This is a genomic window from Spirochaetota bacterium, from assembly GCA_034190085.1.
In the GTDB taxonomy this organism is placed as follows: Bacteria; Spirochaetota; UBA4802; order UBA4802; family JAFGDQ01; genus JAXHTS01.
This window is the reverse complement of sequence record JAXHTS010000042.1, coordinates 1-47,977: the sequence shown is the minus strand read 5'-3', so window position 1 is coordinate 47,977 and position 47,977 is coordinate 1. Positions and strand designations below refer to the sequence as shown.

The 47,977-nt window shown below is 40.1% G+C and carries 44 protein-coding genes and 1 CRISPR repeat array; of the genes, 29 read left to right on the top strand and 15 right to left on the bottom strand.

The genetic code is table 11. From position 1 onward, the window contains the following. The first annotated feature begins 531 nt into the window (after positions 1-531). A complete protein-coding gene (locus tag SVZ03_07595; protein ID MDY6934070.1) occupies positions 532-1,035 on the top strand; it encodes a phosphatidylinositol kinase in 504 nt (167 codons plus the stop codon). Between the two features lie 144 nt (positions 1,036-1,179). On the opposite strand, the gene SVZ03_07590 is transcribed toward SVZ03_07595, so the two are convergent. Together SVZ03_07590 and SVZ03_07585 are read right to left on the bottom strand one after the other, a co-directional pair. Continuing rightward, a complete protein-coding gene (locus SVZ03_07590) occupies positions 1,180-2,013 on the bottom strand; it encodes an MBL fold metallo-hydrolase (protein MDY6934069.1) in 834 nt (277 codons plus the stop codon). A gap of 166 nt (positions 2,014-2,179) precedes the next feature. After that, the gene (locus tag SVZ03_07585) at positions 2,180-2,977 is read right to left on the bottom strand and encodes an NUDIX hydrolase (GenBank protein MDY6934068.1); all 798 of its coding nucleotides are present in this window, start codon (positions 2,975-2,977) and stop codon (positions 2,180-2,182) included. Positions 2,978-3,835: 858 nt separating this feature from the next. On the opposite strand from SVZ03_07585, the gene SVZ03_07580 reads away from it, so the two are divergent. Then, positions 3,836-4,561 carry a hypothetical protein gene (locus tag SVZ03_07580; GenBank protein MDY6934067.1) on the top strand — a complete coding sequence of 242 codons (726 nt, stop codon included), beginning with the start codon at positions 3,836-3,838 and terminating at the stop codon, positions 4,559-4,561. 148 nt (positions 4,562-4,709) lie between these two features. On the opposite strand, the gene SVZ03_07575 is transcribed toward SVZ03_07580, so the two are convergent. Beyond that, the gene (locus tag SVZ03_07575; GenBank protein MDY6934066.1) at positions 4,710-5,270 is read right to left on the bottom strand and encodes a class I SAM-dependent methyltransferase; all 561 of its coding nucleotides are present in this window, start codon (positions 5,268-5,270) and stop codon (positions 4,710-4,712) included. Positions 5,271-5,500: 230 nt separating this feature from the next. Continuing rightward, entirely contained in the window at positions 5,501-6,679 is a 1,179-nt protein-coding gene (locus SVZ03_07570) for a thiolase family protein (GenBank protein ID MDY6934065.1), read from the bottom strand. A gap of 961 nt (positions 6,680-7,640) precedes the next feature. Here SVZ03_07570 and SVZ03_07565 point away from each other — a divergent pair. Beyond that, a complete protein-coding gene (locus SVZ03_07565; protein MDY6934064.1) occupies positions 7,641-7,799 on the top strand; it encodes a hypothetical protein in 159 nt (52 codons plus the stop codon). A gap of 181 nt (positions 7,800-7,980) precedes the next feature. Here SVZ03_07565 and SVZ03_07560 read toward each other — a convergent pair whose 3' ends face one another. After that, positions 7,981-8,289 carry a hypothetical protein gene (locus SVZ03_07560; protein MDY6934063.1) on the bottom strand — a complete coding sequence of 103 codons (309 nt, stop codon included), beginning with the start codon at positions 8,287-8,289 and terminating at the stop codon, positions 7,981-7,983. A gap of 68 nt (positions 8,290-8,357) precedes the next feature. Between SVZ03_07560 and SVZ03_07555 the strand changes: the two genes are divergently transcribed. After that, positions 8,358-9,110, top strand: coding sequence for a hypothetical protein (locus SVZ03_07555; GenBank protein MDY6934062.1), 753 nt, complete (start codon positions 8,358-8,360; stop codon positions 9,108-9,110). A gap of 800 nt (positions 9,111-9,910) precedes the next feature. Here the strand turns inward: SVZ03_07555 and SVZ03_07550 are convergent. The 9 genes from SVZ03_07550 to SVZ03_07510 form a co-directional block, all read right to left on the bottom strand. Beyond that, on the bottom strand, positions 9,911-10,261 hold the full coding sequence (locus tag SVZ03_07550) for a hypothetical protein (protein ID MDY6934061.1): 351 nt from the start codon (positions 10,259-10,261) through the stop codon (positions 9,911-9,913). 168 nt (positions 10,262-10,429) lie between these two features. Further along, entirely contained in the window at positions 10,430-11,863 is a 1,434-nt protein-coding gene (locus SVZ03_07545) for a sodium/solute symporter (GenBank protein ID MDY6934060.1), read from the bottom strand. After that, the gene (locus tag SVZ03_07540) at positions 11,853-13,019 is read right to left on the bottom strand and encodes a DUF1343 domain-containing protein (GenBank protein MDY6934059.1); all 1,167 of its coding nucleotides are present in this window, start codon (positions 13,017-13,019) and stop codon (positions 11,853-11,855) included. The genes SVZ03_07545 and SVZ03_07540 overlap by 11 nt, the downstream gene beginning before the upstream one ends. 21 nt (positions 13,020-13,040) lie before the next feature. Continuing rightward, positions 13,041-13,970 (bottom strand): NDP-sugar synthase, encoded by a 930-nt coding sequence (locus SVZ03_07535; protein MDY6934058.1) that lies wholly within the window; start codon positions 13,968-13,970, stop codon positions 13,041-13,043. Continuing rightward, complete coding sequence (locus tag SVZ03_07530) at positions 13,967-14,965, bottom strand: phosphotransferase (GenBank protein MDY6934057.1); 999 nt, start codon at positions 14,963-14,965, stop codon at positions 13,967-13,969. Before SVZ03_07530 ends, SVZ03_07535 begins: the two co-directional genes overlap by 4 nt. A 106-nt stretch (positions 14,966-15,071) precedes the next feature. Beyond that, positions 15,072-15,575, bottom strand: a complete 504-nt coding sequence (locus tag SVZ03_07525) for a cupin domain-containing protein (protein MDY6934056.1) — start codon at positions 15,573-15,575, stop codon at positions 15,072-15,074. A 27-nt stretch (positions 15,576-15,602) separates the two neighbouring features. Next, positions 15,603-16,919: a LysM peptidoglycan-binding domain-containing protein gene (locus SVZ03_07520; protein ID MDY6934055.1), complete on the bottom strand. Its 1,317-nt coding sequence runs from the start codon at positions 16,917-16,919 to the stop codon at positions 15,603-15,605. Positions 16,920-16,963: 44 nt separating this feature from the next. Continuing rightward, entirely contained in the window at positions 16,964-17,299 is a 336-nt protein-coding gene (locus SVZ03_07515; GenBank protein ID MDY6934054.1) for an STAS domain-containing protein, read from the bottom strand. Positions 17,300-17,799: 500 nt separating this feature from the next. Continuing rightward, a complete protein-coding gene (locus SVZ03_07510) occupies positions 17,800-19,566 on the bottom strand; it encodes a M23 family metallopeptidase (GenBank protein ID MDY6934053.1) in 1,767 nt (588 codons plus the stop codon). Positions 19,567-19,738: 172 nt separating this feature from the next. Between SVZ03_07510 and SVZ03_07505 the strand changes: the two genes are divergently transcribed. The 10 genes from SVZ03_07505 to SVZ03_07460 all read left to right on the top strand — a co-directional run bounded on the left by SVZ03_07505 (position 19,739) and on the right by SVZ03_07460 (position 31,712). After that, complete coding sequence (locus SVZ03_07505) at positions 19,739-20,260, top strand: Spy/CpxP family protein refolding chaperone (GenBank protein MDY6934052.1); 522 nt, start codon at positions 19,739-19,741, stop codon at positions 20,258-20,260. Positions 20,261-20,382: 122 nt separating this feature from the next. Then, a complete protein-coding gene (locus tag SVZ03_07500; protein ID MDY6934051.1) occupies positions 20,383-20,904 on the top strand; it encodes a sigma-70 family RNA polymerase sigma factor in 522 nt (173 codons plus the stop codon). Then, positions 20,901-21,272, top strand: a complete 372-nt coding sequence (locus SVZ03_07495) for a hypothetical protein (protein ID MDY6934050.1) — start codon at positions 20,901-20,903, stop codon at positions 21,270-21,272. The genes SVZ03_07500 and SVZ03_07495 overlap by 4 nt, the downstream gene beginning before the upstream one ends. A gap of 155 nt (positions 21,273-21,427) precedes the next feature. Continuing rightward, complete coding sequence (locus SVZ03_07490) at positions 21,428-22,264, top strand: lamin tail domain-containing protein (GenBank protein MDY6934049.1); 837 nt, start codon at positions 21,428-21,430, stop codon at positions 22,262-22,264. Positions 22,265-22,701: 437 nt separating this feature from the next. Then, positions 22,702-24,273: a 2-isopropylmalate synthase gene (locus SVZ03_07485; GenBank protein ID MDY6934048.1), complete on the top strand. Its 1,572-nt coding sequence runs from the start codon at positions 22,702-22,704 to the stop codon at positions 24,271-24,273. 409 nt (positions 24,274-24,682) lie between these two features. Further along, positions 24,683-25,783 carry a recombinase RecA gene (gene recA / locus SVZ03_07480; protein ID MDY6934047.1) on the top strand — a complete coding sequence of 367 codons (1,101 nt, stop codon included), beginning with the start codon at positions 24,683-24,685 and terminating at the stop codon, positions 25,781-25,783. 388 nt (positions 25,784-26,171) lie between these two features. Continuing rightward, complete coding sequence (locus SVZ03_07475) at positions 26,172-27,278, top strand: hypothetical protein (protein ID MDY6934046.1); 1,107 nt, start codon at positions 26,172-26,174, stop codon at positions 27,276-27,278. Positions 27,279-27,358: 80 nt separating this feature from the next. Further along, positions 27,359-28,486: a tRNA guanosine(34) transglycosylase Tgt gene (gene tgt / locus SVZ03_07470; protein ID MDY6934045.1), complete on the top strand. Its 1,128-nt coding sequence runs from the start codon at positions 27,359-27,361 to the stop codon at positions 28,484-28,486. 47 nt (positions 28,487-28,533) lie between these two features. After that, a complete protein-coding gene (locus SVZ03_07465; GenBank protein MDY6934044.1) occupies positions 28,534-30,933 on the top strand; it encodes a TonB-dependent receptor in 2,400 nt (799 codons plus the stop codon). Positions 30,934-31,094: 161 nt separating this feature from the next. After that, positions 31,095-31,712, top strand: a complete 618-nt coding sequence (locus tag SVZ03_07460) for a GNAT family N-acetyltransferase (GenBank protein ID MDY6934043.1) — start codon at positions 31,095-31,097, stop codon at positions 31,710-31,712. 189 nt (positions 31,713-31,901) lie between these two features. Here the strand turns inward: SVZ03_07460 and SVZ03_07455 are convergent, their stop codons facing one another. Next, positions 31,902-32,570, bottom strand: coding sequence for a hypothetical protein (locus SVZ03_07455; protein MDY6934042.1), 669 nt, complete (start codon positions 32,568-32,570; stop codon positions 31,902-31,904). A 573-nt stretch (positions 32,571-33,143) separates the two neighbouring features. Here SVZ03_07455 and SVZ03_07450 point away from each other — a divergent pair. From SVZ03_07450 to cas4, 15 genes are all read left to right on the top strand, one after another. Beyond that, positions 33,144-33,824 (top strand): MBL fold metallo-hydrolase, encoded by a 681-nt coding sequence (locus SVZ03_07450; GenBank protein ID MDY6934041.1) that lies wholly within the window; start codon positions 33,144-33,146, stop codon positions 33,822-33,824. A gap of 512 nt (positions 33,825-34,336) precedes the next feature. After that, on the top strand, positions 34,337-35,449 hold the full coding sequence (locus SVZ03_07445) for a histidine decarboxylase (GenBank protein MDY6934040.1): 1,113 nt from the start codon (positions 34,337-34,339) through the stop codon (positions 35,447-35,449). Between the two features lie 16 nt (positions 35,450-35,465). Next, positions 35,466-35,858: an ACT domain-containing protein gene (locus SVZ03_07440; protein MDY6934039.1), complete on the top strand. Its 393-nt coding sequence runs from the start codon at positions 35,466-35,468 to the stop codon at positions 35,856-35,858. Between the two features lie 451 nt (positions 35,859-36,309). After that, positions 36,310-37,050, top strand: coding sequence for a CRISPR system precrRNA processing endoribonuclease RAMP protein Cas6 (cas6, locus tag SVZ03_07435; protein MDY6934038.1), 741 nt, complete (start codon positions 36,310-36,312; stop codon positions 37,048-37,050). Between the two features lie 27 nt (positions 37,051-37,077). Next, the gene (locus SVZ03_07430; protein ID MDY6934037.1) at positions 37,078-38,460 is read left to right on the top strand and encodes a hypothetical protein; all 1,383 of its coding nucleotides are present in this window, start codon (positions 37,078-37,080) and stop codon (positions 38,458-38,460) included. Between the two features lie 10 nt (positions 38,461-38,470). Beyond that, positions 38,471-39,523 carry a type I-B CRISPR-associated protein Cas7/Cst2/DevR gene (gene cas7i / locus SVZ03_07425; GenBank protein ID MDY6934036.1) on the top strand — a complete coding sequence of 351 codons (1,053 nt, stop codon included), beginning with the start codon at positions 38,471-38,473 and terminating at the stop codon, positions 39,521-39,523. Then, positions 39,511-40,314, top strand: a complete 804-nt coding sequence (gene cas5 / locus SVZ03_07420; GenBank protein ID MDY6934035.1) for a CRISPR-associated protein Cas5 — start codon at positions 39,511-39,513, stop codon at positions 40,312-40,314. The genes cas7i and cas5 overlap by 13 nt, the downstream gene beginning before the upstream one ends. After that, complete coding sequence (gene cas3 / locus SVZ03_07415; GenBank protein ID MDY6934034.1) at positions 40,296-42,524, top strand: CRISPR-associated helicase Cas3'; 2,229 nt, start codon at positions 40,296-40,298, stop codon at positions 42,522-42,524. Before cas5 ends, cas3 begins: the two co-directional genes overlap by 19 nt. 88 nt (positions 42,525-42,612) lie before the next feature. Then, positions 42,613-42,744 carry a hypothetical protein gene (locus SVZ03_07410; GenBank protein MDY6934033.1) on the top strand — a complete coding sequence of 44 codons (132 nt, stop codon included), beginning with the start codon at positions 42,613-42,615 and terminating at the stop codon, positions 42,742-42,744. Beyond that, the gene (locus SVZ03_07405; protein MDY6934032.1) at positions 42,731-43,060 is read left to right on the top strand and encodes a hypothetical protein; all 330 of its coding nucleotides are present in this window, start codon (positions 42,731-42,733) and stop codon (positions 43,058-43,060) included. Before SVZ03_07410 ends, SVZ03_07405 begins: the two co-directional genes overlap by 14 nt. 406 nt (positions 43,061-43,466) lie before the next feature. Further along, positions 43,467-43,808 (top strand): hypothetical protein, encoded by a 342-nt coding sequence (locus tag SVZ03_07400; GenBank protein ID MDY6934031.1) that lies wholly within the window; start codon positions 43,467-43,469, stop codon positions 43,806-43,808. A 452-nt stretch (positions 43,809-44,260) separates the two neighbouring features. Further along, positions 44,261-44,626, top strand: a complete 366-nt coding sequence (locus SVZ03_07395) for an endonuclease domain-containing protein (protein MDY6934030.1) — start codon at positions 44,261-44,263, stop codon at positions 44,624-44,626. A gap of 460 nt (positions 44,627-45,086) precedes the next feature. Next, positions 45,087-46,112, top strand: a complete 1,026-nt coding sequence (gene cas1, locus SVZ03_07390) for a CRISPR-associated endonuclease Cas1 (protein MDY6934029.1) — start codon at positions 45,087-45,089, stop codon at positions 46,110-46,112. Beyond that, the gene (gene cas2 / locus SVZ03_07385; GenBank protein ID MDY6934028.1) at positions 46,106-46,411 is read left to right on the top strand and encodes a CRISPR-associated endonuclease Cas2; all 306 of its coding nucleotides are present in this window, start codon (positions 46,106-46,108) and stop codon (positions 46,409-46,411) included. Before cas1 ends, cas2 begins: the two co-directional genes overlap by 7 nt. Next, positions 46,408-47,001, top strand: coding sequence for a CRISPR-associated protein Cas4 (gene cas4, locus SVZ03_07380; GenBank protein ID MDY6934027.1), 594 nt, complete (start codon positions 46,408-46,410; stop codon positions 46,999-47,001). The genes cas2 and cas4 overlap by 4 nt, the downstream gene beginning before the upstream one ends. 101 nt (positions 47,002-47,102) lie before the next feature. Continuing rightward, a CRISPR array of direct repeats spans positions 47,103-47,956; the repeat unit is 38 nt; unit sequence GTAACATTCGACTTCCCTATGAAGAGGGAACTGAAACT. Between the last annotated feature and the right edge of the window lie 21 nt (positions 47,957-47,977).

The following is a 47,977-nucleotide window of genomic DNA, read 5'->3' as shown; positions in this document are numbered from 1 at the left end:
GTAGAAGAATTGCTTTTATCTTATCTGCATTTTTGATGTCTCTTCTTCTTTTCGCTTCTCGATGGGCGTCTTTAAGCTCTTGGATTTGTTCTGTATTTAGAAAGTTCATATACTTTCTAAAGTATAAATCGTATTAGCTCATTAAGAATTATTTCGTAAACTTATTGCGTTTTAGTATAATATTTACTTTTTTTGCTTGATCTACTCTCCCCTTCCCTCTAACCTTCTTTAACAATGGCATCCGGTTTAATATAATAAACTGATATCGGATATCATCCATACACAATTTTAATTATAATTCAGAAATCTCCAAGAATAGAGTACTAAATACAGAAGCGGGAAACATAAACAGAATACTAATGAAATAAAACGACTATTTGGAGAATGGCACAATTGTAAATACTGGAGGTCGCATTATAATTGATATTACATAAATTATATTTAACATGCTCACGGATTGATACTAATAAAATTCAAAACATAATAGGGTGTCCGTGTATAGCTAACAAATTATTATGGAGGTTTTAAATAATGGCTAAGAGTACAGTTTCAATAGATAATATTGAGATGACAGGTGAATATGAGGGAGATTGGAAAGAAGAGAAAAAGCATGGTCATGGGGTCTTTCTTTTTGACAACGGTTTACAATACGAAGGAGAGTGGAAGGATGACCATATGCATGGCAAGGGCAGGTTTTATTGGCCTAGCGGCAATAAATATGATGGAGAATGGAAAAATGGTTCCATGAATGGTCATGGCATTTTATATTGGCCTGAAGGAAACAAGTATAAGGGTGAATGGAAAGATGGGCTGAGGAATGGCATGGGCACCTTCTTTTGGGCAAATGGCAATAGATATGAAGGAGAGTGGAAAGACAATTATATGGATGGCAAGGGCGTTTTCTATTGGGTTAATGGAGACAAATATGAAGGAGAATATAAAAATGATATGGCTCATGGGGAGGGAGTATATTACCATAATGACGGAAGAGTAGAAAAGGGGAAGTGGGAGAATGGTGAATATGTTGGAGAATAATGATAGTTATCAGGTCTAAATGAATACCAAAACGATCATCTGTTTTGATAGCCAATTATATATAATTATGTAGTTATTTCATACAATGATAAATACTTTGGGAATAGAGTGTTGGAGGGGGAATATCTATTATTGCATTATATCCTATTCTATTAAGCTCCATATATCTCCAGATTTAGAAGCTCGATGCTCTCGTTCAAGTTTGAGAAGATGAGCCCAAAGCGAAAATCGAGCAACCGGATGCAGAAAACTCGGCACATCATCATAGGCAAGCGGGGTCAATGACTCGATTGTGCCTTTTTCAAGATGTCGTAAAGAGTTGATCACCTTTCCTTCACGCTGTAAGCGATGCTTTATCAATCCATCTATAACTGAATCAGGATCATCCATCATTTCACCATGACCAGGAGCAAGCCTTTCAGCGGAATACCTCTTTAACAGCGCCAGTGAATCGAGGTAGGCCTGCATATCACCATCCGGTGGCGCAATGACTACTGTTGAGCCGTTCATAATGTGATCGCCAGTAAATATTACCCTCTCTTCCATTAGCAAAAAGCAGAGATGATTGGAGGCGTGACCCGGTGTGCAAATGGCCTTTAATGTAAAATTATCTCCATGTATACAGGAATCATGATCGAGCACACGATCAGGTTTATAATTCGGATCAATGATCCCCTCCTTTGGCGGTCTCCCACCCATGACCTCTGCTCCTGTCTCAGTTTTTAATAAATGAGCGCCAGGGGAATGATCTGGATGGGTATGTGTTACTAATATCCAACGGATACGATCACCAACCGCATTCAAAATAGACCTGATGTGCCCTTCATCATCTGGCCCGGGATCAATTACAGCAATATTCTCTTCTCCAATCAAATATGTGTTAGTCCCTGTGCCAGGCATAATCCCTGCGTTATTAGCAAGCACCCTGCGGATTCTCATGGTAAGCTGAACTGCTTGCCCAATTATGAGTTGGGACATTGTTGATCACCTTTAGTTTATTAACTTTTTCAGTAATTCCATCCCTATGCAAAATAATCTCATCTAAAATAACCCATCAGTGGATTATTTTGGCGCGTAATAAGGTCAATTTGAAAAATCACATCCGTGTAATTTATCAAAATTCTGTTGCGATAAAATATTGATATTACAGGTATTCTTTATCACCAGGAATTACGATCTTAATTCCACTGCCATTCTTTACAAACCTGGGCATAATAGTGGGAATATGCTCTCTCGATCGAGCGATCTCCATCATTTCAACAGTACTAGATATCCCGGATAAAGCCTCCAATTGCCTAATTGTGGGCAATACCATACAGAATTCTCCGCGCTTGTATCGTGCCAGTGCCTCAACTGGCCGAATCCAGAGGTGAGCTACGGTCTCCCTCTTGTCATGCAGGCCTCTCTGTTGGGGAGGCGCAATGCCAATAAAGAAACGAGTATCATATCGACGAGGAGCCCCTTCTGGTGTTATCCAATGACTAAAATAGACAAACCTGTCAACTGCTAAACGCAATCCCTCGTTGCAACATATCTTAACCATGTCAGTCATCCCATTGCATATGGCGTTGCGATAATCCTCAAAGCGCCTGTTGTTCAGCGGTGATTCGAGAGAAATATATTCACCTTGATCATCAACAGCGGCTAGAAGTCCTGCCTCCTCATAACACTCACGAATAGCAGCTACCCAATAGGCCAAGCCTCCCTCTGATATGCCCAGACATACGCTCGCCTCCTTGTCGCTCATCCCATAACATAAGGCGGCAATATCAGGATGCTTGTCAAGATCATCCACAGAACCCCCGGGAAATACGTAAAGCCCTCCGCCAAACTCCGATTTAGGATTGCGCAGCAACATAAATACTTCGATCCCCTCCTCCGCATCACGGGCCAGGATTACCGTAGCAGCCGGTCGAATGTTCCTATTAGCATCATTTCCCAAAATTACTAACCTCTCAATTATAGTATATCGTTACATCTAACACTCTTATAAAGTCAAGTCATAATCGTGTTCATTATGTTTTCTTTAAAAGATATTGATCGTAGTAAATTATAATCTACTAATTTTTGCGAGGGAAGTGATCAAAATCGCAATAGGCATGCTAAAACGATACGGAATAGAGGCATGTGACATTTCTTTAGATTATTCACGCTTGTAGATACACATATATGCCTAAAAAATCAGTAAGCCGAATAAATAATTATCATACCTTGACCATAGCCAATTTTATTATTATATTATTATTAAATAATATTTCTATTCCTGTAAAATTTAGTTAATTACACATGCTATTTGATCGACTATCACATATTTCATCTTAATTTGGGCAAAATTGATGTTGGTCATCCTGTATCAGAATGATGTCCTTCCACCAAATATCGTTAACACATGGAGAAATATCTATTTTTGAACCTACTAGCTCTATAAGGAAGATGCATCATCATGTTAAAAGCAGAGACGCTCTCAATCCATGATTGCATCAATTACTTTCAAGCTTTTTAATGATGATATTAATAATTTATAATATATATTATATTTGATAGAGGGAGGTGATAAAGGGAAAAAATCATGTTCAAAATTGTTATGACAACATTATATGGAATACAGGGTTAAAATATAAACTCTTAAATTTGCTTTCATATTAATATCATAACAGGACAATATTATTGAATATACAAAGGATCTATTGCTAAACTTCTATGTATATTCAGAACAAATTTTCGCCAATCTTTTAATTGGCCCTTGTAGTTTTATAACAAAAGCAAAACAATCAATTCATCTAATTATTAGGAGATTATAATGAAAAAAAGACTTTTTCTTTCCTTAGTTTTAGTTGTGAGTGTTGTCTTCGGATACACTATGTATGCTTCTGCGTCCGTAATCTATGATGCTAGTATTAGCGCTAACTGTATTGCAGATGGTGTTGGAGGTTATTCTATTGATTATGAGATATCAGCAAAAACTTGGCCTTCAGCACAAGAATTAACTTATGAATTAACTATAACAGGACCATCAGGCAACATTTCGGAAAATGGTTCATTTATGTCAGACTCAGGACCCTTTAGTGGTTCAGTAGCAGTTACAGAATGCGGAACTTACTCAATCACTGGTTCAATTATTTGGTATGTACCATGGACTCCAGATCCAGTTGCTACTTGGGATATAAATCCTCCAATTTCTATAGTATGTGAGTGTGGTGTTTTTGATGGATGTCCCAGGACGCCTGGATATTGGAAGAATCATTTAGAAGCCTGGTCAGTTCAAGAATTAACTATTGGTGGTGAAATCAAGACTCAAGCTGAACTTCTTGAAATGCTAACACAACCAATAAGAGGAGACATGGATGTTATACTTATTAAACACCTAATTGCTGCAAAATTAAATGTAGGATCATCCTCCGCGCCTATTTGCGAAACTATAAATGCAGCAGATGATTATTTAAGCTCAGGAGGTGGTGATAGATCAATTGCAGAACCACTCAAGGATGCTCTTGATAGTTTTAACAATAGTGGTGATTGCGATTAAGATTATATTCAATTTCTTAATTTGTTGATAGATAAGGTTGAAGGGCTGGGCAAGGATAACTGAAAATCTATGATAACGGCAAAAACCATTGGTCTATATCTGTTTTGTTACAAAATGACACGGCTTTGCCCAGTCCCTCTCAAAGGGCTTATTTGCCCTTTTTCAAAACTGCTGTCTTATTTGGAAATATCTTTGGCCTGTCCACTAGCGTTAAACCAGCATTTCTTGCCTTTCTAATGATCTCTTCAAAAGCGAATTTTGACACATGAAATGGGGGTTCAACCATAAAGATCCGCCCATTAGGTTTTAGAATAGCCTCTATTTCACTAAATAATCCCTTAACATTGGGAACTTCATGAACCATATAAAATAGAAGGACAAAATCAACCTGCTCTAAAACGCCTATTCTATTCTCCTCGCACTTATGTAAGGATATCCGTTCCTCAAGTTCAGTTCCTTGAATCTTGTCTCTTAATTTCTGAAGCATCCCTTCCTGCAAATCAGCAGCAATAACCCTGCCGAATTTGCCGACCATTTGAGCCATATCAACAGAGAAAAAGCCCGGGCCGCAGCCGATATCCAGAAGGATCATCCCCTCGTCGATATAGGGGCCTAATATCTTCTGTGGATTTTGCACCCATCTTCGAATCCGGTTATCGAGACTGCCAGCTATTTCAACAGGACAGACACGGTTGGATCTATATCTCATTACTTTTTTCTCCTTCTATGAATAATATGATGTGGATCAGGAACAAAGCAAGGGGTAAATCAAGTTAACCGCATCCGATTGCTGTGAAGCGCCAGGCACAGAGAAACCATCTGATAGCTATCTGCAGCGCATTGCGAATAGCGCGAAGGGATCTTCATAAATGTGAATTTGACCCGCCATTGTTGTGAATGGAAGCAGAAGTAAATATTGCTATGGGCAGCAAAACCTTCCTACTTGTGCACATTTTGCCAGAGGGTTGCATTGGCATTCCCGAACCCCCCGCAAAGGGTAGCTATGCCATATTTTGCATCCTTACGGTCAGTTTTCATGATATTATTCAGTGTCACAATAACCCTTGCGCCTGATTCCCCTAAGGGGTGACCTAGCGCAAGGGCGCCGCCCCATATGTTTACGTTTTCAAAAGGCGCATTCTCAGCAATACCCAGCTCTCTGAGCACAGCTAAGGTTTGGCTTGCAAAGGCCTCATTTACCTCCCATACATTTATATCCTTAACTGTGAGTCCAGTTCTTTTGAGAAGTTTTCTTACAGCATATATTGGGCCAATACCCATTACAGTTGGATCATTGCCCGCCATAGCGCCGCCTGAATACTTTAAGTGATAATCCAATCCCAATTCATCAGCCTTGTCCCTGTTCATGAAGAGCAATGCGCAAGCGCCTGTTGTAAGGGGGGAAGATGTAGCAGCAGTAACAATGCCGTCCACTTTGAATGCAGGATTCATCCCTGCCATTTTTTCCATGGATATATCTTCTCTTATCCATTGATCTCTATCAACAATAAATCTTGTGCCATCAACCTCTTCGCCATCCATTGGAACGATCTCATTCCTAAACTTATTTGTCTTTGTGGCTTCTGCCGCCTTTTTATGACTCCAGAGTGCCATGGTTTCCATTTCTTTTCTCTCTATGTTATATTGTGATGCCACCTTCTCCGCTGTAGGCCCCATTGGCACCTCTGAAGAATCATACCTCTTAAACAATCTCTCGGGAATTTCCATTGCATTTCCCATAGGCACATGCAGCATATCCTCAACGCCGGAAACGATATATATATCACCCTCATTACACATAATAGCTCTGGCTGCATGTTCAGCTGCGGACATCCCAGATGGGCAATTCGAGCTAATGCCATTTGTGGCAACTGTTTCAGGAAATCCGCCTGCCAGCCATGCAAATCTGCTGATGTTGTTAGTTGCGCCGGATTGATTTGATGTCCCACAAAAAACCGCCTCAATATCCTCAGGATTCACCTTTGGATTCCTTTCAAAGAGGGCTTCATAAACCTTAGTTAGAATTACATCTGGTTTAATATTTCTGAACCATCCCTTTTCTGCATGAGCACGGCAATTGGGGGATCTAACTCCATCAATAATAACGCATTCTTTCATACTTATTCCTCCCCTGTTTCCCATTAATTTTAAATATTTAAAATAATAAACATTAAAAATAACCACTCCTTTATATTCTTTCATAAACACTATTAGATAAAAAATGTACAAAGGGGATGAGTTGGGTGTGTCAAAACTGTAGCGCAGGGGGATGCCGTAATTTAAAGCAATTATTAAAAGGGTTTTGTAAACATGTAAAATCCCGCTTTCGCAGAGCTTGCCCCTGTGAATACAGGGGAATGACATTTTAACCAACCTCAACTCATTCTACCTGTTTTTCAGGAAATAAAATGAACAATAATTAACAATAGCTCAATTTTTACTTCCATAAGGAATAATAGAATTTAAATCGATTCCTTGCTTTATCAGCGCTTTATTCTTGATACTAAGCATTAGAGCCAAGCGCATTGCATGCAATCATGCTCACTAAGGTTGCTGGTGAAGATCGTCATCCTACTCTTGTTTGATAAAACCCTGATATGATTGTTATTTTTAGCCTTAATAATATAATCAATTATAGGATGTGTGCTGATTTATCTTGGCTGATTGCATTCCCTTACATTACAGGGTGTGCACAAACAGCCAAAAAGAAATGGCAAGAAAAATCAAGCAAAAAGTTGTTTCTTAATGGGATATTTATGGGGGCGCAAATTTATTATTAGGGCACTTTTCTCAAGCAGGAAAAAAAATTTTGGACAGGATAACAGGGATTGTTCTTTAATGTCCTGTAATACGAAATTTTACCCTGTATTTATCAACTTTTATAACTATATTGGCAATAATCTTTAAAAAATTAGATTAACTGGATTTATATCCCTTTAAATCCTGTCATCCTGTCTGATTTTTCTGCCCTAAAAATTAGAGTAGGCCCCTTTACATTTAGATCCGTAATCATATATTTTACTTGATTTATTCATTGTATATGAGTATATTTATACGATAAATTACAAAGTGAGGTTATATGGATATACAAAATATAAGCGGAGTGGACGTTATTCCAAAGGAATTCACAGTAAATCCAGAGATCTCTAACAAATCTGTCAATATTGAAGAGACAAGCGAAGAGAGAGCAGAGCCCCCTAGGGAAACCAAGGGGAATAATATTGACGCTTATGCCTAGGCTAAAATTGACGCATCCTGCTTATTCTATTAAAGCGATTTGTCAATTTATCTGATTTTAGGCATAGTTTTACCCAAGGCCTTAATGAATTCCTCTGAAGTTACTGGCATTATCCTCCAGGCGCAATAATAAAATGCTATTGATAACAGCGCAATATCTTCAATACATTTGCCTCTGCAAATTATACTTTATGCAATATTAAGGGCGTCTTCTTGTTATGAATGGGATATAGGATGCTGATAATCGCATCCCAATGGATTGAGCCTGTCAAAGCGCTGGCACGTCTATTCCAATCAGTGTAACCCCTTAATAAGCGGGTAGCAAGGTCTTTCCACACTGTCGCTCTTTCATTATGAGCTTCCTCCATTCGCAGAGCCAGCGCCTGCGCATATAGGTGATTGACATCTGTCAAAGTCGTTAATAGTTCACTTCTCCTCCCCAGCTCAAAGGCATGTGCCCGGAGTCGGCTATAGAATATCCAGAGATTCATGATTTATTGTAGTATAGCCTATTCTATGGGCAATGGATATTATAAATAATATATAAGGAGGTAATATTATGAGCAATGTAGAGGATTATAAACAGAAGATCGAGGAGATTCAGGCTATTGGCGATGATGAAATCAGGTCTCCCAGCAACATTCCAGTAGATATTTTTCTCCAGGAGGCTGAAAATCTTTATCACTGGTGCCAGGAGGACAAAGAAGAATTAACGGCAAATGGTCTTGATTGGGAACTCGTTCTGGATGTCCCTGCGCGGTGCGGGGCTCTTCGCGAGGCTCAGTCCAAGTGGATTACATCAAGGTTCAGCCAGGAGGAGGCCCAAAAGCGGTGGGCTGAGGATTCCCCGCAGGCCTATGACATGAGGAATGAATTCCTCCATAGCTTCCGCTTTGCCTATAGAAGGCTGCCCGATCTTTTGGGAAGGGTAAATGCCATTGCCCATGGCTATGGACACGCGGATATGATTCAGGACTTGAACGATCTGAGTGTGCTGGGCAAGGATAATCCTGAGCCCTTAGAGAGAATAAACTTTGATATGACTCTTCTGGACAAGGCCGCTGATATGGCTGACAGGATGTCAGACCTGCTGGGGGTCACTACTGTTGAGCGCGCTGATAGCAGCGAGTCTATTAAGATCAGGAACAAGGCCTATACCCATCTCAGGTACGCTATTGACGAGATCCGTGCTTTCGGCCTCTATGTCTTCTGGCGCGATGAGGCCAGGTACAAGGGGTATACAAGCGAGTATAACAGGAAAAGAAGATCTAAAAGGGATAAGGAAGAGGATACACTCGGTTTCTCAGCGTGATAATTGATGTTCCGAAGGGGATGTCGGACGGTACGAAGAGGCTGTCGGGCAGTACGAAGGGGCTGTCGGACGGTACGGAGGGAGTCATCGGACGGTACGAAGGGGCTGTCGCGCGGTACGAAGGGAGTCGCCGGACGGTACGGAGGGGATGTCGGGCGGTACGGAGGGAGTCATCGGACGGTACGGAGGGGCTGTCGGACGGTACGGAGGGGCTTGTCTGACGGTACGAAGGGAGTCATCGGACGGTACGGAGGGGATGTCGGGCGGTACGGAGGGAGTCATCGGACGGTACGGAGGGGATGTCGGGCTGTACGGAGGGAGTCATCGGACGGTACGGAGGGGATGTCGGGCGGTACGGAGGGAGTCATCGGACGGTACGGAGGGGATGTCGGGCGGTACGAGGGGGTCACCGGACGGTACGGAGGGGCTGTCGGGCTGTACGAAGGGGTCACCGTTAAAATTTTTCTTACATTCGACGCCGACGACAACCCCATCAATGGGATTACGCTTACTGATCAGCTTCACAACTCAGCCGCATCTATGCCACTATGATTATCTTAAAGAAATACTCCGGTTGATGAAAGGCCGGATGTTCAACAAGAGGAGTGAGCAGATTACTGAGGGAGATTTTCAACAGTGACGTCTATTTGATGAGATAGAGACGGATCATAAGGATGGATTAAATCTACCTGCAGGGAAACATATAGACGGCACAGCGTTATACACCTCTTGAGAAAATCAACCATTTTGGTTTTGTAGAATTATTAGCAGAGATAAAGGGATAGGATGTTCACTCCTCTTCATCCCATAAATCGAGCGATTGCCATAAATGCAGACATCGCCACAAAGATGATACCCACAAACCACATCAATAGTCCGATTCGCTTATCCATTGCATCAAAACGCTTGTCCATCGACTCGAAACGCTTGTCCATCTCCCGTTGCAGCGATTCAAATCGCTTATCCATCTCTCTCTGCATGGAAGCCATCTGCTGAGTCAGAAGCTCAATGCTGTGCAGAATGTTTTTGCTATCGCGCTCCTGCCTTTCAACAAGGGCTAGCACAAATCGCCTTGCTATTTTTGGGTCCTTCTTCTCAATGGTCTCGAGAAGAGAATCCTCTAATTCCTGTATGTAGTCTTCGCGGATCATATCATCAATTTAGTGTAGCATCCAGATGATGTCAAATAAAAAAGGATTGCCGAGTTTATCGGAATTTTGTTCGGATTATAAACAAGTATGGGATTTTTTTACCTAATAGAGTCGATAGTAGTATCCATAGGATAATTAAGCATTGAAGCCAAATGTCAGGGTTGTTAATCAATTCTGATCACGACCCATTATCACAATTTTATTCAAAACAACAGCAGCAACAAATGATACCCCAAAGCCAATGACAACATACCACAACCAGAAAACATTGGTTGAAATGGCGATGATAAGATTTATCGCTATGCTCAGCGCAACTCCAGCGATGGCAGACCCATCATGAAAATCCTTAAAAAACCTTCCCATTATAAATATTCCCATCATTCCGCCATAAGTGACAGAGGCGATGGACAAACCGACCTCAACAAGAGGGTTTTTGCTATCCTGAAGAAGTATGGATATGCCAATAATTGTCATTGCCCAGACAAGAGATATAATCCTGGAGACGCCAACCTTCCTTGAATCAGACATATCCTTCTTGTCAATCCCTAGGATATCAACTGTTGTTGAGGAGGATAGCGAATTTATTGAAGAGCTGAGAGTTGACATAGCGGCCGCAAATATGCCAGCAAGCATAACTCCCCTCAATCCGTCAGGCAGATAATTGACTATAAAATACGTCATTATCTCATCGCTGCGGTCAAAGGTCATATTGTTCAGAAGCGCCTTGATAAAGAGACCGAATAGCAAAAACATAAAAAATTGCATAATTATGATTATTCCGCTGAAGATCATAGCCTTTTTTGCGGAAGCCTCATCCCTGCAGGATAAGACCCTCTGAACAATTAGATGATCAGTGCCATGCGAGGCAAAGGAGAGAAACGCGCCGCCAATAATGCCAGAAAAAATATTGTAGGAACTGAATAATCCAGCAAAGCCATTTTCCAGTCCGGAATAGACTATTTTTAATGAGCTGTCCGGGATTATTTTAAATATGGACAGGATAGGCATGGACAGATGATTCGAGATTATATGTATGCCTATGAGTGCGCACAATAGGTAGAGAAAGAGCTGAACAGAATCAACCATAATTACTGATCTGAGTCCGCCATAGAGTGTATAGATAAATGTTGCTCCTCCCAATACAAGTATTGACATCCAGTAGTCCCATCCAGTGATAGCGGCAAGAGGTATGGCAGTGGCGAAGAGCCTTACGCTGTCCGCAAGAAGCCTTGTTATGTGAAAAATTATAGCCACCACGCGTCTTGAAGAGACGCTGAATCTGCTCTGTAGAAATTCATAAACTGTCTCAAAGCCTCCGTCATAATATTTCGGGATAAGGATTGCTGCCACCAGGACTCTTCCCGCCAGATAACCGAAAGCTACCTGAATAAATCCCATGCCCTTCACATAGGCAAGTCCCGGAATCGATAAAAAGGTGAGCGTGCTGGTCTCTGTCGCAACAATTGAAAAGCAGACAACGATCCATGGCATTGATCTGTTGCCTAAAAAGTAATCCCCCACATCCCTTGATCCAGAATACATGATGCCAATTATATTTATTATCAATATATATATTAGAATAATCACTATATCAATATTCATATAAATGGTACTCCCTCTTTATTGCTGAAAAATCATCCTCATCCCCCCTCCACGAGCCTATTATTTCGCTCATCTCTGATCCATTTAATATCATCTCCCTGATGGATGAAGAGCCGCAAAGAAGATCAAAAGCCGGATGTGTGCTGTTAAACTCATATATATCCTTTAGGAAAACCACCCGGTCTTTGTAAAGGTCATGTAACGACTTCACTATTGCTATTCCTGTGGCAAAGGGCTTAAGCCTTCCAACATCGGTTATATGAATAAATACTCCGCCTACCTCTTCATCAGCATACTTGTTAAAGCAGGGTTTGAAAAATACCTGACGAAAATATACCCCCCCAATTCCCAATGAATTCAGATATTCAGCAAATTCACAGGGCTCAATGAAGGAGGCGCCAATTAGCTTGAAGGGAGCGGCGGTTCCTCTGCCCTCAGATATGTTTAATCCCTCTATGAGGCAGAGACCCGGATATATATATGCTGTATCCTCAGTGGGCATATTGGGTGATGGAGGAATCCAGGGCAGTCCTGTTTCAGAGAAGAGCATCCCTCTCCTCCATCCATGCATCTTCACAACGCTAAGGTTGATGTCTATCCTTTCAGCATCCCTGTAATACAGGGCTAGCTCCGCTGGGGTCATCCCATGACGCACAGTAACAGGAATTATCCCAACAAAGGAGCTGAAGTCCCCATTGAGCAGAGGCCCTTCCACCTTGTTGCCTCCAATGGGATTGGGCCTGTCGAGGATCAACATTTCAATGTCCCTTTTCTCAATCGATTTCATAACAAGGGCCATTGTGTTGACATAGGTGTAGTAACGAGCGCCCACATCCTGTATATCAAAGATCACAAGGTCAATATCCTGAAAAAGATTCTGATTCGGTATCAAAGAATCATAGGATTCGCCGTAGAGGCTTATAATATCACAGTCGATATCCGGCTGGCTTTTGACTGCGACCTGATCCTGTTCTGTGGCAAAGAGTCCATGCTCAGGGGTAAAGATCCTCCTGATGGCCGCTCCCCTCTTTCTAAGCTCATTCCAGCTATATTGAAAATCGCGGGTTACGGAGGTCTGGTTTACGATCAGTGCAATCCTTCTATTTCTGTAATTGTCAACTTCCTCAATAAATCTATCAAGCCCGGTCAATATCATATCTGATGTCCTATGTATAACCTATTGTGCAATTATCCTGTCATCTATAACAATTGAATTGCTAATAACAGCATGAGCTGAAACAACAGTGTTCGGCAATATCACTGATCTCTCAATAAGGGAGCCCTCCCCGATCACGGAATTCATTCCGATAACAGAATCCCTGACAACAGCGGTGTCGCTTGTCCTTGAACTCGGTGATATGATCTCAGGAACAGGACTCAGAACTCCGGACATCCTCTTCCCCAGGGCAAGGATGTCATTCATCAGACATATGTTTGACTCCCAATAGGAATTCATTCCCCCAATATCCTTCCATATTCCCTTATGCTCAAAATAACAGATCGAATGATTTCGGATAAGATCAATATAGCCTGTATAAACAATACTTGAAAAATCATTTCTTAGATATTTGAGGATAACAGGAGAGAGGACCGCGACTCCGGTATAGACAAGGTCAGAGGTGATGCCTGTTCTCAGATAGTCTTTAAAATCTACAACATGGTTCCCACTGACGCCGATCACTCCAATATCACCAGCCCTTTCGTTTCTGTGAAGCATAATTGTAGCTGGAGATAAATGTCCTGTATGAAATTGAATGAGACTTTTAATATCTATATCTGTTATTACATCACTGTTTATTATAATAAACTCACTATCACCAATCCTATCCTCGCATCTCTTCAATCCGCCTCCAGTACCAAGTATATTCTCTTCAATGGAGAAGCTGATATCCATGCCAAAGAATTCATTCTCTTCAAAGAAGTGAATAATCCCCTCGCTTTTATAGTGAAGATTGCATATTATCTCCCTTATCCCTGCCTCCTTGAGTAAAAAAACAGAATAACATATCGATGGAAGATTGAGAACCGGAATCAAGGGTTTAGGGATATTCTCTGTAATAGGCCTTAACCTCACTCCAAAGCCAGCGGCAAAAATAAATCCCTTCACAAGTCGATCCCAATATTGTTTTTAATAATTTCAACCGCGTCGTTCAATTCCTTCCTCGTTTCATTATACTTCCATAGATATTTAAGAGTGGGTGCAATATATTTTTCATATCTCTTATTATGCAGCGATGCAACCTGATAAGCAAAGCTTCCTATTGCCTTAACATTTCTCTGGAATGCTAAAATGTCAAAATAGTATTCATACTCATCGGGCGTCATCATGTTATACCCCCTTTTATTCAAGCTTGTATAATGATGTCTTTTCAGCGTTTCAACAAGGCCATTGTCAAGAACAAGATACGAGTCCCTTAATAGGGACACAACATCATACTGGGGAAGTCCCATCCTTGCATCCTGAAAATCAATAACAAAGGGTTTGGACTGATGGATAATAATGTTGCGGCTGTGGAAATCCCTATGATTCAGCACAAACCAACCGGGAATATAGAGGATTTCAGATATTTTAAAAAACTCGCTATTCAGTTTCTCCAGCTCACCCTTGCTAATATCTGCTTGAAAATAGTGTATCAGCGCATGTTTAATGAAAAAGTTGAATTCAAACATCAGCTTATCAATATCAAAGCTAAGATTAAAAGGAACACACCTGTCATCCCCCTCTGTTAGCTGTATTTCTACTATGATATCTATCAGCTTTTGATAGATTCTGTGAATTTCACAATCACTCAAATCAGAATAAATTGCTTCAAGAATGCCCTCCCCTAAATCCTCAATCAGCAAAAGTCCGTTTATATTATCAAGGGAATAAACCTCAGGGACCGGAATATCTCTCCTCCTAAAAATATCATGAATGGCAATATAGGGGTATTCCCCTAAGGGTATATTTTTAAGGCTGCTGTCAATACACAATATGCAGGTTTTGTTGGGGGAAATAATCCTGAAATATTCGCGGGTGGACGCGTCGCCATCTAACTTTTCAATATAATAATTATCTCCAATAAAGTTTTGAATGAATCTATCTGAATTACTGATTATCATGATTTTCGAGATAATCCTTGGTTCATGTGCATAGCGTACAACATATGGAGTATCATCACCTGTCACATGCGGCAAAGGCAAGCGGATACATTGTATGAGTGGATCATTATGTTAAAGTTAGTTGTTCTATCAATAACCTGTGTTGAGGAAAGAGTTTTATTAGTCCGGTTCTGCTTCCCATCTCAAAGTCATTGAAATCAAAACCCGGAGAAACAGTGCATCCAACCAATGAGAAGGATGGGGGATGATTTAACGAGGCCCCCATCCAGTCGCCCGCCCTCACCGTTGCCTGGAACACTTCATTGTTCTCAAAATCGTTACCGAGTTTTATGCATGAGTATATTCCATTCTCGTCTATTGTGTGAATTGTTATTGAGGAGCCGGTATAGTAATGCCATAATTCATCTGATTTAAGTCGATGAAACGCTGAAAATTCATTATCTGATAATAGGAAGTAGATTGCGGTTGATAAAGATCGCTCACCAAGAAATCTCTCCGGTAGAGCCCTCTTATCTATTAATTCATCTGATCTGTAGGTCTCCCTGTAATAGCCCCCTTCAGGATGTTTCCTGAGGTTAAGCTTCTCTATCCAATATGCGGCATCTTTCATAAATATTCATTAAAACTTGGTTCTCATCTATTCATTTTTGTAATAATCCTCATCCTCCTCGATTACCTCTTCATCAAGGGTTTCCTCCTCAATGGCTTCCTCTTCCCTCTTTTCAACTATTTTCTTCTCATCCTGCTCAGTAGATTTTCCCAAAATAGGCACCTTCAAAAGCATGTCCGGCCATATTAGGTCCGGATCATATATCTTATCCCTGTTTGCCCTGTATATCTTCCTCCATAACCAGGGATTATTATAGAATCTCTCGGCAATTCTCCAGAGGCAATCCCTTCTCCTTGGTATATATCTAACCTTATATATATGATATTCCTTCTCTTTTAGGATGGTATCTTCTTCGGAAACAGTCTCTTCCTCCCCTTTGGTTGTCACCTCCTCAACTACGACCTTCTTTGTATTTAATACAATATATGCAAATCTCTTAGATTCATCAGCAGCACTTATTGATTCTATGTATTTGTTTTCAGAGAAGAGGTTTTTTGATAGGGCTAGGGCCTCCTTGGCTCCCCCTAATTCATCCTGGGCGATTGATGCGCCTTCAGAATTACTCGCCTCATTTAACAGGTTTTCAGCGCTGGATATATTCTCACCGGATATTCCCTTCAAGGCGAGTAAAAAGGCCTCATCAGCATTCATCCTTGCTGTCTCTATTGCAGAAAATCCCTCCTTTAGCTTCAGGGATTGGAGTGAATTCTCTGCGATTTCAATGTTTTCATTGGCAAGTTTGGTATTCTCCGGTGCATATTTTTCCGCATCATATTTCTCTGAATCCTCCAGTATTAAACGAACCTCAGCAATGGAATCATTTAAGAGATCCTTTTTCCCCAGAGCAATATCCCTTGAAATTTCTGCCAGTTCAATGGCTTCCTTTGCCTTTTCATAGGACTCATAAAAGGTCCTTTGTTCATACAACTCCTTTGCCTTAATCAGGGCATTCGCAGCATTTTCGTATTCTTCACTTGATAGCTCCTCAGCATAGGCCTCCTCAGCCTCAGAAATCTTTTCCTCAGCTGAATCAATTGTATCCTTTGCTAAAAGTGGAATCGATTTATTGTAAGCCTCAAGGGCTTTTCTGTGGGAATGAATTGCTGAACTCTTAGCCTTATCGAGCTGGTCTGACTTAATATGATTGTGACATTCCAATAATTCCTTCTTGGCCTCACTTATCTCGTCCTGGGCATACTTCTCAGCCTTAACAGAGAGGGCCCTGGTTATTTCCAACCTGGCTAGAGACATCTCCTTTATGGGAACCTTCTCGCTACAACTCGAAATAATCGAAATTAAGAATATAAACAAAATAACATTGATATTTCTTCGATCTCTACTCATAATAACATCCTCATCTTTTTATATTTATTGAGCAATAATTCCATCTATTTAAAGGAGTTAATTGCCTCCTCCTCTGAATCATAAATCTCAAAGAATGATGTTAGCTTTGTTAGTTCAAAAACCTTCCGTACTGAGGCATAAACATTAATTATCTTTAAACCACCCTGATATTTCTTAAGATTGGATAAGCTCGATATTAGAGCCCCTATTCCTGATGAATCTATATATGATACCTTGGCCAGATCAATAATAACATTATACTTCTGTTCTTGAATCAGCTTATTGATAATATCTTTAATTTCTGGAGCATTGTATAGATCGATCTCTCCGAATATATTTAATATAACTATATCCCCCTTTGTAGTTTTGGTAATGTCCATTCTACTCTACTCCTTGCTGATATTGTTAAAAAAGGTTCAAAAATAGATTATCCTTATAGTGTATGGCTAATCGTCTGGAACTGTCAAGATAAAATAACCCATCCATGGACTATTTTGGCTTTGGTTGTAGTTTCAATAAATTAGATCCATATTATTTATTGAAACTTGATTCATTAAAAGAATGCATCCATGATAGTGTAAATGTGATCTTATCATTCTCCTACAATGGGATGTTGCTACAAAAATTCTATTCTAACACAAGCTCTTCCAATGCTTTCTGATCTATCGGCATATGGAAATAACTGAATTTATTTATTAAGTAGCGAAGAAATAAATATGAAAGATTTATCATATTACAGATTATAACGAATTTACTTAACTCCTTTTTTTTTTTTAGTCAAGCAAAAAAGATAATTAGAATTATCAGGATTTATATAAATATTATAAAGAAAAATAGGATAGGGCTTAAGGGAAAAAATTCCCAGTGGATCAGGGATCTCTCAATTTCTCATAAACAATTCCCTGAAAACACACTGATTCCCTGCCCTGTCACTAACTTCTACAAAAATATGATGCAGACCTATTGAGATTGCTTCTCTTGGTAGGTTCATCTCAATCCATTTTCTAGCTGTATCATATTTTGAGGGGAAGGATTCCCCGTCAATTAAGCAAGTAATAGAATCCCTATCAATTCTGGAGAGATTATCTGAAGCGTATAGCCTTATTCGACTGTATATGCTCCTATCCTCGCAGAACTCATGGGTTGGAGGCATCACCATCCTTGGGGGTATTCTATCCCTTATAAGAATGAAGTATCCATTGGTTAATGATAGGGTTTTGAATACACCTCTCTCAGAATTATACACTGTGTCCAATGGTTTAGGCCTTCTACTTTCAAAGAACCTATAAATAAGGATATTTTGAACTTCCCTATCTGATATACCTTTGGGTTTCTGTATTTGAATTGTAATAGGCCGTTTATAGACAATATCAAAGGGATAGATTGAAAATATTTTGAGTATGTCCTCCCTATTGACTGCTGATATTTTTTTTATCTTATTAAGCAATCCCCTTTTTTCTGAAATTTCTACTTTTAATAGCCTTTTGCCTTTAATTGAACCGGAAGGCATTATAACCTCCATCTCTCCTGTCATATTCCTTATATGGCATATTCTCTTTTCATCAATAACATAAAAATCTGATGCTATTTTTTCACCTATTCTTTTTTGCAAAAGCTTAAACTTCATAATAGCGGCATTTCCCGCAAAATCTAGAACCTCTATTCTAATATCCCTTTCGCCATTCTTAGGCTCAATATAACCACTGCCATCTCCATTTATAAAACTGGAATTGCGTTTATCCCTCTGACATAAAGAATATGTGTATGATACCCCTCCATCGCCAATGGCGGATTTAGAAATATCATATATAAGATGTCCATTTTTATAATCACTTATCTGGATTGCATTAAAAGCTGTCTCAAATATCCTTGCCTTATCCGAGAAAAGTTTTATCTTGTAGATGGCAACCCTATTACGAGCTCCAACCCTGTCATAGCATGATAGTTTGAAAAATATTCTGTCATTGCTTGAGACCTCTATCTCTCCATTTTGCGGAAGATATTTGCCCCATCTCTTTTTAATCCTAAACCTCTCCTCTTTTATGGTGGTGTCATTCTTCTCAATACAAACAAACAGGTTTTCTATAATTGGCGGTTCCTTATCCTTTATGTGAATAAGGGCAAGGGGGTTTAGCAATCTATCATCCTTTCTGATTTCAAAATGAAGATGAGGAGGCCCGGATCCTGACTCGCCGGCATAGGCAATCATCTCTTCAGAATTGTAGGGTAGATGGCTTTTATATAATCTAAAGTCAAGGAAATCTCTATTGTAAAGTACACTTAGTGTTTTCGCCAATGAATCCAGATGATGCTTGCCCTCCTCAAAGGAGTCCAGATGACCATATACTGACTTAAGACCATTGCCATGATCTATGAAAAGGGCATTCCCATATCCATACTCCTTGGATACTATTCTGTATAATTTTCCTGATAAGGCAGCAAAGACGGGATAACCCACACGCCCTCTTGTCTTGATATCTATTCCCTGATGAAGAGAATACCCCCTAATTTCGCCAAGGGTTGCTGACAAACTTTTGGGAAGATTAAGAGGCCAGTGAATAATATTCTTAGCCTCAGCATATGCTGATAACAGCACAAGCAAAGGTAATAGCAAAGAGGGAAGCCATTTGATACGAGGTAACCTCATATTTATAAATATTCTTAAATGTGAATTCAGCTTAGGAAGGCGCTTGTTGTTAAAATAATACATGTTTTATGAGAAACAAGTCAATAAATTATTAAGGATGTGATTAAATAAAATGGAACCTTTAGGCTATATTTGGGGTCAAATGTACAAATTCAGAAAAAGGAGGATATTCATGAAAAAGAGATTGTTATTCTCATCGATTGTTGTGTTATTTATACTGTCAAATAGTAATGATCTTTTTGCTAAAAGGGGAGGCGGTAAAGGACATGGAAGGCCTGGACATTATGATTGCAGGGATGGAGGATTCCATAAGGGTGTGTTCTTCGGAAACCCGGAGATGATGAAAGAGAGGTTTGGGCTTTCCGATGATCAGGTAAACAAAATAAGTGAAATTAATCTTGAATACAAGAAAAAACTATTAAAGATTAAAGAGAAGATCGCTCCCAAAAGGATCAATCTACAGAGCATGCTTTTGGAGGATAATGTTAATTTAAAAAAAGTTCGTTCCTTGCTAAAGGAGATATCGGAGTTAAAGATTGAAATAAGAATGCTACGGATTAAGCAGAGATTGGATATTGAAAAATTACTTACTCCTTCACAGAAAAATAGGCTTAGAGGCTCTAGAATGGGAATGGGTAAGGGTGGAATGCATTTCCATCAACCACCCTGTGCGCTCGGGGAGAGGGGACAGTAATCAAGGTTTACATCTAATTAACGATATTTTTAATTATTGATTCTTCATGTGCAGTCTCTATCCCCCCTCTGGGTGGGATAGATCTTTGGGATTTCGACTTTATTATGTTAGCTGAGAGATAGATGATGGAAGACAGGGAATTTGCTGAAATTGTAAAAAATACCAAGGGTGTTGTGCTTTCAGCGATTGAGAGGCATCTTGCAGTAAGATTTTACCACTCCATTGACGATGTTGTTCAGGAGGTATATATCAGAGCATACAGGGGTTTGAGGAGGAATAGCTTCAGGGGTGACTCTTCCTTGGAGACTTGGCTATACAGGATTGCAAAGAATGAATCTCTTCGTATGACCGGCAGGCTTAAGAGAGAGGAGGAAAAATTCAAGAAGGCGGCAATTAGACAGATGGGAATTACAAAGGACTACGCTAGTGAAAGCGGAGAACTGACGGCAATGGAGATTGATTTGAAAAAGATGATCAAAAGGCTGCCAGAAAAATACAAATCAGTATTGGAACTGGTGGCTCTTGGCTTTTCTGAAAAGCAAATATCAGAGAAGCTTGCAATTAAGATAGGAACTGTAAAATCGAGAGCTTATAGAGGAAGGGAACTCATCCAGAGAGTGGCAAATGGAGGTGTGAAACGATGAGTGATAATGGAATTCAAAATACGATACACTTAAATATCAAGGAAAGGATGAAGAGCGATGAATGGAACTACGAGATCGCAAAAGGTGTATTATATAGAAGGGAGAGAATAAAGAAGAGGAGGATATTTACTACCTCAATCGCTTCATTCTCTTTCGCAATACTGATTATTGTTACTCTATCCCTTTACACAGGCGGGAAGCCTGGGATGAACGACTTTGATGGATTTATCAGCAGACAGCTTGATGGGACCTATAGTGAAGTTTTCGGAGAAGACAGTCTCCTGGGCTTTTCGAAGCAGGCTTCCAATGAGTCAATTAGTTATGACAGTATTGACATGTTGATTGACAACGCTCTATCCTTGCGCTAATGATCAGAATAGTCTCATGATCTAATTAGTTTTTAAATAGATCAAAATTGCATTAGACAATATGAACGTAACCCGTTCAATCTATCTGACAGCGCGAACTTGGTTATAGATTGATGTTCTTATAAATTATCATAATCTATCAAGAGAAAAATCCTGTGATAATTCTATATCTTCTCATCTATATCCTCTTTTCATGCGGATATCCGGAGAGATACGTAGAAGGGATAAAAGAGGAAAAACAATACAGCGGGATTGAGATATTCCTTCCCTCCAGAATCCTATATGTCAGCGATCGAGCAACTGCATCGCTGTTGATATTGCTTCCCTCTGGAGAAAAAATTATATCATATAATGCGGATGTATCCTGGAGCAGCAGCAATAGTGAAATTATTTCTATTAGCGATTCAGGAATTATTACAGCCCTGAGCAGGGGTTCTGTTGATATTAATGCTGCTATGGATGATTATGATACCTCTGAGGAGATCATAGTTGAGGAATTTTCAAAGATATTACTTAGCGAGGTATTCTATGATCCCCCTTCACCTGAGAGCGAAAGGGAGTTTATTGAGATATATAATGGGCATAACTATGCTTGCGATATCTCAGGATTTGTAATAATTGATGGGAAAGAGGATAGCACACCCTTTACTTTTCCTCTGGATAGCTTGATCCCCTCCAACAGTTTTATAGTTATTGCTAAATCCTATGATGGCTTTTACAATTACTTTGAATTATATCCCGATTATTCAGGCTTCACTTTTCCTCTAAATAACGATGGTGAGACTATTTATCTATTGAGACCGGACAATCATATCAATGACGCTATGTGTTTTGAGGGTGGGGTTGGAGATATATGCTATATGGATGATTGGTGTATATATAATGAAGAACCTTCAGCAAGCGAGGGGAATTCAGTACAGCGAATAAATTTCAATATTAACAGCACCTGTACAGACTGGGAGAGCGGAGAGCCCACCCCAGGCTCCAATTAAATATTTTTCCCGAGAATGCCGTAAATAATATTGACATAATACACCATTTAGTTTTATTGTCTCTTTATCAATTTAGGGATTAAAATAGAAATGACTACATTGAATAATAACATCACTCTACGACTATCTTTATTGCTAGGGGGCACAGAAACCGTGAAGAGGGTTTCGTGATGTTATTTTAATATAAGGCAAATTCAAGGCCGTCACGGATACCTCTGTGACGGCCTTTTTCGTTTATGAAGATTCTTAAATGATTGGAGGTGCATGGGAATGGTTTTCCCAAGAATGCTATAACATAGTTTATATCAAAATTGGATTAAAAGTTATCAAAGGTGTATATGGAGACCTAAATTAAACTCCATAAACCTGAGTTTTTCCAGAAATTAGGCTTTAGACCGGGAGGTATTAAGCATTTACATCATAGGATGGAGAGAAGGATGAAGGATAATAAGATAATAATTTTTGACACAACATTAAGGGATGGAGAGCAATCTCCAGGTTTTAGTATGAACATAGATGAGAAGCTTCACTTCACCAATCAGCTTATTAAGCTTGGTGTTGACATCATTGAAGCTGGCTTCCCAATATCCTCTAAGGGTGATTTTGATGCAGTTCAAAGGATTGCACGTATGGCAAAGGGAATTCAGGTGGCAGGTCTTGCGAGAGCGAATTTTCAGGATATTGATGTAGCCTGGGATGCAGTAAGTGAAGCTGAGTCTCCGATGATTCATACCTTTATATCCAGTTCGGATATACACATAACACATCAATTCAAGAAGGATCGAAATCGCGTTTTGAAAGAGGCAGTGTCAGCGGTTGAAAGGGCCAAATCCTATACACATAATGTTGAGTTCTCGCCAATGGATGCATCCAGAAGCGATAGGGATTATCTTGTAGAGATGGTACAGGAGGTTATTGACGCAGGAGCAATTGTAGTCAATATCCCTGATACGGTGGGATATGCTATCCCGTCTGAATTTTACGATCTCATCAGGTATCTCTTTGATCATGTTAATAATATAGACAAGGCTATTATCTCTGTTCATTGTCACAATGACCTTGGTTTGGCTGTTTCGAACTCAATTGCGGCCATCCAGGCAGGAGCCAGACAGGTGGAGTGTACGATTAATGGAATTGGAGAGAGGGCCGGAAACACATCGCTTGAGGAATTAGTGATGGCTATCAAGACAAGAAATGATGTATTGAATTTCTATACAAATATTGACACTAAACAGATAATGTCCACTAGTAAGCTTTTATCGCATATTACCGGTGTCTTTGTGCAACCTAATAAAGCAATAGTGGGCGCAAATGCCTTTGCTCATGAATCAGGTATCCATCAGGATGGTGTGCTAAAAATGGCGGTGACATATGAAATTATGAGGCCTGAGGATGTTGGATTATCAAAATCTACCCTCGTATTGGGCAAGCACTCTGGAAGGCATGCGGTGATTGATAGATTGAATAGCCTGGGCTACAATTTAAACGAAGAGGAGATCACCATTTTTTTTAAATACTTTAAAGATCTGGCTGACAAAAAGAAAGAAATTTATGACGATGATCTGGAGGTCCTTGTTGGAGAGATCTTATACAAGGAGAAGGGACGCTATGAGGTCTATAATGTTCAAGTTTCCACAGGCATGTTCTCTCCTCCAATGACAATGGTCACGATTAAGGATAATCATAACAGAAGCGTTGAGAAGTATGATGTGGCTCATGGAAATGGAGGGGTGGATGCTGGGATAAACGCCGTAAAGAAGATTACAGGGACTCAGGCTAGAATTGAATCCTTTAATCTTGTGGCAATTACTGGCGGATCCGATGCCCTCTGTGAGGTATCGGTTACAGTGGTAGAAGAATTTGAAAAGAGGCAATTAAGGGTCTTCGGCAATAGCGTGAATATCGATATAACTGTTGCCGGAATTCTTTCCTTTGTTGATGCCCTTAACAAACTTGAGTATCTGAAAAAAAGAAATGGCGAGGATGAGATGATTGATGCGAGATTATGAGTTGCATTAGCCACCTCTAAGAAAGCCATAATTCCTGTCAACGCAAGGGGTTATGGCGCTTCCCCTGCCATTAATTGAGAAATTAATTGGATTACCTAATCTCCAAAAGTTTCCTGTTAGTTGAAGAAATAAATTACTTTTTTCTTGATTATTATTTGATCTATTCTATGTTATAGTAACCTTTTACATTCAAAAAGTAACTGTTAAAGTCGATTTTCAAGATATTAACACTGATTCAAGAGCGATTATATACTATCATATCCCATTTGTGTTGAATATAGTTTTATCATGATTATTTTCTATGATATTTTTATCAATGAAATACATTGAAAAAGTTCAATAGTTATAATTTAAAAAAATGTAAAGGGTGAATATCATTCAATTCATCAATTATAGTTGAGGTAGGCATATGACAGTTCAAAAGGAGTTTAACCAGAAAGATCAGGCATTGGAACAGGCATTAATCCAAATTGAGAAGCAGTTTGGGAAGGGTTCTATTATGAGATTGGGAGATGATTCAGCAAAGGTGAAGATAGCTGTAATCCCTACAGGAGCGATTGAACTGGATGTAGCTCTTGGGATAGGCGGAATCCCAAGGGGAAGAATAATCGAGATATTCGGGCCTGAATCATCGGGTAAAACAACCATGACACTTCATATTGCTGCTGAAGCGCAGAAAAAGGGGGGTATTGTAGCCTTTGTCGATGCTGAGCATGCTCTAGATCCCTACTATGCCTCTAAACTCGGAGTTAATACCGATAATCTCCTGGTCTCTCAACCCGATACAGGGGAGGAGGCTCTGGAGATATCCGAGGCGCTGGTTAGATCAGGCGCCTTGGATTTGATTGTGATTGATTCAGTAGCGGCTTTAGTGCCAAAAGCGGAGATTGATGGAGATATGGGCGACTCACACATGGGACTTCAGGCCAGACTAATGAGTCAGGCTTTAAGGAAGCTGACTGCAGTAATATCAAAATCTAAGACGAGCGTCATATTTATCAATCAGATTAGACATAAAATCGGGGTTATGTTTGGCTCGCCTGAGACAACGACAGGCGGCAATGCTTTAAAATTTTATTCTTCAGTTCGTTTAGACATACGAAGAATTGAGACCCTAAAATCAGGGGACGAGGCAATCGGGAACAGGGTTCGTGTAAAAGTTGTGAAGAATAAAGTAGCACCCCCATTTAAACAGGCAGAATTTGATATTATGTACAATTCCGGAATATCCATTGAGGGAGGGATATTGGACCTTGGCACAAAATATGAAATAATAAAGAAGACAGGAACCTGGTATTCCTATGACGATGAACGGATGGGTCAGGGAAGAGAGAATTCAAAAAAATACTTATTGGATCATCCTGACATCGCAGTGGAAATTGAAAGAAAGATAAAGGTCCACACCGGTCTCATAAGCGAAGAGAATAATGATGATTCAGAGGTTATATTAAAGTCGGAGAGTCGTGAAGGTAATGTCGGCACAGTAGAGGAATCCAAGGGAGTTGTCTAAATCCTTTATAGAAATGTCTAGCCTGACAATACACTAAATAGATCAATGGTTATTATGTGTGTGAAAAATGATATAAATATATCCATTGCTTATTAGTATAAGAATTGATAGTCAATTCATCTCATCTCATAACAGCACCAGCCAATGCCTTGTTAATCCTCTATCATTTGTTTTGACTTCAGTTGTTTTATGATTAGTCAATACACAAATCCTTGCCAGAGGGGGAGGGGCTTTTAGAGCTGATAAGTCAACAGGGTTTAATTGCGTTGACATTTGTACGTTATTTCATATAATATATTTGAGATTGGCATCATAATAAATATCACTTAACCTCGCGGAGTATATGTGCTTCGATCAGATTATTAAGTGTACTTGAGAAAGAGTGGATATGAGGGAAGCTAAAGCAATAATAGCTGTTTTTTTTATGATAACACTAATCCTATTTCCACTATATAAAATTGGTCATTCAAGCACAGTGATTGATGTCGATGTGCTGGATTCTATTCCCTCGTTAAATACTATTGATGTGGTAGACATTAGCACTCAGGCTCAGGAAGCGATCGACCTTAATGGTCCTATTATTGCTGATGCCTTTACTTTTGCAAATATACTGGGCTATCCGATTGGGAAGGCTTATATTGGTGGTATACCTCACTTCGAATTCGGAGCTTCAGTAGGCGCAGGATGCGTAAATATGAAATACTTTGATGATGACGATCCTGCAAGCGATAATGGCAGTTTGCCTGGCATTGCCCCGAATCTCTCTGTTCATGGCGGTATTGGGATTGCCTCTGGAATAGATGTTCTTGGGAAGGCCTTTTACATGAGTAAATCATTATGGTCTCCCCCTGGGGTGGAGCATGATATCGGAACTCTTACAGATTATATGATATACTCTTTTGGTGGCAAAATACGATTTAATATCATCAAGAAGAAGGCAATACTGCCCTTTATGTTTAGCTTTGGGGGAATTACAGTTAGTCTTGGTGGTGATTTCATCTATGGTGATATTAAGGGAGGCGGTGAATATGAGTATGAGATTTCTAATGTTGATGTGGAATTTTCGATACCACCCTTTGGCACTCAATCGACTTCAATAAATATGCAGTTTGATGGGAATTACACTGCCGCAATTAATTGGTCTATATTCTCAATTACAGCGCAGGCCATATCGTATATAGATCTACTCTATATCTTTAGCCTTTACTCCGGATTTGGAATATCTGGAAATATTGGTTCAATAAGTGTGGGTTTTGATGGAGATGGAGCATTGTTAACTGATAATTCACTCTTTCATAGTATTACTGGAGGGCTTGAGGTAGGTAATCTCACCTTCCAATCAGATAACAAATACAATCCAACCGCTATAATTCCTGCCTATATTATTGGTCTGGAGATAAATATCCTGATTGTAAAACTAAATATTGAAAGCATGGTAAACATGCGCAACAGAAGCGATATTAATGTTCAAGCAGGGGTGAGATTTCAGATATAATATATCCCACTTTAATTAGATATGTTTTGAAGGTTAAATTATAGACGCCTGATTATCGCGCAATAGAATGATATTAGAGAATGCAGTTTCAAGTACTCCAAAAAGATATTTCCAGCAAAGCCAGGGTGGGAAATCTCATAACAATGCATGGTAATGTTGAGACTCCTGTCTTTATGCCGGTTGCCACTAGGGGCGCCATCAGGGCCTTAACCCTAAAGGATATAGAAGAAATTGGCTTTGATATTATTCTTTCCAACACATACCATCTCTACATCCGACCTGGAATTAATATTATTAAGAAATCAGAGGGAGTACATAATTTTATAAATTACCATAAGCCTATACTTACTGATTCAGGGGGGTTCCAGGTATTTTCGCTTTCTGATCTGTGTAAAATTTATGAAAATGGCGTTGAGTTTAGGTCCCACCTTGACGGATCAAAACATTTCTTTTCTCCAGAAAGGGTGCTTGATGTTCAAAAGGTATTAGGATCGGATATCATGATGGTTCTCGATCAATGTATAGAATACCCTTCAACTATTGAAAGGGCAAGGGATGCGGTATATAAAACCATCAACTGGGCTATCGACTCAAATGACTATTGGCACAGGGAGTTTGATATTGGAAGGCAGGCCCTTTTTGCTATTGTACAGGGAAGCGTTTATAAAGAGTTGAGGGAGGAGTGTGCTCAAAGGCTGATTGAACTCGATTTCTCAGGTTATGCTATTGGAGGTTTATCTGTTGGTGAACCCAATGACCTATATAGGGAGATGACAAGGTTTACACTTGGGTGCTTGCCCGAGAAGAAGCCCATGTATATGATGGGGATTGGGAGTCCAATGGAGATCCTTTATGCAGTCATGTATGGCGCTGATATGTTCGATTGCGTTATGCCGACTAGAATCGCCCGTAATGGGACGCTATATACCTCTAATGGAAGGATCAATATTAAGTCCTCAATATATACTGAGGACTTTAGCCCTCTAGATGAAAACTGTAACTGCTACGTTTGCAGAAGCTTCACAAGGGCTTATCTGAGACATATCTATCGCATCGGAGAGATTACATCAATGATCTATAATACATATCACAATCTATTCTTTATGAAGAACTTTATGACTGAAATACGTCAGAGTATTAAGGACGGATCATTTGTAAAACTCTATAGGAGATGGGAGTCAGTCTATGGAGACAGGACTCAAGAATAATCATTAAGCAAATGCCAAAATTATATTGTAATTGAAAAGAGTGAGTTATGAAAGATCGCTTCGCAAACATGTCTATTTATTTGATATTAGTCTTTACCATATCCATTCTACATACTTGTATTCTGCCCCTTTACTCACAGTCCGATAAGAATAACTTGAATAATGAGGTCGAGGGGAGAGGCACGAATGATTTGGATGAAAAAAGTGAGTCTGACTCGATTGATAATGATAGGACTGACACTAGGGATGAAAGGATATCTGAGGATATTAAGCTTCGAACCATTACGGTAAAGGGATCATCATCGAACAGGGATGAGAAGCGGGATATCCAAAAGTTATCTAGCCATACCATGACATTGCAGGAACTCAAGAATGTCCCGGCATCGTTGGGCGATTCCATTAATGCATTAACCTCCCTTCCAGGTATTATTCGAGCTGGAGAGGGCTTGTTCGGGCCGCTTGTCATCAGAGGAGCAAACATCAGATTTAATAACTACTATATAGATGATATCCCAATCTACAATCCTCTGCATTACGGTGGGATGCATTCCATTATAAATAATAATCTTATCAATAAAATAGATCTATACGCCTCGTCATTCCCTGTTGAATTTGGCTCAGCCCTGGCAGCTGTGATTGACATAAGTACAATCGACGAGGTTGATGAATTTGGAGGATATATCAACATCAGCGCTCTCTCAGCAGATGCTCTTATTCAATCACCTATATTGCGCGTTGAAGATGAAGGGTTAGTTTTTGGTTCACCTATTAATATTTCTGACAATGCAGGTTTTGAGAATATTGGTTATTTCATAGTCTCTGGCAGGTACGGTTATATAGGACTTCTTATACCGCATCTGATGCCCAAGGAGGAGAAAGATAAAATTGAAATTGTACCCGAATATTGGGATTACCAGACAAAATGCAAGTACAACTTTAACAGCACAAATTCCCTAACCCTCCTTTTGATAGGCAGCAGCGACTATTTTAAAATAAAAAAGAAGAGATCCCTTGAAGAGGGAGAAGATCCTCTTCAAGCAAGATTAGAGTTTAAAATGGATCAGGTCTCTCACGGACAGGGAATATACTATACCTATAAACCATCAAAAAAGATGTCAAATGAGTTGATTGCATACAGCTCATTTCATAAAAGCTTTAGATATATGAATTTCCCTGAGGAAGGCATTGCAGATTGGGCTAAAAATGTCCATGTTACATCTCGTTCCTATATATTTGGCTTCAAGGATAATAATAGATTTGAATGGTGGCAACATCATGGAGAGGTTGATGCGGGAATCGAGCATACAATATACTATTTTACAGCGCATGGTAAAACAATTCTGCCCCAGGGTTATTATTCAATTATAGACCTCTCTGACCCAAATATGATGATATCATACTACCTTGATGAAAGAATAGTAAACCATGTTACTAGCGGATATCTGAAGAATAGATTTACCTTAGGAAGATTTATCCTTTTGCCTGGTATACGTTCAGATTATCTAAGCAGGTCAGCTAAAGCGACATGGGATCCAAGGATTATGGCAAGCTATGAATTCCCTACAAGGACCACACTCTCAGCCGCTGGAGGTAAGTATAGCTTTTTTTTGCAGACTAATCCGATTATCTTTGATACATCCCCTGATCTTACAAAGCTTGGGGATGAACTGATGAGCGAAAAAGCTATTCACCGTGCATTGGGAGTTGAGCAGAAGATTGATCTCGTTACTCTAAAGATAGAGGGCTTTTACAATAATTTTTATGATTTAGCCGAGGCATATCCACATATCGAACCAGATGGCACTTATCTCCAGGGATTGACCTCTGGAAAGGCAAAGGCTAAGGGTGTAGAGATCATGCTTCGAAAGGACAGGGTGTTAAAACGAAGAGGTCTTTTCGGGTGGTTGAGCTATACATATACACATTCAAAATACAAATCAGGATTGCCGACGCAACCAGGGCTCTATGGAAATCCATCAAATAGGATTGGAGATGAATATGGCGATCAGTGGATAAATTATGACTTTGAGCAGCGGCATTCACTGAAGCTTGTCACAGGATACGTCTTTGGGAATCATACATTCAGTGCACGATTCCAGTTTTATTCATCCTTCCCTTACACCCCAATTATTGGATCAAATCTGGATATTGAATACTACTTTAGAACAGGATTATTAAGATATCAGCCGATTACAGGGAAGAGGAATACAGCTCATTTCCCTTCACATCACACCCTTGACATTCGTTATAGTTACAGAAATTTCTATTCCTGGGGCCATGTTAGCTGGTATATAGAAGTAATTAATGTCTATAACAATAGAGCGATTAATGAGCATAACTGGGATTATAGATATGAATATGGTCCCAATAATCCGCATAACAAAGCGCCTGAAGATAACTTTATGCAGGGGATTATCCCAAACTTCGGGGTTGAGATAAAGTTCTGATTTTATTTTATTAAATATCCATCGATTTAAATTAGTGAGGAGATATTATCATTTTATCCTTAAAAAGAATAACGAACAGGTTTTTTGGGTTTACCTAATAATACCTTCATATACTATTGTCACTATTATTTGATAATTATATGAATGAAGAGTAAAGGGATATGATCAGCACATATGAACAAGTAATTCCTCTCAACCAGTCTCAAAAAAGACCTGCAGTTAAGGTATTGACTAGGGCCTATTCAGATGATGCCTTGGTAAATTATATCATTCCCAAAGCATCCATGAAGGAGAATCAATTATCATGGTACTGGGGTACTGCTCTTCATAGTGGTTTGGGATATGGTATGGTTTTTACAACTCCTGATGTTAATGGTGTGGCTATATGGTCTAAACCGGGGAATCCAAAATTGACCATTTTGGATATGTTTCGAGTTGGTATGCTCACAGCGCCCTTTAAACTAGGCCTAGCTTCCGCCCTACGCGCAAAAGCATCAATGAACTATACTACGAAAATAGAGAAAGAATCAGCCCCAGAAGATCACTGGCATCTGCTTGTTCTTGCAGTTGATCCTCCATGTCAGGGCAAGGGTATTGGTGGAATGTTAATTCAACCGGTGTTGGATCAAGCGGATGCAGATGGCTATTCCTGCTATCTTGAGACTTTTAATGAAAATGCTGTTTCCTTTTATGAAAAGCATGGCTTTGAGGTAGCATGCATAACAGAAGTGCCAAAGGGCGGACCGCAATTTTGGAGTATGTTAAGACCTCCTCATTGATTTGTAAAGCGACAGATAGAATGCATCTATACCTCAAATTGTAACAGTAACATCAATTAAATGTGTAAGAAATCGTATTCGGCTCCCTATCCTACTTGTTATTATGAGAATAGGTGGATTTGTCATTGCGGTACAAATGGACTAGCTTGATAATTTTTATTGGTGAATGTTAACTGCATATTAAGAGATTCAATAGACCTTATCTCCATACCTCTCTTTCGCCATTTGCATATATAATGGTTTTTTCACATGCTCTCTTAGGTTTTTCATCATCTTAAGCGGCATCTTGTAGCCAAACCAATTGACAATTGATGAAGGTATGATGCCTCCGGGATCTGATATCTGATTTAGTATGACAAGGGTTTTGTTGGACCCCATCCTTGTGTAATCCCAAAATCCGGTTAGATTGTCTATCCTCACATGATCCTTTTTTTTAGGTACAATTGTATCCTTACGCGCCCAAAACCTATACAGGTACTTATTTTTTTCATAATCCATTATACAGTCACACTCTACTACCATATCCCTTTTTGAGAGCGGCCAGGGGAAATCTATGACCTGATAAAAAATAAATCTATAATGATCAAATTTTAGTATATGAACTGATGTAGTCATCTGAGGCATCCAATCCGGGTAGGATCGGATATCTAGTATAACTTCTCCAACTACCTCCAGGGGAACGTCCATTATGCACTCTGCCTTCATTTGATTATATTTTATTCCCTTAATTTTTTTATTATAAATCCTTACACCATCATCCTCTTTTATCAATTTCCACTTCTCTTCAGCATATACCGCTAAAATGAAGTTAGATATTAAAAAAAGCGCAATAGAATTTAGATACAGTACCCTATACATATTTACCTCCTAAATTTTCCCAATTGAGCATCAATTTCTTGATGTATTTATTCCCTTTGAAAATCCTAAAAATATACTTTAGTCTTTAGGACTTTCTATATCTTTCATCTTCAATAATATAGACCCTTAAATGGAAAACAACTAAGCGCTAATTCGCCAAATAGGGAAAAGGATTATTTCTATCTTTGTACATGTATTCTGCCTTTGTTGAATGAAGTTTACCCTTGAATTATAATAAATTTTAATCAATTGTTTATTTATATAGTAAAATGTCAAAATTCATCAATATCTGCAAATCTCTATATTAAGACGAAATAAATATATGTAATATTTCGTAACCACGCAGGCTGGAAACAAAATACTTCATCATCAATTGTTTGTAGCACAGCATTATGCTGCCAAACATGGTTTAAAAAAGCAATTGAAATTTAGATAGGCTCTTATATATAAAAATAATCTTTATATGCTGAAATGTCATTCTAGAATAGAGATTCTTGATATACAAGAAAAAAAATAAATTATATTAATTATCAATAATAATAATGCCAAAATTGGCAGGTGTTGGAGCGAGTTATGCATGAAAAAATTTTACCTGAACTATTTAGAATAGAAACTAAAAGACCGAGTTGTTCATCGTATCTTATTAAGACTGATGAGAGAAATATCCTGATTGATCCCGGCATTGCTGATCATATAGACCTTCTTGAAGAGGAGTTGAATGAAATTGGGATTGGGATAGAGGATATCAGCATAGTAATAAATACACATGAACACGTTGACCATATAGGCGCAAACAAGCACTTTCAGAAACGCTCCATTATCGCATCACACCGTTATGCAGCCACAAAGATCATCTCTGCAGATGATGAGGTGCTGATGTGTCGGGCGCTTGGACATGATGTGAAGGGGTATAGGGTTGATCTTTGGCTTATGAATATAAATGCGATTACCACCGACAATTGGTTTTTGAAGGTGATCCATACACCAGGTCACACATCTGGTTCAATCTGTATATTTGAACCCTATAAGAGGATTTTAATTTCAGGTGACACGCTCTTCTCTGATGGCACCATATCAGCAATAACGAGATCAGGCAGCTATGGCGAGTACATCAATTCGTTAGCCCGGCTTAATACTATGAAGATAGATTTGCTTTTGCCTGGGCATGGAAAAATTTCCAAAAACCCTGAATCCGACATTCAGAAGGCGATCGAAAACGCTGAAAAACGGCATGAGGAATTTTTAATTAAATAAAGACTTGCTATGGATGTCGCCGCATAACGACTTAATTTGCATACGTTGTTGAATATTTAATGCTTTCAGCTAAATTATATTATATCCGCTGGCTCTCGGTAGTGTTTTTAACATCATATGCAAGGTGGTTATTCTTCGCAAGGATGGGATTATCCATAACAGTTGCATAAACTGCATTTGGTGTTAATAGAAAACTTCTTGCAATGTCTACCCTGTATGTTAAGCTAATTTATAATATTAAAGAAATGGCGTTACTGTAAAAATTAATTTTGACAAAATTTTGTGTTCCATATTTGGTTATAATCGCCTGTAATTGACTGTAATCAGTATCGATATTATAGAAATCGACTTTTTGCAGGAACGCCAGAAATGAAAAATTTGGCATTTTTTATGCTAAACCTATGAGGGATTAAAAGCTTGGAGGGAATAATATTTGACCTAAATGAAAAAATGAATCTATCCATAACGCCTTAGATTAGCGCAAGATTATTGAAAATAAGAGGAGTAAAGTAATGATGAAGAAAACGCTATTATCTCCTCAAGACAAAGAGAAATTAGACAAGCTATACATAAAAATCCAGGAGGAGTCCAATCACTTCATTGGCTATCCATGTAACATCGATTTCGACTATTCTGAATTATTCCGTTTCCTCAAAAAACCAATAAATAATGTTGGAGATCCATTTGTTTCCAGCAATTATCATGTTAACACACATGAATTTGAACGTGAGGTGTTGAAATTTTTTGCCAAGATTACCCATGCTGGCAAAGACTTCTGGGGCTATGTGACAAATGGCGGCACTGAGGGAAACATGTATGGCCTATATTTGGCAAGGGAGCTGTATCCGGAGGGGATAATCTATTATTCTCAGGACACACATTACAGTGTCAGCAAAATACTTCGCATACTTCGAATGAAGAGCATTATGATAAGATCTCAGGAAAGTGGCGAGATCGATTATGAAGACCTGAGAGAGACCATACGAATAAAGAGGGATTTTGTGCCCATAATTTTGGCTAATATCGGCACAACGATGAAAGGCGCCATTGATAATGTTAAGAGAATACATGATATTCTGGATGAACTTGCCATCTCTACCCATTATATTCATTGTGACGCCGCTCTGTGCGGAATGATCCTTCCCTTTACTATTGGCGCGCCAGGATTTGATTTCAGGCTGGGTGTAGACAGCATATCAATAAGCGGGCATAAATTTATTGGCTCCCCCATCCCATGCGGAATAGCGATAGCCAGGCGGCAAAATGTAGATCGAATTGCGCGCTCCATTGAATACGTTGGAACTCTGGACACCACGCTGAGCGGTTCAAGAAACGGGATAACGCCGCTTTTTTTATGGTATGCGATTAAGAGACTGGATACAAATGCGCTGAAACTGAGGGTAAAAAGATGTTTTGAAGTTGCTGATTATGCTATTGAAGAGTTTAATAAGCTGAAGTTGAATGCCTGGAGAAATGAATATTCCACTACTGTTGTTTTCAAACGACCTGCCATGGAAATAGTAAGGAAATGGCAACTGGCTTCCCTGAAGGATATTGCGCATTTAGTGGTTATGCCGCATGTGACAAGGGAATGGATAAAGAGATTCCTAAAAGACCTGCAATAGGGAGGAGAGTGAAGGGATGAAACAGATATCAATTATTGTTGAAAGCGTGCCTGGAGTGCTTGCAGATATTACGGAACTCATGGCAATCAGCAGCATAAATATTGATGATATTGAAGCTGAAACAATTGGCAAAATGGGCATTCTTGTGATGACTGTGGATAAATATGATTTGGCCCTAAGGGTATTAAGGGATTCAGGTTATCATGCCATTAGTGAAGAGAGCATACTTGTTAAATTGAAAGATGAACCCGGAGCATTGGCAAAGATAGCAAAAATATTTGGGGATGCCAATATAAACATAAGAGGCATTCATATTGTCAACCGGGATGGGTGTAACTCATTTGTAGCCATTTCCACAGAGCGCACAGAGGAAGCAATTGAGCTTGTTCGGGATATTATTGTTTTTTAAATACAAATATCGATGTATCAATTATTATGTAGATTTATGATCAAGGTGTATAATTATTCACATGCCTCAAGAGTCGTAAAACACACAGATTGGATTATTATTTAATGCCTGGAGTAAATTATTCCATTTATGCTAAGACTTTTTTGTGCTTAATTGTATGCAATATGAGGCGCAAAAAAAATGATTTTACAAAGTGCCTGCTGTTTGCAGAATAAATTAACAATGATGCAAGGCACAGGATTTCTCATCATATCAACTTTTTATGCGCGCCTATCTGTTTGAAATAAATTTGAGAGCAGGGGAAAATATAGTCCTGCCGGAACGCAACAAGGGCAATGTTCTGCGGGGCGCCTTTGGAACTAGCCTCAGAGGCATGGTCTGTCTTTTCCCTGAAGCAGATTGTAGTAAATGCAGCATCCCGGACTGCGTGTACAGAAAATTCTTCAACTCAATGCCTGACCCAAATATCAGGAAGCTGTCCAGAAACGAAAACATCCCAAGGCCCTATGTCATAAAACCCCCACTGGAAAGAAAAACCCTTTATTTAAAAGATGAACTGATAAAATATGAGATGGTGATCTTCGGCAGGGCAATTGACTTTTTGCCTTACATCCTGATCACTCTGAAAAGCGCTGCCCAGAATGGACTTGGGAAAAACAGGGGAAGGGCATACCTTGAAAGGATTCACCAGAAGAATCCCGTTACCGGAAATGTGCATGAACTCTTCTCATCAGAGAACGACATGGTTTATCCCAGGGATATATTCTTTACCGAGAATGATTTTAAGACAATGGATGTTGATCGGGTTAGATTAAACTTCAAAACCCCGGCAGTCATAAAGGACAGGGGCAAATTTATCCAGACTCCCGCCTTTGACACCCTTATCAAAAGGATAAGGGACAGATTCTCAGCCCTCTCATGGTTTTATGAAGGCATTGAACCGGATATAGATTTTAAAAATTTTACTGTGGAGGCTGAAAAGGTTAAAACCGTAAGGGCTGATGTGGCATATATGCAGACCTACCGAAGAACCAGAAACCCATCCGCTAAACAGAACATGAGCGGATTTGTGGGAAGCCTGATATACCAGGGGCCCATCAGCCAATATATGCCCTACCTCCTTTTCGGACAATACATGCACGTGGGCAAGGCCGCGGTCTTTGGGAACGGATGGTATGAGGCGGAGGTTTGAGTAATATAAATACTTGAAGGAGAGTTTATGTTCAGCTTAACAAACAATCCAATAATCGATACAGGCATTCATGTTATGGAGGCATGGCTTGAAAAAAGGTGCGATGAGATTGATGAGAAGGATTTAAAAAAGATCAAAAAGGATATTATCAAGCGCTATTTACGGAAGGACATGCAGAGTCATCTCTCAACAATATTTACAAATAATTGTGCATGGTGTCAGCCTGCTTATGCCGGAAAACCTGAAAAAAGGGTAGAAGAAGCCGGGCCTCTCTTTGACAAGATAAATGCTCCTCCCCTGCAGCCCATAAGGAGATGCAACTCCTGCAGCAGGGACGCTGTGTTCGAGTTGAATAGGATGTATTATCCAATGATGGCTGGAGAAGATATTTTTATTTACTCGCCGGAAGGGAGTTCGGGCATTCCTATATGCGGGGAATGCCTCTTTACAGTGCAGGCCTTCCCTTTGGGAACAACCAAGATCGGGGGTCAGCCATTCTTCTGGACATGCCCGGATCCAGACTGGAATTATTCTCTGACAAAGGACAACTTTAATCAGAATAAGCATATCTTAAATACTAATAGGGATGACAAATACCCCAATAAAAGTAACGTAATAACAAGAATGTTCGAAAGAATGAAGATTATAATAGATGATTTTGACGAATTCAAGAAGGAGCGAAGCCTATCAATAAAGGATATCTACGCGATACATTTCTCAAACAGCGGACAGGGGCCGGATTATGTTGAGTATTATATCCCTGAAAGGTTCCTAAAATTCTGGCACAGCCTGCAAAACAAAAAAGAGATAAGAGAAAGGCATCAATTTATAATAAAGACGAACTGGAGGGAAGATAAAAAAGCGGAAGATGGGGTTTCTACAAAAAACGGCTATTATGAATATCTTGGCAAATGCTTTCAGGATGGAAACTGGGTCTGGGAAGCGCGGGAGGTTGTTTCTAAATTCTATTTCTTAGGAAGGCACAAAAACAACAGAGATAATCTCTATAAAAATAATTACGAGCTATGTAAAAAATTTCTTACAGAGGTATGCAATATGGATAATGAGAGACTGGAGATATTAAAAGAATTTACAGACCTTTTTGTTTCCAAGCTGATAATTGAAGGAAACGAAAAGAGATTGATCCATGATCTTTTTGGAGCGAGGCTTTCTCCTAATAGATTTGTGAATTATATTATGAGGGTTCAAAGAAAGCTGTCTAACAGGGCAGAACCCTACAGTTCAGACAGAATATTTAAAATGCTCGGTATAGTGGACGAGGAGGATGGGACACTTAGGGACGCCTATCTCTTAAAAGATCTGATGCTTATTCGAATGTTTGAGCTAATAGGGAAGCAGAATAAAGATCTTCTGGAAGATATTGAAGAAGAAGAGAACAACGTAGATTAAGGAGGCAATTATGTCATTTATTAAGGGTTTGTATCTGATCGATTGTCCGGCGTCAGCAGTGAACAACGCTGGTGAAAATACCGAATCAAATTATGAGAATGCCGTTGCTGTGAAAAAGATCCAAACAAGGGAGGGGAAGTTTGCTTATATCTCAGCGCAGGCAATAAGATATTATATCAGAGAGAGATTAAAGGATAACCGCGATTGGAAAGCGAGTCCGATTTTTAGAGAAACAAAAATCGCATACACAGACGCTAATCCCATTGAATATGCGGAGGACGATCTCTTTGGATATATGAGAGCCCCTTCAAAAAAGAATGTTGCTGAGAGCGATTTGACTCCATTGGAGAAGGATGTCACCCTAACACGCAATTCTCCGGTAAAGGTGTCAACAGTAGTTTCTGTAGGGCCAGCCGCAATCGTGGACGATTTTGGCGTTATGGCAAGGCATGAGGGCGATCCAGTACCCTTTGCGCATGAGTTTTACAGAGCGTCAATGCTTGGCATGATGTCAATTGATCTTAAAATGTGCGGCAGGTTCTACCATATAAGCCGAACCGGATATAAACATCTCGATTCAGTAAGGATTGATCTTGCAAAGAAGAAAAAGCTGAAAGAATACGATAACAGCACCGCATATGAGCTTCCTCTTGACGAGCGTGTAGAGCGCGTCGGCATGTTTTTGGATGCCTTTGCAAATCTAAGCGGCGGAGCCAAGGGCTCAATTCACTACACGGACATCGCTCCAAGATTTCTTTTTGTTGCTGTTGGAAGGGGAGGTAATCATTTCTTCCCCACTATAGCAGGCCCAGACTCAAAGAATCGGCCGCATATAAATTTGGATGCCATCAGGGAATCGATTTCAGTATTCAAGGAATCGCTACAAAGCAGATTGTACGTGGGGCTTACAAAGGGATATCTGGATGAACAGAGGGACGGCCTTGAAAATTGTCTTAAAGAGATAAAGAAGGGATCAGGGATAGATTTTATATTTGATCATCCTGTAACTGTGATAAATGAGCTAAATAAGGATTTAAAGGAAAATCCGGAATGGATGAGTTAAGGGTCTTATCAATAAGAATTGAAGCGATTACCACATCCTTTCGATATCCCAACATAATGATAACAAAACTGCCCACCTTTGATATGCCTCCGCCCGCCACTATTTATGGGAACATATGCTGCGCCGTGGGAGACTGGTTTAACTCTGAGGATATTGAGTTTGCCTATGTCTTTACATCAAAGGCAAAATGCTTTGATCTTGAAACCACGCATGTGGTGAAGAAAAGCACAGGCAAGTTAAAGGGCTTCTCTGACATGCCTAAAAACACCGAAGGCTCTATAAATGTCTATGAAAGGGAATTCCTTTTTATGCCGATATTGGATCTGTACATTAAAGGGAAGGAAGGGCTGTTGGATAAACTTGAAAAGTCATTTATAGAACCTGCCTTCGATTTCGTGATAGGCAGATCCCAGGACCTCGCCTCATGCACAGAGATTGATTTTATTACAATAAAAAGGGCCGAATCGATCCATTTAGACAACACGCTTCTGCCTTGGGAGTATAGAAAATATTTCACTTCGGGTAAAGCGGTAATGATGCCTGAGTATCTCGATTATCTGCAGAAAAGAACCCCATATTTAGAGCGCTATCTTCAGCTTAAGAACGATGCCGTTTTTTTTTCAAAAAAGAACGGCTCCCTGAACTTTATCAACCATAAAAAAGACGATATCTGGGATAGAGATATTTGGGAAGATCGAAGATATTGCAGAAGATATAAGAGCGCGTCCTTCTATCGAGGCCTGGTCTTTCATAAGTTAAAGGGCATGGAATTATGGAAGAATATAGTATGAATTTTATGGAAGGCTATCTTGCAAAGTCTGACGGAATCACGCTCAAGGCCCATACAGATTCTGTTATGTGTCAGATGCGCGAATACCTCTCAATCTACCATGACAGCATTGAGCGTTTATTAAGCATAGATCTAAGCGATGCCTTGCTGGAGGCTGCCAGATACCATGATCTTGGTAAAATATTCCCGGACTTTCAGAATATGCTTAAGGGCGGAAAGCTATGCGGGGAGAGGCACGAGGTGATAAGCGCCCTTTTGTATATATGCCTGCGCCCGGAAGATTACAACGCTGATACGCTTATGGCTGTTCTTACTCATCATAAGAACTATTACGGCCATAGAGGCGAATTAAAAGAGAGATATTTCAATTCAGGAATCGAGAGGTTTGATGAGCTGTACGACCTTCTTCAGCCGGCTTTAAGGGAAATAGATGCCTTTGCTGACATAAGTAAAGAGGATTTTCTTGCTTCCGCTGACACTCTGTTAAGGGAAGCTAAAAAAACAATGAACGGTTTTATTCATCAGAGAGGCCGCGGGCGGAAGGATGAGATAAACAGAGACGCGGTTATTAAAGGCTTTATCCTAAAAGGGCTGGCGACATCCTCCGATCATCTGGCAAGCGCGGGCCCAGGTTTCAGGAGACTGGAGGCCGGCATATCAGGCTATAAAGAGATGAAGGGCAGACTGTTCAACGATTTAATATCAGCTTATCCTTTTCAGGAGAGGGCGGGCAGATCAGAGGGCAGCTCATTATTTATCGCGCCCACCGGTTCCGGCAAAACAGAGGCCGCTCTCCTGTGGGCGTCGAATCAAAGAGAAATTATGAAAACGAAGGGGAGATCATTTTTCATACTGCCGTATCGGGCGAGTATGAACGCTATGAGCGACAGGCTTTGCGAAAAGCTTGGCGATGAATACTGCGCCCTTGTTCATTCATCAAGTTTTCTCAGGGCTTTTGAAACGCTTTCAGAGAGCGGAATTAGCGACAGTTTTGAGACAGCCAAGGCGGCTGATAACCTGGCAAGGATGAATGTTTCTCCGTTAAAGATATGCTCCCCTTTCCAGTTGATAAAAATATTTTTTGCGCAGAACGGCTATGAGGCCGGATTAGTTTCCATGATAGAATCACAGATCATCTTTGATGAGATACATGCCTATGACATTGACGTCACATCTCTGACACTCGCATCCGCAAAATACTTTTCCGAATGGCTGAACGCGTCCATATTATTTATGAGCGCCACCCTGCCGACTCATCTAAAGGACATATTGATAAAGCATTTCAGCATTGTCGATGAAAATATAATCTATCCCACGACGGACTGGCTGGCAGAGAAAAAGAGGCACAGGCTTATTTTGAGAAATACGTCAATCGATGATCCGAGAATTATAGAGGAAATAATAGAAAGATCAAAAGGGGGCTCTATCCTTGTTGTTGTGAACCAGGTTGACAGAGCCGTCGGCCTGTTCAATCTGATTAAAAAATTCAACAAAAACTCAATCCTTCTGCATTCCAGATTCCACCAGAAGGATAGGAATGAGATCGAAAAGAGGCTTAAACCTGAGAAGGGCAAGATTCTGATAGCGACCCAGGTGGTGGAGGTATCTTTAGATATCGATTATAATGAGCTATTCACGGAGATCGCCCCGTTTGAGTCTCTTCTGCAGAGATTCGGCAGGATAAACCGTTATATGTTAAGAGCGCCTGAGAATGTGAATGTCTTTGCCAGCTTCTGCTTTGGTGACGGCAAAAAGAATAAATATCTGCCCTATAAAAAAGACCATATCCTTCAGGTGAAAGAGATCCTTGATCAGACAAACGGGAAAGTAATATCAGAGCTTGACAATCAGGAATTGCTGGATAAAACCTATCCCGCAGAGCTGAAACGGCGGTTGAATGAAACATTGGACAACAGGATAAATGATTTGACTCAATATGTGACCGACAATCTGGCCCCCTATGGATTAAAGGATTACGAACTCAACAACAAGCTCAATGAACAATGGGAAGAATTGTTCGATTCCACGGTTGTTATCTCTGAAAATTTTTTTGATGCGGATAAGAGCTACTTCGATCTGAGAAGGTTTGAGGTATCGATCTCAAAGAATAAATTTATTCATTATAAAAATGAAGGCAAGATTATTTATAATTCTGACAAAAAAATGCACATAGCAAAGCTGCCATATTCGGAGGTAGGTCTTGAGTTGTAATGATTTTACTAACGGCTGACAGAATATTCATGAAGACGAAACTTCGACAAATATTGCCATCAGCACAATCTTCGATATTGATATACTTTTGAGCTGGTATTACAAACATCCTGCAAATTATAAAAAGGGGATGGCTGTCGCGTCTGTAAATATAGCAGAGGGCTATTCAAAGGAGTTGAAAATGATTACCCCAGTGGAGGTTTTGTATGAAGAGGACTAATATACCCAAATCATTGTTGGAGGTATGGGATTTAAAAGAGGAAGCCTGTAGAGAAGTTAAAGGGATGAATATTGAACAGGCAATTCAGACCAGGATAAATAACTCAATAACAACCGCCAAGGAAATGGGATTTAGACTCACAGGGGTTTCAGAAATGGCAAACTGCTATAAGATCAACACTATGAAGCAGCATTTTTATCCCTATGAAGAGGAGAACCGGAGCAGCTGTAGGGGCGATTGGCCAATCGCCCCTACACGGAGACGAGTCATGATGAGCGGAGCCGTGCCAACGGGTGTCCTATGTATATGGGAGTGAGACCAACCTGCCTGACAAAGATATCATCCTGTCGCCTTCGCGTAACAGCATCCATTAGGTAGTAGTATAATTTAGTATGTAACTTTCTATTCTATGTTATTCCTATAGAGGCGGGAATCTCTCATTATCCTAAAATAATGAAGATCTTTCTTTAAATGCAGAGATTCCGGTATTCCAATTCGTTTCAACCGGAATGACAAGTACAAAATAGTGTAACCTACCCATTTAATTTGCTGCCATCCATTATTAGATACCCGGCAAATATAGGAGTTGACATAAACCACACATTGTTATAGAATCTCAAGATTTTTTTGTATGCCCAATCCTTTCCGCTTTATGGCAGATCGCTTTATGCGGGGGAGGCGGCGGCATCAAATTTCCCCAAATAACAATGGAGGTGATTTAGATGGCTAAAAGATCATTTGCAGAGGAGATCAATAGTATTCAGTTGATGATAGCCGGCATGAGAAAGAACGAGAGCGAGCTTTCTCTGCCTATATCAATCGCTGATTTTGAGCAACTTGTGTCAGACGCTCTTGCTGAGGACAGGCGACAGGAGGAGCTGAAGGCTGAGACACAGCAGTCAACGGAGAGGCTCAATAAGATTATGAAGGGGCTAAAGGAGAAGACATCCCGGATAACAAGCGCAATTTACGGACAATACGGCAAGAAGTCTGAGAAGCTGGAGGATTTTGGCATAAAGCCGTGGAAAACGGGGCGAAGGAGCGCAAAAGCCTCGGAATCATAAAGACATCCGCATATTCATAAATTGAGGGCTGCGAGGGGCTTGCCCAGGGTTTCGTTCCCTTCGCCCTAAGTGGGGCAGAGTTCGCCCCAAGTTGGGCAGAGCTTGCCCTAAGTGGGGCAGGGCTTGCCCCAAGTGGGGCAGAGTTCGCCCTAAGTGGGGCAGGGCTTGCCCCAAGTGGGGCAGAGCTTGCCCTAAGTAGGGCAGAGCTTGCCCAAAGTTGGGCAGAGCTTGCCCAAAGTGGGGCGATCTAACCCAATAGTTACGCATCTAACGCTCATGCAGGGCTGAAACTCTGTCCTCCTGCAGCACCCCATTTGGGGAAGGGCTACCTCATGCTAATTATTTGCTCAAAAATTATAACTATGCTTAAAAATAGCCCCCTAAATCCCCCGGAGGGGGACTTGAAGATCTGTTATTGTTTGTTTTAAATTTGTTGTGATCATTTGTTTATTATGAATGCTGATATTACAACTCCGAAATATGTTACTCTGCTTGCCAGAGATATGAGAAAAAATATGACGCTCTCTGAGAAGATACTTTGGCAAAAGCTGAAAAATAAACAGATAGGTGGTTTTAAATTCAGAAGACAACATCCAATATATAGGTATGTGCTGGATTTTTATTGTTTTGAAAAGATGTTAGCTATAGAGATAGACGGCAATGCGCATATTGGGAAAGAGGAATACGACGAATATAGGGATGAGTTTTTGAAGAGTATCGGTATTAAAACCTTAAGGTTTATTGATAATGAAGTTATTAATGATATGGAGACTGTATTGAAGAAAATAAAAAAAACATTGAATATAAGATTTGAGTAATACATATAAAGTCCCCCTTCGGGGGATTTAGGGGGCTTTTAACAAGGGCAGTGTTGGTACAAAAAAAAGCATGAGACAGCTCTGTAATACAAGGTGACAGCCTTCACCTCAAGCTGGGCAGCGACTGCTTCATGTTGGGAGTTACCTCCTCATAATTACGCATCTAACGCTCATGCAGGGCTGTATTCCTGTCCTCTTGCAGCGCCCCATTTGGGGGCGAGGGCAGCCCTTATGAAGAGCAAATCCCAGCAAAAAATGAATATAGCCGATATGGAGATAAATTAATCAGGAGTGCCTGCATTAAAACATCACGCCTCCCCATCCCCCTTATTTCACTCCCCAGCTCAAGAGATATACGGAAACAAGCCATTCAGACAAATTTCATATTATTATTTGCTTTACTTTTTCACGAATCTGTTAAACAATATTTTTTGTTCAATCCCACTTAAGGGGGAGGGTAATGCAGCATATAGTGGTCTCAACACCTGGCGCCTTCCTCGGCAAAAAGAGCGAAAGGCTTTCAATAAAAAAAGGGGATGGGGCTGATGGAGGCGAGGTTGTGGACTATGTTCCGCTCTTCAGGATCGAAGAGATAACCATTGCCTCTCAGGGGGTCAGCTTATCCTCAAACCTCGTTGAAGAGTGCATGAAAAGGGGGATTAAGATATCTTTTCTCAGCAAAAGCGGCGCCCCCTATGGAATATTAAGCTCGCCATTTCTCACCGGCACAATTAAAACGCGCAGGTCTCAGTTTAAGGCATATGACGACGCCAGGTCTGTTGATCTGGCAAAGGCCATTGTGGGCACAAAGATCTTTAATCAGGGCGCCCTTCTCAGGTATTTCGGAAAATATATAAAGAAGACGGATGAAGCGCTGTATGAGGCGATCAGCGGTCTGTCAGATAGATTAAAATCTATTGAGGCATCAATCAGCAGACTCCAAGGCCAGAAGATCGAGGATCTTAAAAATCAGATAATGGGAATTGAGGGCGAGGCTGCTTCATCTTATTGGCAGGGCGTTTCAGCAATCCTGGGTTCCGAAGTATTCGGGAAGAGGGAACACCGCGGCGCGACTGATCCGTTCAATTCATCCCTGAATTATGGATACGGAATATTGTATTCAAGAATATCATCAGCTCTGTTGAACGCGGGCCTTGATCTGTATGCCGGATTTCTTCATGCTGACAGGTCCGGCAAACCCTCTCTTGTGCTCGACTTTATTGAGGAGTTCAGACAGCCCGTTGTGGACAGGGGTGTTGTCTCCATATTCAATAAATCAAAAAATTCAATTAAGGTAAAGGAGGGGCTTCTGGATGATAATAGCAGGAAGTTCCTCGCTGCCAGGATCACGGCAAACCTTGAATCAGAGGTCGACTTTAAAGGTCAGAGGATTTCATTAAATTCAGTGATCCAGAAACAGGCGCGGGGGATCGCCTCATTTCTTCGGGGGGATGAAAAATATACAGGGTACAGATTCAAATGGTGAGACAGAACAGATATGAAAGACCCCTCTTTGTCATCTATGACATAACATCAAATAAGATCAGGAAAAAGGTCTTTGAGGCCTGCGAGGATTTTGGACTCCTTTCTGTACAGTTCAGCGCCTTTTTCGGCTTTCTCGATTCCACAAAAAAGAAGGAACTCCTTCATAGAATAAAAACAATAATCGGCAAAGAAGAGGGAAATTTTATTTTTATCCCCCTTGAGAAGAATCAGTTGAAAAAAATTGTATCAAAGGGCAATGCCCTGGGTATTACTCAGACACCTATGATAAAATTCTTATGATTGATGACGACAAAATATGGATTAGGCCCACAGATATTAAGAACTGGAATTATTGTGAGAGAATACCCTTCTATCATTACTACGGCGGCAAAGGCATCTATAAGACCGCGTCAATGGAGTATGGGAAGCATCTTCACGAGCTGCAGACCGCGCTTGAGGATCGAAACAAGGGCAGAAAATACGGCATACTGAATCTGCGCAAGTCACAGGCAGTGATTTTAATGGACAGCGCAAGCTCCCTTTCCGGCAGACTCGACATGCTTCTCTATGATGAAAATGAGAGCGTCTATCCTGTTGAGTTTAAAAACATACCCGGAAGGCCGTCAATAAATCACATAGGCCAGCTTGTGTCCTATGCATTTCTGCTCAAGGCGAATCAATATAATCTGGGGGATCATGGATTTATCTTTAATATCGGGAAAAAGCATCTCTATAAAATTGATCTTGAGCCTGAACAGATAGAATCTATCAGGGGAATTGTTGACAAGATCAGAGAATATATTTACTATGAAAGACTCCCTGAGCCGACTAAACACAAAGGGAAATGCAGAAATTGCGAATTTTTGAGGTTCTGTAATGATATATTTTAGTTTTTCGAAAAAAGTTGCCCTTTTTAAACATTTTTCCATTTTCGAAAAAATATTCATTGCAGGTTTAGAAAGACCTGACTATATCAGCATAAAGGAGGGGAGTAACATTCGACTTCCCTATGAAGAGGGAACTGAAACTTTATCTAAAACTGAAAGATTAGCGTCAACCTGAACAGGTAACATTCGACTTCCCTATGAAGAGGGAACTGAAACTCTCACCTGATACTGTTTCACGCCACATCTGTTCAGGTAACATTCGACTTCCCTATGAAGAGGGAACTGAAACCTATCCTACCCTGTGTCTCGCATCCGTATACATGTTGTAACATTCGACTTCCCTATGAAGAGGGAACTGAAACTTCAGAAGATTAAGCCTTTCCGCTCTTTTAAGATAGAGTAACATTCGACTTCCCTATGAAGAGGGAACTGAAACTCATCTAATGATCCAAAGGGATTACTATTTGTGATAATGTAACATTCGACTTCCCTATGAAGAGGGAACTGAAACTTTTCGAGAGTGAATCCTTGCCCGCCGTTGTCAACGAAGTAACATTCGACTTCCCTATGAAGAGGGAACTGAAACTCATGCCAGCTCTTTTGACTATCTCAATAAAAGTGTGTAACATTCGACTTCCCTATGAAGAGGGAACTGAAACCATTGTCTACTGTAGTATCCCACGTCATATTGACAGGTAACATTCGACTTCCCTATGAAGAGGGAACTGAAACTTTGACGCACAATCGCTTGAAAAAATAAATCAAAAACACGTAACATTCGACTTCCCTATGAAGAGGGAACTGAAACTTATGCCAGCTTTTTCTAATTGTTTCGATGTAGGACTGTAACATTCGACTTCCCTATGAAGAGGGAACTGAAACTGCGCATCCACAAGAAGACCAGAACTAACCCCTCTCAGGTAACATTCGACTTCCCTATGAAGAGGGAATCGGAGTATCCGTGTAGGGGCGATTGGCC

Bases quoted from the DNA above. Each gene is read 5' to 3' on its own strand.
- SVZ03_07595 (MDY6934070.1), top strand. From the start codon at position 532: ATGGCTAAGAGTACAGTTTCAATAGATAATATTGAGATGACAGGTGAA.
- SVZ03_07590 (MDY6934069.1), bottom strand. From the start codon at position 2,013: ATGTCCCAACTCATAATTGGGCAAGCAGTTCAGCTTACCATGAGAATC.
- SVZ03_07580 (MDY6934067.1), top strand. From the start codon at position 3,836: ATGAAAAAAAGACTTTTTCTTTCCTTAGTTTTAGTTGTGAGTGTTGTC.
- SVZ03_07575 (MDY6934066.1), bottom strand. From the start codon at position 5,270: ATGAGATATAGATCCAACCGTGTCTGTCCTGTTGAAATAGCTGGCAGT.
- SVZ03_07570 (MDY6934065.1), bottom strand. From the start codon at position 6,679: ATGAAAGAATGCGTTATTATTGATGGAGTTAGATCCCCCAATTGCCGT.
- SVZ03_07565 (MDY6934064.1), top strand. From the start codon at position 7,641: ATGGATATACAAAATATAAGCGGAGTGGACGTTATTCCAAAGGAATTC.
- SVZ03_07560 (MDY6934063.1), bottom strand. From the start codon at position 8,289: ATGAATCTCTGGATATTCTATAGCCGACTCCGGGCACATGCCTTTGAG.
- SVZ03_07555 (MDY6934062.1), top strand. From the start codon at position 8,358: ATGAGCAATGTAGAGGATTATAAACAGAAGATCGAGGAGATTCAGGCT.
- SVZ03_07550 (MDY6934061.1), bottom strand. From the start codon at position 10,261: ATGATCCGCGAAGACTACATACAGGAATTAGAGGATTCTCTTCTCGAG.
- SVZ03_07545 (MDY6934060.1), bottom strand. From the start codon at position 11,863: ATGAATATTGATATAGTGATTATTCTAATATATATATTGATAATAAAT.
- SVZ03_07540 (MDY6934059.1), bottom strand. From the start codon at position 13,019: ATGATATTGACCGGGCTTGATAGATTTATTGAGGAAGTTGACAATTAC.
- SVZ03_07530 (MDY6934057.1), bottom strand. From the start codon at position 14,965: ATGATAATCAGTAATTCAGATAGATTCATTCAAAACTTTATTGGAGAT.
- SVZ03_07525 (MDY6934056.1), bottom strand. From the start codon at position 15,575: ATGAAAGATGCCGCATATTGGATAGAGAAGCTTAACCTCAGGAAACAT.
- SVZ03_07520 (MDY6934055.1), bottom strand. From the start codon at position 16,919: ATGAGTAGAGATCGAAGAAATATCAATGTTATTTTGTTTATATTCTTA.
- SVZ03_07515 (MDY6934054.1), bottom strand. From the start codon at position 17,299: ATGGACATTACCAAAACTACAAAGGGGGATATAGTTATATTAAATATA.
- SVZ03_07510 (MDY6934053.1), bottom strand. From the start codon at position 19,566: ATGAGGTTACCTCGTATCAAATGGCTTCCCTCTTTGCTATTACCTTTG.
- SVZ03_07505 (MDY6934052.1), top strand. From the start codon at position 19,739: ATGAAAAAGAGATTGTTATTCTCATCGATTGTTGTGTTATTTATACTG.
- SVZ03_07500 (MDY6934051.1), top strand. From the start codon at position 20,383: ATGATGGAAGACAGGGAATTTGCTGAAATTGTAAAAAATACCAAGGGT.
- SVZ03_07495 (MDY6934050.1), top strand. From the start codon at position 20,901: ATGAGTGATAATGGAATTCAAAATACGATACACTTAAATATCAAGGAA.
- SVZ03_07485 (MDY6934048.1), top strand. From the start codon at position 22,702: ATGAAGGATAATAAGATAATAATTTTTGACACAACATTAAGGGATGGA.
- recA (MDY6934047.1), top strand. From the start codon at position 24,683: ATGACAGTTCAAAAGGAGTTTAACCAGAAAGATCAGGCATTGGAACAG.
- SVZ03_07475 (MDY6934046.1), top strand. From the start codon at position 26,172: ATGAGGGAAGCTAAAGCAATAATAGCTGTTTTTTTTATGATAACACTA.
- tgt (MDY6934045.1), top strand. From the start codon at position 27,359: ATGCAGTTTCAAGTACTCCAAAAAGATATTTCCAGCAAAGCCAGGGTG.
- SVZ03_07465 (MDY6934044.1), top strand. From the start codon at position 28,534: ATGAAAGATCGCTTCGCAAACATGTCTATTTATTTGATATTAGTCTTT.
- SVZ03_07460 (MDY6934043.1), top strand. From the start codon at position 31,095: ATGATCAGCACATATGAACAAGTAATTCCTCTCAACCAGTCTCAAAAA.
- SVZ03_07455 (MDY6934042.1), bottom strand. From the start codon at position 32,570: ATGTATAGGGTACTGTATCTAAATTCTATTGCGCTTTTTTTAATATCT.
- SVZ03_07450 (MDY6934041.1), top strand. From the start codon at position 33,144: ATGCATGAAAAAATTTTACCTGAACTATTTAGAATAGAAACTAAAAGA.
- SVZ03_07445 (MDY6934040.1), top strand. From the start codon at position 34,337: ATGATGAAGAAAACGCTATTATCTCCTCAAGACAAAGAGAAATTAGAC.
- SVZ03_07440 (MDY6934039.1), top strand. From the start codon at position 35,466: ATGAAACAGATATCAATTATTGTTGAAAGCGTGCCTGGAGTGCTTGCA.
- cas6 (MDY6934038.1), top strand. From the start codon at position 36,310: ATGCCTGACCCAAATATCAGGAAGCTGTCCAGAAACGAAAACATCCCA.
- SVZ03_07430 (MDY6934037.1), top strand. From the start codon at position 37,078: ATGTTCAGCTTAACAAACAATCCAATAATCGATACAGGCATTCATGTT.
- cas7i (MDY6934036.1), top strand. From the start codon at position 38,471: ATGTCATTTATTAAGGGTTTGTATCTGATCGATTGTCCGGCGTCAGCA.
- cas5 (MDY6934035.1), top strand. From the start codon at position 39,511: ATGGATGAGTTAAGGGTCTTATCAATAAGAATTGAAGCGATTACCACA.
- cas3 (MDY6934034.1), top strand. From the start codon at position 40,296: ATGGAAGAATATAGTATGAATTTTATGGAAGGCTATCTTGCAAAGTCT.
- SVZ03_07405 (MDY6934032.1), top strand. From the start codon at position 42,731: ATGAAGAGGACTAATATACCCAAATCATTGTTGGAGGTATGGGATTTA.
- SVZ03_07400 (MDY6934031.1), top strand. From the start codon at position 43,467: ATGGCTAAAAGATCATTTGCAGAGGAGATCAATAGTATTCAGTTGATG.
- SVZ03_07395 (MDY6934030.1), top strand. From the start codon at position 44,261: ATGAATGCTGATATTACAACTCCGAAATATGTTACTCTGCTTGCCAGA.
- cas1 (MDY6934029.1), top strand. From the start codon at position 45,087: ATGCAGCATATAGTGGTCTCAACACCTGGCGCCTTCCTCGGCAAAAAG.
- cas2 (MDY6934028.1), top strand. From the start codon at position 46,106: ATGGTGAGACAGAACAGATATGAAAGACCCCTCTTTGTCATCTATGAC.
- cas4 (MDY6934027.1), top strand. From the start codon at position 46,408: ATGATTGATGACGACAAAATATGGATTAGGCCCACAGATATTAAGAAC.